Here is a 48,388-nt window from a genome sequence, read left to right as displayed (position 1 = left end):
GCTCCGCCGGCGGGGGGCAGCCAGGGAGCGCGCCGCGGCGCTCGCGGCCCAGCCGAGCGGCTCCGTGGGAGCGGCGGCCGACCTCGCCCGGCGGCGGATCGTGCGGGCCGCGGACTTCACCGCGATGGGCTGGCCGGTGCCCGAGGACGCCACCGTGCACGGGCCGTGGCTGATGGCCGCCGGCCTCGCCGAGGAGCTCGCCGGGCGGGTGCCCGACGTCGTCGCCCGCTACCGGCGGCTCCGGCCGCTGGAGGACGGGCCGCCCGTGGAGGTGGTCCGGCGGGCACTGGAGCTCCCGGACGCCGACCTCGTCCCCGCCCTGGTCCGCGCTCCGCACGCGCTGCGCGACGGCCGGGTGGTCGATGCGGCGGCGACGCTGCCGCCCGCGGTCCAGGCCGCGGTCGACCGGGTGCGGACCCGGCTGGCGGCGGACCCCTTCGCCGCCCCCGAGGCGCCGGAGCTGGCCGCCGCGGGGCTGGGGCCGAAGGAGCTGGCGGCCGCCGTGCGCGCTGGTCAGCTGGTCCGGATCACCGACGGCGTCTACCTCGCTCCCGGCATCGCGGAGACGGCCCGCACCCGGCTCGCGGGGCTCGAGCAGCCGTTCACCGTGAGCCAGGCGCGCCAGGCGTGGGGGACGACCCGGCGGGTCGCCGTCCCGCTGATGGAGTGGCTCGACGCCCGGGGCGTCACCGCGCGGCTGCCGGACAACACCCGCCGGCTGCGCTGAGCGTCAGGCCCGGACGCCGGTGACGGCGCCCCGGACGTCCACCACCTCGAGGAGGTCGCGCGTCGGCTCCACCGGCGGCCGAGCCCCGCCGAAGGCGGCGTCGACCGCCGGGTGGATGCGCTCGTCGAAGGCGCGGTCGCAGTGCTCCTTGCTCTCCCAGACGTCGATGTAGCGCAGCCCGCCGGCCGGGTTCTGCACGCAGAGGTGCAGGAGCAGGCCGTCCAGGGGGGCGTCCCCGAGGGCGTCGGTGATGCGGCCGTAGAACTCGGCGTCGATGGGGAGGTCCTGCGTCCAGGCGTAGACCATGACGGTCTCCTCGAATCGGTCCGAACTGCCTTCGGACGGATTCTGCTAGCGTTCTCCGCATGGCCGACGCCGTCAAGGGGCCGCGGCGCTACGTCTCGGCCGTCCGCGCGGAGCAGGCGGCGGCGACCCGGGCGGCGGTCCTGCGGGCCGCGCGCGAGCTGTTCACCGAGCGCGGGTACGCGGCGACGTCGATCGCGGCGATCGCCGAGCGGGCCGGCGTCGCGGTCGACACCGTCTACGCCGCCGCGGGCCGGAAGCCGCAGCTCCTCCGCGAGCTCGTCGAGACCAGCCTCTCCGGCAGCGACCACGCCGTCCCGGCGCTGCAGCGCGACTACGTCGCCCGCGTCCGTGCCGCCGGGTCGGCGCGCGAGATGCTCCGGATCCACGCGGTCGCGGTCGGGGAGATCGGGGAGCGGCTGGCCCCGGTCCACGCCGCGCTCGCCGAGGCGGCGGTGGGTGATCGCGACTGCGCCGCCCTGCGAGCGGAGATCGACGCCCGGCGGGCTGCCAACATGCGGCTGCTCGCCGCCGATCTGCGCGCGACCGGGGAGCTGCGTCCGGACCTCACCGACGACGAGGTCGCCGACATCCTCTGGAGCACGAACGCCGCCGAGTACCGCGCCCTGCTCGTCGGCGCCCGCGGGTGGTCGTCCGAGCGCTTCCGCGACTGGCTCGAGGACGCGTGGGGACGGCTGCTGCTCCGGGAGCCCGGTCAGCGGTAGGGGTCGGTGATCTCGCGCAGGCTCGCGAGCGCCTCGCGCAGCTGCCGCCAGCGACGCTCGCCCAGGTGCGCCCGCCACTCGGCCTCCACCTCGGCGACCACGGCTGCGGCGATCGGCTGGGCGGCGAGTCCGCGCTCGGCCAGCCGGACGAGCCGGGCGCGCGCATCGGTCGGGTCCGGGGTCCGACGCACGTAGCCGGTGCGCTCGAGCTGGTCGACCAGGTGGCTCGCGGTCTGCTTGGTCACCTGTGCCGCCTCCGCGAGCTCGGTGAGGCGGGTGCCGTGCGGCCCGATCCGCTGCATGACCCGGGCCTGCGCCAGGGTGAAGTCGTCGAAGCCGGCCTCCGTCAGCGCGGCGAAGATGCGGTTCTCCATCGCCCGGTGCGGGATGAACAGCAGCAGCCCGAGATTGAGCTCGGCGGCCTCGGCCACACGGATCCCTTCTTGACGACGGTCAGGACATCGAACTATTTTGGTTCGGTCATCGTACTAGCTCCCGAGGGGCACCTCATGGGATCGCTGTCGAGCAGCACCATGCCCGTCGATGCCGTCTGGGCGACCATCGACCGCGAGCGGCTGGACCTCGCCGACCTGCTCGCCGACCTCGCTCGCGCCGAATGGGAGCACCCGTCGCTGGCCGAGGGGTGGCGCGTGCGGGACGTCGCGGCGCACCTGGCGCTCGCGCACACCGGCGCCGGCCGGGCGGCGCTGGACCTGATCCGGGCCGGCGGCCGGATGCCGCGGATGATCCACGACGCCGCCGTCCGGCACGCCGAGCTCCCGCCGGAGCGCCTCGTCGAGCAGATCCGCGCCATGGCCGGCTCGCGCCGGAAGGTCCCGGGCCTGTCCCCGCTGGAGCCGCTGCTCGACGTCCTGGTCCACGGTCAGGACATCGCCGTCCCGCTCGGGAGACCCCGCGCGATGCCGGTCGACGCCGCCGCGGCGGCGGCCACCCGGGTGTGGACGATGCGCTGGCCGATGTCGGCGACGTTCCCGCGGGTGGCCGGGGTGCGTCTGGTGGCCTGCGACACCGACTGGGCCGTGGGCGACGGCGAGCTGGTCGAGGGCCCGGTCCAGGCCCTGCTCATGGTCCTCACCGGCCGGACGGCGGCCGTCCGGGACCAGCTCGCCGGCCCGGGGGCGGCGCGGCTGGCCTGATCTCAGTCGCGCGCGGGCACCCAGCGGGCCGGGCGCTTCTCGCGGAAGGAGGCGATCCCCTCCTGGCCCTCCTCGCTCGCGAAGAACCGGGCGGAGAGCCGGAGCAGCTCGCCGAACTCCAGGTCCGGCTGGCGCGCCCGGAGCAGCCGCTTCGTCTCGGCCAGCGCCACGGGGGCGCCGGCGGTCAGCGCCGCCAGCTGCCCGGCGAGCACCGCGTCCACCTCGTCGTCGCCGGCGACGACGTCGACCAGGCCGCCGGCCGCGGCCGTCGCGGCGTCGAACACCTCGCCGGTCAGCATCAGCCGGTGCACGACGTGCGGGGTCATCCGCGGCAGCACGACGGCGGAGATGATCGCGGGCACCAGGCCCAGCCGCACCTCCGAGAAGGCGAAGCTGGCCGACGACGCCGCCACGACGACGTCGCAGGCCGCCACCAGGCCGACCCCGCCGGCCCGGGCCGGACCGCGGACGACGGCGACCACGGGCTTGGGCGAGGTCCAGATGAGCTCCAGGAGCCGGGGGAACTCGTTGACCCCCTGCTCCTCCGACGAGCCCCCGGCGGCCTCGGCGAGATCCATCCCGGAGCAGAAGACGCGCCCGGTGTGGTCGAGCGTGACGGCCCGCACGGCGTCGTCGGCCAGCGCGTCCTCCAGCGCCGAGCGCAGCTGCGCGCGCAGGGCCCGGGAGAGCGCGTTGCGGTTGGCGGGGGAGTCCAGGGTGATCGTGGCGACGCCGCCGGAGACGGCCACCTGCACGACGCGGTCAGTGGTCACGCCCGGCATCCTGCCCGGTCGCGGCGCGGAGCGCGGCACACTGGGAGCAGATGAACACCGTCCTGCCCCTGGTCGAGCCGAGCGCGCCGCCGCTCGAGCTGCCGGAGTCCGCGCGCGCCGAACTGCCGGGCACGCCGTTCGGGCTCTACGTGCACGTGCCCTTCTGCGCGACCCGCTGCGGGTACTGCGACTTCAACACCTACACCTCCGAGGAGCTGGGCCCGGGCGCCGCGCGGGCGGAGTACGCCGGGACGGCGATCGCCGAGCTCCGCCGGGCCGCGGCGGTCCTGGGCCCCGACCTGCCGACCGTCTCCACGGTGTTCGTCGGTGGCGGCACCCCGACCCTGCTGCCGGCCGAGGACCTGACCGCCGTCCTGGACGAGATCCGCCGCCTCTTCCCCGTCGCCCCCGACGTCGAGGTCACGACCGAGGCCAACCCCGAGACCGTCGACCGCGGCTACCTGGCGCGGCTGCGCGAGGCGGGCTTCACGCGGGTGAGCCTGGGGATGCAGTCGGCCGCCGAGCACGTGCTGGCCGTCCTGGACCGCAGGCACACCCCGGGACGCGCCGTGCAGGCCGCGCACGACGCCCGCGCCGCCGGCTTCGAGCACGTCAACCTGGACCTGATCTACGGCACGCCCGGCGAGACCGACGCCGACTGGGCCGCCTCGCTGGACGCCGTCCTCGCCTCGCCGGTGGACCACGTCAGCGCCTACGCCCTCATCGTGGAGGAGGGCACCCGGCTGGCGCGGCGGATCCGCCGCGGGGAGCTGCCGATGCCCGACGACGACGTGCTCGCCGACCGCTACGAGCAGGCCGACGCGACCCTCCGGCGCGCCGGCTTCGAGTGGTACGAGGTGTCCAACTGGGCGACCTCCGACAGTGCCCGCTGCCGGCACAACGAGCTGTACTGGGCGAGCGCGAACTGGTGGGGGATCGGCCCCGGGGCGCACAGCCACGTCGGCGGCCTGCGCTGGTGGAACGTCAAGCACCCCGCCGCGTACGCCGACCGGCTGGCCCGGGGGGAGAGCCCGCACGCCGACGCCGAGCTCCTCGACGACGCCGACCGGGCCCTGGAGACCGTGATGCTCGGGCTGCGGCTGCGCGACGGACTCCCGCTCACCGCCCTCTCGGCCGGCGGGCGGGGCCGCGCCGAGCGAGCCGTCGCGAGGGGCCTGCTCGTCGCCGACGCGTACGATCACGGATTCGCGGTGCTCACCGACGCGGGCCGGCTGCTCGCCGACGCGGTGGTCAGGGACCTCGCGGACTAAGTGGACGCGGGGCCGCGTTCACCCACAAGAGCGAGATCTCGCACACGTTTCTGGGCTAAGGTCCGGTACCGGCACGCGCCGGTCCGGCGGAGGAGGTGGTCAGCGGTGCAGACGCACACGTCCCGCTGGACCGTGGACTCCCCGCCGGGCCATCCGGCCACGGCGCCGGCGCCCGCCCTCAGCGGCGGCATGCTGGTCGCCCTGGTCATGAACCGCCGCGCTCGCGGCCTCCGCGGCCTCGACGTACTCCGCCGCAGCCAGGACCGGGCCCCGCCGCAGGCAGCCTGACCCGCACCCGGGTCGTGCCCACCCCGTCCTGACGCGCTCCACACCGGTGCCGCGTCTTTTCTCGCTTCGGCGGCTCTCTCCCGACTCTCGCAGTCCCATACCTCGTCCGAGGAGGACCCCATGTCCAGCACGCTCGACTCCACCACCCGCACCGCCGACTGGAGCAGCATCCGTGCGCAGCTCGAAGAGCAGCGCGCCGACTGCGTCCAGCAGCGCGAGCAGGCCCTGGCCGAGTGCGCCACCTCGGTGCCCGACCCGGTCGCCCTCCGCCGCAGCGCCGACCTGCAGGACACCATCGAGGAGATCGACGCGGCGCTCGCCCGCATCGACGCCGGCACCTACGGCTCCTGCACCGAGTGCGGCAAGGCGATCCCGCAGGAGCGGCTGGAGTTCCGGCCGATGGCGCGCAGCTGCGTCGCCTGCAGCTGACGTCCGCCCCGTGCGGCAGGGAGCAGAGGGGGCGGCATGACTGCGCGCCGGTCGGTCGCCGTCGTCGGCGGTGGCATGGTCGGTCTGTCGACCGCATGGTTCCTGCAGGAGGCGGGCGCCGAGGTCACCGTCTACGAGCGTGACCACGTCGGCGCGGGTGCCTCCTGGGGGAACGCCGGCTGGCTGACCCCGAGCCTCACCGCCCCGCTGCCCGAACCGGCCGTCCTGCGGTACGGGCTGCGGGCGGTGCTCAGCCCGCGGTCACCCGTCTACGTCCCGCCGCGGGCAGCCGGACCGTCGCTCGCGCGCTTCCTCGGCTCGTTCGTCCGGCACAGCACCCCGGGGCGCTGGCGGCGCGGGATGGCCGCCTACGCGCCGCTGAACGACAGGGCGCTGGAGGCGTTCGACGTGCTCGCCGCCGGCGGCGTGACCGCGCCGACCCACCCGGCCGATCCCTTCCTCGCCTGCTTCCGCAGCGAGGAGGAGCGCGAGCCCCTCGTCGCGGAGCTGCGCGCGATCCGCGACGAGGGGCAGGACGACGTCCGCTTCGACCTGCTGACCGGCGACGAGGTGCGGGCCCTGGAGCCGGCGCTGACCGCCGAGGTCGGGGCCGCGGTGCGGCTGCACGGGCAGCGGTTCATCCACCCGCCGCAGTTCCTCGACGCGCTCGGCCGGTCCGTGCGTGCCCGCGGCGGCACGCTGGCCGAGCGCTGCACGGTCCTCGACGTCCGCGCGGAGGCCGACGGCGTCCGGGTGGTGACCGCGGCGGGTGAGCACCGGCACGACGCCGTCGTGCTGGCCACCGGCGCCTGGCTGGGGCGGCTGGCCGAGCGGTTCGGCGTCCGTCGGGTGGTCCAGGCCGGGCGCGGCTACAGCTTCAGCGTCCCGGTCGACCGACTGCCGTCCGGACCGCTGTACTTCCCGACCCAGCGGGTGGCCTGCACGCCGCTGGGCGACCGGCTGCGGGTCGCCGGGATGATGGAGTTCTGCCGGCCCGAGGACCCGCTGGACGCGCGGCGGATCGACGCCGTCGTCGAGGCGGTCCGCCCCCTGCTGACCGGCGCGGACCTGGACGACCGGCACGACGAGTGGGTCGGCTCGCGCCCGGTGACCGGCGACGGCCTGCCGCTGCTCGGCCGTACCCGCTCCGACCGGGTCTTCGTGGCCGGCGGGCACGGGATGTGGGGGATCGCCCTCGGTCCGATCACCGGCCGGCTCGTTGCCGAGACGGTGCTCGAGGGCGAGACTCCCGGCATGCTCCGGCCGTTCGACCCCCTGCGCTGAGCGTGTCCCGGCCTCGAACGGGCCTCCACGTCGCCGCGATCGGCTACCGCTTCCGCGAGAGCCTGCTCCTGCTCCCTGCGCTCATCGTCGTGGGCGGCGTCCTGCTGGCGGAGGTGACCCGCCTCGCCGACCGCTGGACCGGCGAGGGGGGCGATCCTCCGTTCACGCTGCACATGAGCAACAACACGGCGACCTGGCTGCTCAGCACGGTGGCCGGCGCCATGATCACCACCGCCGGCGTGGTCTTCTCGCTGACGGTCGTCAGCCTCCAGCTGGCCAGCAGCCAGTTCTCGCCCCGGGTCATGCGCTCGTTCATCCGCGACCGGCTGGCCCAGGTTGTCATCGGAGCGCTCGTCGCCACCTTCGTCTACTGCGTCCTGACCCTGCGGGTGGTGAGCGGCTCGGAGTCGCACACCGCGGCGCCCATCCCGGTCACGGTGGCCGTCGTCCTCACCGTCGTCACCGTGCTGCTGATCGTCGCCTACCTGGATCACCTGGCGCACGGCATGCAGGTGGGCGAGGTGGTGCGGCGGATCACCGGCGAGGCCGAGCACGTGCTCGCCGCCGTCGTCCGCCGGACGGCCGCGGAACGTCCGGTGCCCGGGCCGGCGCCGTTCCCCGATGAGGCGGCGCTCGCGGTGCCGGCGACCACGGACGGCTGGGTCACCCAGGCGCCCACCGACCGGCTGCTGGCCGCGGTGCCCCCGCGGAGCACCCTGCGTCTCGAGACCCGCGTCGGCGCCTACATCCACCAGGGGGAGCCCCTGGCGCACGTCTGGCCCCCGCCGGACCGGCCCGACCGGGTCCTGGCGGACGTGCAGGCGAGCGTCCTGGTGGGCCACGTGCGCACCATGCAGGACGACGTCGACTTCGCCCTGCGCCAGCTGGTCGACATCGGGCTGCGCGCGCTGAGCCCGGCGATCAACGACCCCACCACGGCGGTGGAGGTGGTCCTGCGGATCGGCAGCCTGCTGCGCCGCGTGCTCGTGGCCGAGCTGCCGCAACCTGTCGTCGAGGGGGCCGAGGGGCGTCGCCTGGTGCGGCCGTGGGAGCTCAGCGCCGAGGAGTACGTGGTCCACGGGTTCGAGCAGCTCCGGCAGACGGCCGGCTCGCAGCCCCAGGTGGTGGCCGCGCTGGCCCGCGTCCTCCGCATGCTCGTGCTGCACCTGGAGGAGGCCGGCCGCACCGAGGCGCTGCCGGAACTGCGCAGGCAGCTGCGCCTGCTGCTGGACATGGTCGAAGGCGATCCCGACCTGCACGTCGAGGACGTCGCGCACCTGCGCGAGGTGGCGGAGGCCCAGGTGGACCCGGCCGACCACACGGGCCGCGGTGGGGCGGGACCGTCCGCCTGAGCAGGCGGACCGTCAGCTGCGGCGCGGGCCGGGGACCGGAGGCTGCGCCGGGATGGCGGCGGTCGCGGGACCGGACGGCGCCTGGACCGGGCTCAGCGCATCGAGGTCGAGCACCCGCACGTGGATGACGTTGCGCTGCTGGAGCGCTGCGCGCAGGGCGCGGTGCAGCCCGTCCTCGAGGTAGAGCTCGCCGTGCCACAGGACGGCGTGCGGGAACAGATCGCCGTAGAAGGTCGAGTCGTCGGCGAGGAGCGCGTCGAGCGCGAGCTCCTTCTTCGTGGTGGTCAGCGTGTCCATCCGCACCTGCCGGGGCGGGATCATCGCCCAGTCCCGCGTGGACAGACCGTGGTCCGGATACGGGCGCCCGTCTCGAACTGCCTTGAAGATCAGGACACGACCTCCGCTTCCTGTCCGTCGGGGGCGCCGGACCCGGTCCACCTTATCGGCCCCGCGGGGCCGCCGTCGCGGCTTTCCGGACCATCGGGCGGCACACGCCCGGCGGGGCCCGGAGGGGCCCGCCCGGCGCCCGCGCGTGGTGGGGCCGAGGCCCGATCGTCCCGTATGCTGGGCTGGCACTCCGGCTGTGCGAGTGCCAGCAGGCGGGTCGTCCCGCACACAGTCGTGGAAGGCCTCGCCGGAGTGGCCGGCACGGTGGGTCGACCGGTACGGGGAGGGATCTCGTGGCGCACGACGAACGCCGCATGGATGTCCTTCGGGCCATCGTGCAGGACTACGTCTCGACCAACGATCCGGTGGGCAGCAAGGCGCTGGCCGACCGGCACGATCTCGGCGTCTCCCCGGCCACCATCCGCAACGACATGGCGGTGCTGGAGGAGCAGGGATACATCACCCAGCCGCACACCAGCGCCGGGCGGGTTCCCACCGACAAGGGCTACCGCTTGTTCGTCGACCGGCTGTCGGCGGTCAAGCCGCTGTCGGTGGCCGAGAAGCGGGCCATCGAGCGGTTCCTGGACGGCGCCGTCGACCTGCACGACGTGCTGGGCCGCACCGTCCGGCTGCTGGCCCAGCTGACCCGGCAGGTCGCGGTCGTGCAGTACCCCACGTTGTCGCGCAGCGCGGTGCGCCACCTCGAGGTGGTGCAGGTGGCCGCTGCCCGGCTCATGCTGGTGCTCATCACCGACACCGGACGCGTGGAGCAGCGGGTCGTCGACTGCCCGGCCGAGATCGACGCCGAGGCGGTCGCCGAGCTGCGGACCGTGCTCAACTCCGCCTTCAGCGGCGTCAAGCTCACCGAGGCCGGGAACAAGGTGCCCGACCTGCTGGAGACAGCTCCGCAGCACCTCCGCGGCCTGGTCGCCACGATCAGCGCCACGCTGCTCGAGACCCTCGTCGAGCCCGGTGAGGACCGCCTGGTCATCGGTGGGACGGCGAACCTGGCGCGCGGCAACGCGCTGGACTTCCACGGCACGGTGCGGCCCCTCCTCGAGGCGCTGGAGGAGCAGGTCGTCGTGCTGAAGCTGATCAGCGAGGTCGAGGCAGGCACCGTCATGGTCCGCATCGGCGAGGAGAACTCCCACGAGGCGCTGACCGGGGCGTCCCTGGTGAGCGTCGGCTACGGCGCTCCCGACCGGGCGCTCGGCGGGCTGGGCATCGTCGGCCCCACCCGCATGGACTACCCCACGAACATGGCCGCGGTCCGCGCCGTGGCCCGCTACGTCGGCCAGATCCTGGCCGAGAGCTGAGGACGAACTTCTCGATGGCAACCGACTACTTCGGCGTGCTGGGCCTGGCCCGCGACGCCAGCGACGCCGACATCAAGCGCGCGTACCGGCGGCTGGCGCGGGACCTGCATCCCGACGTCAACCCCGACCCCGAGGCCAAGGAGCGCTTCCAGGAGGTCACCCGCGCCTACGAGGCGCTGACCGACCCGGAGAAGCGGCGCATCGTCGACCTCGGGGGCGATCCGTTCGACACCGGGAACGGCGCGGGCGGCGGTTTCGGCGGCGCCGGCTTCGGCGGCCTCGGCGACATCATGGACGCCTTCTTCGGCGGGGCCACCACCCGTGGCCCCCGCAGCCGCACGCGGGCCGGGCGGGACGCGCTGATCCCGATCGAACTGGACCTCGACGAGGCGGTCTTCGGGACGGTGAAGGAGCTGACCGTCGACACCGCCGTGCTGTGCGACCAGTGCGCCGGTGCCGGGACCGCGCCCGGGACCCACGTGAGCACCTGCTCCACCTGCTCGGGTCGGGGGGAGGTGCAGAGCGTCCAGCGCAGCTTCCTCGGGCAGGTCGTCTCCAGCCGCACCTGCCCGACCTGCTCGGGCACCGGCCAGGTCATCCCGCAGCCGTGCCCCAAGTGCTCGGGTGACGGCCGCGTGCGGTCCCGCCGCACGATCTCGGTGAAGGTGCCCGCCGGAGTCGAGGACGGCATGCGGATCCGGCTGTCCGGTCAGGGAGAGGTGGGTCCGGGCGGTGGCCCGGCCGGCGACCTGTACGTGGAGATCCACGAGCGGCCGCACGACGTCTTCACCCGTGACGGCGAGGACCTGCACTGCCGCGTCACGCTGCCCATGACGTCGGCCGCGCTGGGCACGACGCTGAACCTCACGACCCTCGACGGCGAGGAGGAGCTGGACGTCGCGGCGGGCACCCAGTCGGGCAGCCGCATCACCCTCCGGGCGCACGGCGTGCCCCGGTTGCGCGGCACCGGCCGCGGCGACCTCGTGGTGCACGTCGACGTCGTCACCCCCACCAGGCTCGACGCCGAGCAGGAGAAGCTGATGCGCGAGCTCGCCGCGCTGCGCGGCGAGGACCAGCCGCAGTCGAACCGCGACGCGCAGGGCGGGTTGTTCTCCCGGGTGCGCGACGCCTTCCACGGGCGCTGACCGCATGACCTCTCCCGACGCCGAGGCCCCCGAGCTCAGCGGGGCTCCGCTGTTCCTCCTCGACGCCCTCCCCGAGGGGCTCGAGGAGGGCGCGGAGCTGCTGGTCGCGGGCGCCGAGGGGCGGCACGCCGTCGACGTGCTCCGCCTCGAGCCGGGGGAGCGGGTGCGGGTCGGCGACGGGCAGGGCGGCGTCGCCGACGGAGAGGTCGCCGCCGCCGGTCCCGACGGGCTGCGCGTGACGGTGCACGCCCGGTACGACGTGCCGGTCCGGCAGCCCGAGTTCCTGCTCGTGCAGGCGCTGCCCAAGGGCGACCGGGGCCCGCTCGCGGTGGAGCTGGCCACCGAGCTCGGGGTGGACCGGATCGTCCCGTGGACGGCGGCGCGCTGCGTGACCCGCTGGCGCGAGGACCGGGTGGCGAAGGGCGTGGCCAAGTGGCGGGCCGCGGCGCGGGCGGCCAGCAAGCAGTCGAGGCGCCCGCGGGTGCCGGAGGTGACCGAGCCGCTGTCGACCCGCGAGGTGTGCGGGCTGCTCGCGGACGTGGACCTCGCCGTGGTGCTGCACGAGCAGGCGCGCCGTCCGCTCGCCGAGCTGACGATCCCGGAGTCGGGGACCGTCGCCGTGATCGTCGGGCCGGAGGGCGGGCTCACCGACGGCGAGGTGGTGGCCCTGCGCGCCGCCGGCGCCGAGGCGGTGCGCCTGGGCCCGGAGGTGCTGCGCACCTCGACCGCCGGCGCCGCCGCGCTGGCCGCGCTGAGCGCCCGCACCCGCTGGCTCTGACGGCTTCGCGGCGATGATCAGGTCACCTGATCATCGGCCGTCCTCCCTCGTGGTCGACCGTGAGGGAGGACGCCGGACGCCGAGGGAGGACGGCGCGGAACGGGGCACGAACCCGCGGCTCAGCAGCAGCGGGCGCCCGGGTTCCGCTCCATCGCGTCGGACCGCTCGCGCTCGAACTCCCGCCGGGTCATCGGCTCGTGCCCGTGCTCCGCGCAGTGCTCCAGGTAGCGGTCCCAGCGCGCCTCGCCGGTGAACTCGCGCAGGTACCAGCGCACCCCCTGCCAGACCCGGATCACCGTCACCGCTCCTCCGCCGCGGTGCGCCCGGCACCGGCGCCGACCAGCCGCCGGTGCTCGGCCATCGCCGCCTTCTCCTCCGCGGTGGGGAAGAAGCCGGCCGGCTCCACCAGCTTCGAGGGCACCGGCGGTTCCTCCGTCGTCGGCAACCCGCCGGTGCGGACGGCCCGGGCGATGACCACCACCGCGTTCACGACGACGACGAGCACGAGGACGGCGAACGCCGCCTGCAGGATCCCGTTGAGCGTCGAGTTGACGATGACCTGGTCCATCTCCGCCTGGTCCGTCGCGGGTGCCAGGACCTCTCCGGCGGCCCGGGCGTCGGCGTAGCGCTGACGCTGGGTGAAGTACCCGACCGCCGGGTCACCGGAGAAGACCTTCTGCCAGCTCGCGGTCATCGTGACCACCAGGTCCCAGACCAGGGGGATCCCGGTCACCCACGCGTAGCGCAGCCTCCCGTGCTTGATCAGCAGGACGGTGACCAGCGTCAGCGCGATGGCGGCGAGCAGCTGGTTGGCGATGCCGAACAGCGGGAAGAGCTGGTTGACCCCGCCCAGGGGGTCGGTGACGCCGATGTAGAGCACCGAGCCCCACAGGCCGACGACGACGGCGCTGGCGATGAGGTTGCCCGGCCGCCACGACAGGTCGCCGAACTTCTTCCACACGTTGCCGATCGTGTCCTGCAGCATGAAGCGCCCGACCCGGGTGCCGGCGTCCACCGCGGTGAGGATGAACAGCGCCTCGAACATGATCGCGAAGTGGTACCAGAAGGCTTTCAGGCCGCCGCCGAACGCGGTGCTGAACACCTCGGCGATGCCGACGGCGAGGGTGGGTGCGCCGCCGGTCCGGGAGACCAGGCTCTCCTCCTCGACGTCGGCCGAGGCCTGCGCCAGCTGCGCCGAGGTGGTGTCGAAGCCGAGTCCGTTCACGAACGCGGCGGCGGAGTCGAACGTCCCCCCGGTGGCACCGGCGGGGGCGTTCATCGCGTAGTAGAGGCCCTGGTCGATCACGCAGGCGGCGATCAGGGCGCTGATCGCCACGAAGGACTCCATCAGCATGCCGCCGTAGCCGATGAGGCGGGCCTGGCTCTCCTTGGCCACCATCTTCGGCGTCGTCCCCGACGAGATCAGGGCGTGGAAGCCCGAGAGGGCACCGCAGGCGATGGTGATGAACACGAACGGGAAGAGCGATCCGGCGAACACCGGGCCGGTGCCCTCGCGGGCGAAGTCGGTGACCGCGTCGGCTTGGAGCACCGGGCGGGCGAGGACCAGCCCGACGGCCAGCAGCACGATGACGCCGACCTTCATGAAGGTCGACAGGTAGTCGCGCGGGGTCAGCAGCAGCCACACCGGCAGCACCGAGGCGACGAAGCCGTAGATCACCAGCGCGAGGACCAGCCACTCCTTGGACAGGGTCAGCGCGTCGCCGAGGGCGGTGTCCTGGATCCAGCCGCCGCCGACGATCGCCAGCAGCAGGAGCGCCACCCCGACGCCGGTCGCCTCGAGCACCCGCCCGGGCCGCAGCACCCGCAGGTAGAAGCCCATGAACAGCGCGATCGGGATCGTGAGCGCGATGGAGAACACGCCCCACGGCGACTCGGCCAGCGCGTTCACCACGATCAGCGCCAGGACGGCCAGGATGATGATCATGATCGCGAAGACGGCGATCAGCGCGGCGATCCCGCCGACCACGCCGATCTCCTCGCGCACCATCTGGCCCAGGCTCTTGCCGTTGCGGCGCATCGAGAAGAACAGGACGGTGAGGTCCTGCACCGCCCCGGCGAAGATGACGCCGACGATGATCCAGATGGTGCCGGGCAGGTAGCCCATCTGGGCGGCCAGGACCGGGCCGACCAGCGGGCCGGCCCCGGCGATCGCGGCGAAGTGGTGCCCGAAGAGCACCCGCCGATCGGTGACGTCGAAGTCGATCCCGTTGTCCAGCCGCTCGGCCGGGGTGGCCCGCCGGTCGTCGGCCTGCAGCACGCGATGGGTGATCCACCGGGCGTAGAAGCGGTAGGCGATGGCGTACGACGACCACGCCGCGAACAGGATCCACAGCGCCGAGACGTTCTCGCCGCGGGCGAGCGCCAGCACCGTCCAGCAGACCGCGCCGACGACGGCGACGAGCGCCCAGAGCGCGATCGACCGGGGTGACCTGCGCCGGGCGTGGGGAGGAGCGGGCGAGGTCCCGCCGGGCTCTCCTGAGGTGACCGCCGTGGACATGAAGCCTCCCGCCCCGGCGCCGGCTCCGTCGCCGGCCCCGTCGCTCCGGGGTGGAGCGTAGGACTCCGGAGGCCGCTCGGCGTGCGGAAGAGCGCGGCCCGGGGAGGGCGTCAGCGGAGAGCGGCCCGGGCCCGCCCGCTGACCAGGTCGACGGCGAAGGTGAGCAGCACGATCGCGACGAGCACCGTCGTGACGGCGGACCAGTCGAACGCGGAGATGCGCGCCGAGAGCAGCGCACCGAGGCCACCGGCGCCGAGCAGCCCCACGAGGACGGTGTCCCGGATCGCGACCTCCCACCGGTAGAGCGACAGCGCGATCGCCGGGCCGCTCAGGGCCGGGAGGGTGGCGTACAGCCAGGCGCTCGCCGGGGACGCACCCCCGGCCCGCAGCAGCTCCCGCGGTCGGGGATCGACCTCCTCGGCAGCCTCTCCGAGCAGCCGGCCCAGGACACCCAGCGTGTAGACGCCGAGCGCCAGCGCACCCGGCAGCACGCCGGGGAGGAACACGAACAGCAGCACCAGCGCCCAGATCGGCGGCGGGATCGCCCGCAGCAGCAGGAGACCGACCCGCACCGCCGACCCGGTCCACCGGCGCACGAGGCTGCTGGGCCCGGACGGGCGGGCGGTCACCCCGGTCAGGGCCAGTGCGCCCGTCGCGGCCAGGGCGATCGCGATGACCGACATCTGCACGGTGTCCACGGCCGTCGAGGCGATCGCCGACAGCAGGGCCTCGTCGGTGTCCGGCGGCCAGCCGGCCCGCGCGACGTAGGCGACCTGCTCACGGGTCCGTTCCGAGACGAGGGTGGCGGGCGACAGCGCGAGGTACCACCACGACCAGGCGGCGAGCAGCAGCGAGCCCACCACCGCGCCGGTCAGCACGGGGTCGCGGCGCAGCACCGCGCCGCCGGACGTCGACGCGGTGGCGAGCCGGCGGCGGACCCGCCGGCCGGCCACGTCGGCGAGCATGCAGAGGACGGCGAGCGCGTACACCGTCGTCCACACCTGTTCCCAGCGCAGCGAGCTGAACGACAGCGCCAGCTGGTAGCCCAGCCCGCCGGCACCGATCAGGCCGAGGACGACGGCGGAGCGCACCGCGCACTCCAGCCGGTAGAAGGCGTAGGACAGCAGACCGCCCGCCGCCGGGGGGAGCAGTCCGTACACCGCCGCGGTTGCGCGACCGGTGCCGGCCGCGAGCAGCGCGGTGTACGGACCGCGCGGGACCTCGTCGACGAGGTCGGCGAAGACCTTGGCGGTGACCGCGCCGTAGGGGAGGCCGATCGCCAGCACGCCGACCCAGGGGTCCAGCCCCAGGACGTTGACCAGGAGCAGCCCCCACACCGCCTCGTGCAGACCCCGGGGGACGGCGAGCAGACCGCGGGCGGCGGTCCAGCCGGCGCGTCGTCGTCCCCAGGTGGTCCGCGCCAGCGCGACCGCGCCGAGCGAGCCCAGGAGCACCGCGAGCCCGGCGCCCAGCGCGGCGTAGGCCACGGTGACGAGGGCCGACTCGGCGACGACCCGGAGGAACTCGCCGTCGAGCTCGGGCTGCAGGGCGGCGGCGGCGAACCGGCGGAACTCCCCGAGCCCGCCGGTGTTCACGACCGGTTCGGTGAACAGCCCCGAGCCGGCCAGCGACCAGACCAGCAGCGCGGCGGCGCCGAGGCCCCAGGGCCACCGCCGCCGGTCGCGCCGCAGCACGGCCGCGGCCGCGGGTGGCCGGTCGCGGACGAGGGTCACCGCCGGACTCCGTAGAACTCCTCCAGGTCGGCCACGGTCAGGCCGGCGGTCGGGGAGTCGACGGTGATCCGTCCGTCGACCAGCCCGACCACCCGATCGCAGTGCCGGAGCGCCAGCTCCGGGTCGTGCAGGCAGGCCAGGAGGGCTCCGCCGTCGGCGAGCGCGAGCTCCCCCAGCAGCGACAGCGCGGAGTCGGCGAGCGCCGGGTCCAGCGCCGACGCCGGCTCGTCGGCCAGCACGAGTTCCGGGTGCTGCACCAGCAGGCGGGCCAGGGCGACCCGCTGGCGCTGCCCTCCGGACAGCCGGTCGGTCCGCTCGAACAACCGCTCGGCCAACCCCACCCGGGTCAGTGCCGCCCGCACGTCCTCGACGCCCTGGGGGCGCAGCAGCGACCACGCGGCCCGCAGCGGCGACCACGAGGCGAGCCGCCCGGCGTTGACGTTGTGCACCACTCGCAGCGGGCCGACCAGCTCCAGGTGCTGGCGCACGGTGCCGACGCGCGCCCGCAGCCGGCGCAGCTCCCGGCCCCGGACCACGCTCGGATCGGTGCCGAGGACCAGCACCGATCCCGCCCTCGGCTCGACCGAGCCGTTGAGCACGCCCAGCAGCGTGGACTTGCCCGCCCCCGACGCCCCGACGACGGCCACCCGCTCGCCCGCGGCCACCGCGAGGTCCACCCCGGCCAGGGCCGGAGTGCTGCCGTAGCGGACCTCGATGCCGGTGAGCCGCGCGGTCTCGGTCAGTTGACCAGCCCGAGATCGCGGCCGATCGCCTCGATCTGGTCGTAGTTCGACGCCTCGGTCGGGATGAAGGAGCCGGCGCCGAACAGCTCGAGCACCGCGGCGTCGGCCGGGTCGTCGGCCGACAGGGAGGTGAACCAGTCGGTCAGCCGCTCGGGCAGGTCGTCACCCAGCCGCTCGACTGCCCGCGGACCGAGCAGCCAGTGGTAGTCGTGGTAGGCCGGCGTCCGGGCGTACAGCACCACGGACGGCGGGACGGCGCCCTCCTCGGACCGGCTCGTCCAGACCTGCTCGTTGAGGACGCCGGCCTGGTAGGAGCCCGAGGCGACGAGGGCCAGTGTGGCGTCGTGCGAGCCGGAGAACCCGGGGCCACCCGGGAACCTCTCGGGGTCGACGCCCTGCTCCTCCAGGAAGTAGGCGGGCATCAGCCGGCCCGACGTCGACGTCTCGCTGCCGTAGGTGAAGCGCAGGTCGGCCAGCGGCGTGAGGTCGTCGGCCGGCGCGAGGCCGGTGCCGGCGTTGACGACGAAGACGGAGTGGAAGTCCTCGTCGATGTCGCGCTGCGCGATGGGGAGCGCGCCAGGGGGCTGGAGCCGGGCCTGGACGCCGGTCAGCCCGCCGAACCAGACGAGGTCGAGGTCGCCGGTGCGGAACAGGGAGACGGCGGCGGCGTAGTCGGTGACCGGTTCGTAGGACACCTCGAGGCCGAGGCCCTCGGACATCGCGTCGGCCACGGTGCCGTAGAGGCGGGCGAGGATCTCGGGGTCCTGGTCGGGGATGGCGCCGATGCGGAGCGGGCCGGCCGGATCGGCGGACGAGGACCCGGTGGAGGAGGCCCCGGTGGAGGAGGCCCCGGTGAAGGAGCGGCTGCAGGCGGCGAGCGTGGCGGCCAGCGCGACGCCCGCGGCGCCGAGGAAGGAACGGCGGGAGAACGGATCGAGGCCACCCGACCGGGCAGCGGGAGCGGTGCTCACTACGTCCTCGTCACGGGGCGGGGAGCGGACATGGCGGTACCTCCTCGGCGGTGGGTGCAACGGTGGCCTGGATCTTGCCGGGCGCGGGGCCGTGCGGCCCGTTCTAAGGTCGCGGTCGTGACCGACTGCCTGTTCTGCCGCATGGTCGCGGGGGAGATCCCCGCCGACGTCGTCCACCAGACCGACCGGGTGCTCGCGTTCCGCGACATCAACCCGCAGGCGCCCACGCACGTGCTGGTCATCCCGAAGGAGCACCACGCCACGGTCGGCGCGCTGGTCGAGGCAGACCCCGTGCTGCTCTCCGACGTCGTCGCCGCCGCGCACGCGGTCGCCCGGCAGGAGGGCCTGGTGTCCGGAGAGGGAGCGGAGCCCGGCTACCGGCTGGTGACCAACACCGGTCCGCACGGCGGGCAGACCGTGGACCACCTGCACCTGCACGTGCTCGGCGGTCGTGGACTCGGCTGGCCGCCCGGCTGACCCCGCCGGAGCGTCGAGCCGCACGGCTGCCACCCTGGGGCCATGACCGCCAGCGCCGAGCCCTTCCGGATCGAGCGGGACGGCGACGTCGCCGTCGTCGTCCTCGACAACCCGCCGCTGAACCTGTTCGACCCGCCCGTCTTCAACGCGCTGGAGAACGTCGCCGCGGAGCTGGTCGCCCTCACCGACCCGGCCGATCCCGGCCGGGCGCGGGCCGTGCTGTTCGAGGCGCGCGGGAAGGTGGTCTCCGGCGGTGTCGACGTCAGCTTCTTCCGCGACATCGCCGAGGGCCCCGAGCCGGTGCGCCAGGGGGCGGACCTGTGGACCCGGCTGCTGCGGGTCGCGCAGACCATCGAGGACCTGCCGGTCCCCACCGTGTTCGCCGCCCACGGGCTCACCCTCACCGCCGCCTTCGAGCTGGCGCTGTGCTGCGACATCCTGCTGGCCGCCGAGAAGGCGAGCTTCGGCCTGGTCGAGATCGTCGTGGGGCTCACCCCGTCGATGGGCGGACCGCAGCGGCTGGCCGAGCGCGCCGGCCCGGCCCGGGCGCGGGAGCTGATCTTCACCGGCGAGCGCTACCCGGCCGCGGTGCTGGCGCGGTGGAACGTGGTCAACCGGGTGCTGCCCGACGAGGGGTTCGCCGACGCCGCCCGCGCCTACGCGCGGGAGGTCGCCGCCGGTCCGACCCTGGCCCACGCGGCCACCAAGCAGCTGGTCATCACCGCCGCCCGCAACGGGGCGCGCGCCGCCGACGCGCTGGTTCCCGAGGTGTCCGGGGCGCTGTTCGGCAGCGAGGACCTGCGCGGTGCGGTGCGGTCCTTCCTCGCCGAGGGGCCGGGCAAGGCGACCTACTCGGGGCGCTGACCCCATTGGGTGCGACGGGGGTGAACGGGCCGCTGCACGGGTAGAGTCGCACGGTCCGCACCCCCAGCCAGGAAGGCAGGGTCGAGGGTTCTTGCCCGACACCTCCCCGCACGATCCCGTCCAGGATGCCCCTACGTCCCGTGAGGCGTCGGCCCAGGCTGCGGCCCTGGACGACAGCGCCGAGGACGCCGCCGCCGGCACGGCCGCACCGCCGCCGGCCGCCGTCCGCACCACGATCGCCGTGCCCGAGTCGATCTCGATGGTGGGCCTGCTCGGCTCGGCCGACGAGCTGCTCCGGCTGGTCGAGGCCGAGCTCGACGCCGACGTGCACGTGCGCGGCAACGAGATCTCGGTGACCGGGCAGCCGGCCGACAACGCCTTCGCCGTCCGGGTCTTCGACGAGCTGATCGCGCTGCTCGGCACCGGCCAGCAGCTGCGCCCGGATTCGGTGCGCCGGGTGATCGGGATGCTCAAGGCCGGCGGCGCGGAGCGGCCGGCCGACGTCCTCAGCCTCGACATCATCAGCCGCCGCGGCCGCACGATCCGGCCCAAGACGCTGAACCAGAAGCGCTACGTCGACGCGATCGACGCGCACACCATCGTCTTCGGCATCGGGCCCGCCGGTACCGGCAAGACCTACCTGGCCATGGCCAAGGCCGTGCAGGCGCTGCAGACCAAGAACGTCAACCGGATCATCCTGACCCGGCCGGCGGTCGAGGCCGGCGAGCGCCTGGGCTACCTGCCCGGCACGCTCAGCGAGAAGATCGACCCCTACCTGCGCCCGCTCTACGACGCGCTGCACGACATGGTCGACCCGGAGTCGATCCCGCGGCTCATGGCGGCCGGGACGATCGAGGTCGCGCCGCTGGCGTACATGCGTGGCCGCGCGCAGCCCTACGACGCGAAGGTGCTGACCCCGAACGGCTTCATGCCGATCGGCACCCTCCAGGTCGGCGATCTGGTGGTCGGCTCGAACGGCCTGCCGACGCCCGTGCTCGGGGTGTACCCGCAGGGCGTGAAGGACGTCTACCGGGTCACCACCCAGGACGGCGCCTCGACCCTGGCGTGCGGCGAGCACCTGTGGACCGTGACGACGCCGGACGATCGCCGTCGCGGGACGAGTCGCACGCTCGAGACGCAGGAGATGGTCGGCAACCTGCGCTGGGGGGCGGGCGCACACCGCTACGAGCTCCCGCTCGTGGACGCGGTCGAGTTCGAGCCGCAGGAAGTGCCGCTCGACCCGTACGCGCTGGGCCTCCTGCTCGGGGACGGGTGCCGGACGACGTCGACCACGCCGTCCTTCTCGACGAGCGACCCCGAACTCGTCGGAGCGCTGGAGTCGGCACTCGAGGGCATCGAACTCGTGCACGAGTCCGGTCCGGACCACGTCCTGCGGCAGGTGCACGGGGGCCGTGGCGGGCTCCGCATCGCGAATCCGGTGACCGAGGCGATCCGGGAGCTCGACCTCGCCGGCACGCGGTCGGCGACGAAGTTCGTGCCTTGGGTCTACTCGCACAACTCGGCAGACGTGCGCATCGCGCTGCTCCAAGGGCTGCTCGACTCGGACGGCGGCCCGGTGACCCAGCAGGATCGGACGTGCCGCATCCGGTACACGACGACGTCCGAGCGCCTGCGGGACGACGTCATGTTCCTCGTCCGTTCGCTGGGTGGCGTCGTCACCCGTCGCACTCGTCTCCCCGCCGGCCGAGCACCGGGCATGGCGCAGGGACGCCCTGTCCACGACCGCCGTGCGGCGCACGTCCTCGAGATCCGCCTGCCGGCCGACGTCCAGCCCTTCCGTCTGGAGCGGAAGCGGCGCGTCTACGAGGCCGCGGGCGGCGGCCGGCCGATGCGCTTCATCGACAGCATCGAACCGGTCGGCGTCATGGAGACGATGTGCATCCAGGTGGCCGCGCAGGACTCCCTGTACGTCACCGATGACTTCATCGTCACGCACAACACGTTGAACGATGCGTTCGTGATCCTCGACGAGGCGCAGAACACCACCGCCGAGCAGATGAAGATGTTCCTCACCCGGCTCGGCTTCGGCTCGAAGATCGTGGTCACCGGCGACGTCACGCAGGTCGACCTGCCCGGCGGGGCGCAGAGCGGGTTGAAGATCGTCCGCGAGATCCTCGACGGCGTGGAGGACGTGCACTTCGCCAACCTGACCAGCTCCGACGTCGTCCGGCACCGACTGGTCGGCGACATCGTGGACGCCTACGAGCGCTGGGACGCCTCCCGGCAGCCCACCACCACCCGGCCGGCCGCACCGGCACGACCGGCCCGGCCGCGCCGGCAGGGGAGCTGACCGGCATGCCCGTCGAGGTGTCCAACGAGTCGGAGATCGCGGTCGACGAGGCCGAACTCGCCGGCATCTGCCGCTTCGTGCTCGGTGAGATGAAGGTCAACCCGATGGCCGAGCTGTCGGTGCTCTGCGTGGACGTCGAGTACATGAGCAGCCTGCACGAGCGCTGGATGGGGGAGAAGGGGCCGACCGACGTGCTCGCCTTCCCCATGGACGAGCTCGACACCTCGCGTCCCGACGACCCCGACCCCGGCCCCGCGCTGCTGGGCGACGTCGTGCTGTGCCCGGCCGTCGCAGTGCGCCAGGCGCGCGCGGCCGGCCACACCATGGACGACGAACTGGTCCTGCTCGCCACGCACGGCGTGCTGCACCTGCTCGGCTACGACCACATGGAGCCCGACGAGGAGAAGGAGATGTTCGCCCTCCAGACACGGCTCATCGAGGGCTGGCGCTCCGCGCCGCGCGAGCCGGTGACGGGTGCACCGGCCGGCCAGGAGCAGACACCCCGATGAGCTCCGGCGAGATCACCATGCTGGTGGTCGCCGGCCTCCTCGTGCCGCTGGCCGGCATCTTCGCGGCGATGGACGCCGCTCTCCAGCGGGTCTCCAAGGCCCGCGTCGAGGAGCTGCGCCGCGAGGGCATCAAGCGCGCGGCCGCCCTCGAGGAGGTCGTGCTCGAGCGGGCCCGCCACGTGGCGCTGCTCCTGCTGCTCCGGATCGCCTGCGAGATGGTCTCGGCGGTCCTCGTCACCGTCCTGCTCTACGACCTGTGGGGCGGCGGCTGGCGCACCTTCCTGACCGCCGCGGGCGTGCTGACGGTGGTGAGCTACGTGCTCGTCGGCGTGGGCCCGCGGACCCTGGGCCGCCAGCACGCCTACACCACCGCGCTGGCCAGCGCGGGTGTCGTCCGGCTGCTCGGGCGGGTGCTCGGCCCGATCGCCACGCTGCTCATCCTGATCGGCAACATGCTCACGCCCGGCCGGGGCTTCCGCGACGGGCCGTTCTCCTCGGAGGTCGAGCTGCGCGAGCTGGTCGACATGGCCGAGGAGCGCGGCGTCGTGGAGTCCGGCGAGCGGAACATGATCCACTCGGTGTTCGAGCTCGGCGACACGATCGCCCGCGAGGTCATGGTCCCGCGCACCGACGTCGTCTGGATCGAGCGCACCAAGACCGTCCGGCAGGCGCTCGCCCTGGCGCTGCGCAGCGGGTTCAGCCGCATCCCGGTCATCGGCGAGAACGTGGACGACGTCGTCGGCGTCGTCTACCTCAAGGACCTCGTCCGCCGGTCGCAGAACGCCGATGCGCGCGGGCCCAAGGTCGAGGACCTGATGCGCACCCCGACGTTCGTGCCGGAGTCCAAGCCGGTCGACCAGCTGCTGCGCGACATGCAGGCCCAGCGCATCCACATCGCGATCGTCGTCGACGAGTACGGCGGCTTCGCCGGGCTGCTCACCATCGAGGACATCCTCGAGGAGATCGTCGGCGAGATCGCCGACGAGCACGACGCGTTCTCCCGGCCCGAGGTGGAGCCGCTGGAGGACGGGTCGGTGCGGATCATCGCCCGGCTGCCCGTGCAGGACCTCGCCGAGCTGTTCCCTGGCGTGGAGCTGCCCGAGGACGACGACGTCGAGACCGTCGGCGGGCTGCTGGCACGCGAGCTCGGCCGGGTCCCGATCGAGGGTGCGATGGCGGAGATCGGCGGGCTGCGGCTGGTCGCCGAGAGCACCGGAGGTCGGCGCAACCGCATCGACACGATGGTGGTCTGCCGGGTCGAGGAGCCGGCCGAGGACGACGTCGAGGACACCGCGACCCGCACCGACGAGCCGGCCATCGGCGTGGAAAGCTAGCGACTCGTGCCCGACCTGCAGCCCGAGGACGCCAAGCTCGTCACGCTCGCCCGCTCCGCCCGTGCCCGCACCGGCGCGGCCGAGGGCGCGGCGGTCCGGGACACCGACGGCCGCACCTACGTGGCCGGCGCCGTCGCCCTGCCGTCGCTGAAGCTGTCGGCGCTGCAGGCCGCCGTCGCCGCCGCCGTGTCCAGCGGCGTCGAGGGGCTCGAGGCGGCCGTCATCGTGTCGGAGGCCGACGCGGTGGAGCAGGAAGGGCTGGCCGCCGTCCGCGACCTCGCGCCGTCGGCACCGGTGCACCTCGCCGGCCCCGACGGAAGCCTGCGCATCACCTCCTGACGCACCCTCGGTCAGCGTTGCAGCGGCGTGCGCAGCGCTGCGGCGAACGCCTCGGGGTCGCGCACCCACAGGGAGAGCGCGCGGTCGCCGTCGACGTTGGCGTACCGCAGGGCGACCCGCGTCCGTCCCGGCCACCAGCCGCCCCGGCGCTTGGCCGCCGGCCAGTCCGCCGGAGGCGCGCCCGTGCGCAGCTCGCGGACGCCGACCAGGGGGATCACCCGGTCGGGAGCCGGGCGGGTGCCGGCCACGTCGAACGACAACCCGTGGTCGCTCACCGTGAGCCGGACGGTGCTCAGCACGAAGACGGCCAGCCCCGCGGCCAGCGCCAGCGGGATCTCGCCCCGCAGCTCGTCCGCGCCTCCCAGGACGGCGAACAGGATCAGCCAGACCGCCACGACGAGGACGGTGGCGGCCGTCGCGATCGGCCCGGCCGGGCGGTACTGCCAGTACCGCAGCGGCGCCGGCACGACCGTGGCCGAGCGCTTGGGCCCCCGCCCGGCGACGAAGCGGTGCCCGCGCACCTGCTCCACGTGCAGCCGCCGGTCCCGGACCACCGCCTCCGGTGACGGCCGGCGTCCACCCCGCGCTCGCTGTGCCACGCCGCGATCCTCCCAGGGCGGCAGGGACGTCAGCGGTGGGTGGGACACTTCTCCCCGTGACCACACCGGGGCAGCCGCCGTACCGCAGCGGATTCGTCGCGCTCGTGGGACGCCCGAACGCCGGGAAGACGACGCTGACCAACGCGCTGGTCGGCGAGAAGGTCGGCATCGTGAGCAACCGGCCGCAGACCACCCGGCACGCCATCCGCGGGGTGGTGCACAAGCCGGAGGGGCAGATCGTCCTGGTCGACACCCCCGGCCTGCACAAGCCGAAGAGCCTCCTCGGCAAGCGGCTCAACGACGTCGTCCGCGACACGCTCGCCGACGTCGACGTGATCGTCTTCTGCATCCCGGCCGACCAGCCCGTCGGCCCCGGTGACAGGTTCATCGCCCGCCAGCTGCGCGAGGTGAAGGCACCGGTGGTCGTCGTCGTCACCAAGACCGACGCCGCGGCCAAGAAGCAGATCGCCGAGCAGCTCGTCGCCGCCAGCCAGCTGGTCGAGGCCGCCGAGATCGTGCCGGTGAGCGCGGTCAAGGGCGACCAGGTCGAGCTGCTCGAGGACCTGCTGATCACGCTCCTGCCGGAGGGGCCGCCGCTCTACCCGGAGGAGCAGACCACCGACGAGGACACCGAGCGGCAGCTGGCCGAGCTGGTGCGCGAGGCGGCGCTGGAGAAGGTGTTCCAGGAGGTGCCGCACTCGCTGGCGGTGACCATCGAGGAGATGAACCGCCGCCCCGACCCGAAGAAGGAGGGCGGCGAGCTGGTCGAGATCCACGCCCTGCTGCACTGCGAGCGGCCCAGTCAGAAGCCGATGCTGCTGGGCAAGGGCGGCTCGATCATCAAGGCGATCGGCACCGAGGCCCGCGCCGGCATGGAGACGCTGCTCGGCGCCCGCGTCCACCTCGACCTGCACGTCACCGTGCTCGGCGAGTGGCAGGACGACCCCAAGAAGCTGAACAGGCTCGGTTACTGAGGTGGCGGGCGGAGTGAGCATCGCAGGGAGCGCCAGCGACCGAGGCACGGAGCGACCCGCCGCCGGGGGGTGCGGCTAGTGAGCGCGCACACCCCGAAGGCCCTCTACCGCGACGAGGGGATCGTGTTGCGCACCCAGAAGCTGGGTGAGGCAGACCGCATCGTCACCGTGCTGACCCGCCGCACGGGCAAGGTCCGCGCGGTCGCCAAGGGGGTCCGCCGCACCAAGAGCAAGTTCGGGGCGCGGCTGGAGCCGTTCACCCACGTCGACCTGCAGCTCTACACCGGCCGCAACCTCGACATCGTCAGCCAGGTCGAGTCCATCCGCTCCTACGGCCAGGAGATCGTGACCGACTACCCCGCCTACACCGCCGGCACCGCGGTGCTGGAGACCGCGGACCGGCTGACAGCCGAGGAGAAGGAGCCTTCGCTCCGGCTGTTCCTGCTCGTCGTCGGGGCGCTCCGTGCCCTCGGCGAACGGGCGCATCCGTCGGGCCTGGTGCTCGACGCCTTCCTGCTGCGCGCCATGTCGGTGGCCGGCTGGGAGCCGGCGCTGGGGGAGTGCGCCCGCTGCGGCGAGGCGGGGCCGCACCGGCACTTCTCGGTGCCGGCCGGGGGCACGGTGTGCCCGCCGTGCCGGCCGACCGGATCGGCGATGCCGAGCCCGGTCACCCTCGAGCTCATGGAGGCGCTCCTGACCGGCGACTGGGCGCGCGCGGACGCCAGCCAGGGCATCAACCGCCGCGAGAGCAGCGGACTGGTGGCCGCACTGCTGCAGTGGCACCTCGAGCGCGGGCTGCGGTCCCTGCCCCTGGTCGACCGCTCCGACGCGGCGACGCGGCCGGTGGTGAACGCGTGAAGCGCGCGGTCAAGGCGCCGAACCCGCATCCCTCCGGCGCTCGCCCCCCGGAGCTGCCGCGGGACAAGGTCCCCGGCCACGTCGCGATCGTCATGGACGGCAACGGCCGGTGGGCCAAGGAGCGTGGGCTCCCGCGGACCGCCGGCCACGAGGCGGGGGAGTCCTCGCTGTTCGACTGCGTCGAGGGCGCCATCGAGGTGGGGATCAGCGCTCTGTCCGCGTATGCCTTCTCCACCGAGAACTGGCGGCGCAGCCCCGAGGAGGTCCGCTTCCTCATGGGCTTCAACCGCGACGTCATCCGCCGCCGGCGGGACGAGATGCACGAGCTCGGGGTGCGGGTGCGCTGGGCGGGCCGGCGGCCGCGGTTGTGGCGGTCGGTCATCAAGGAGCTCGAGATCGCCGAGGAGCTCACCAAGGACAACGACGTCCTGACCCTCACCATGTGCGTGAACTACGGCGGCCGGGCCGAGATCGCCGACGCCGCCGCAGCCATCGCCCGCGAGGCCGCCGCCGGCCGGCTGAACCCGGACAAGATCGACGAGAAGACCGTCGCCCGGTTCCTCGACGAACCCGACATGCCCGACGTCGACCTGTTCGTGCGCAGCTCCGGGGAGAACCGGACCAGCAACTTCCTGCTCTGGCAGTCGGCCTACGCGGAGTTCGTCTTCCTCGACACGCTCTGGCCCGACTTCGACCGCCGGCACCTGTGGGCGGCGTGCGAGGAGTACGCCTCGCGCCAGCGGCGGTTCGGCAGCGCCTGATAGACAGCGTCCGACCCGAACCGTCGAAAGGACCACCGGACCCATGCAGCTCTCCGGACTCACCACCGCCGTCACCGGCGGCGCCTCGGGCCTCGGCCTGGCCACCGCCCAGCGGCTCGTCGCCGCCGGCGGCCGCGTCACGATCATCGACCTGCCGAGCTCGGCGGGGGAGCAGGTCGCCGCCGACCTGGGGGACGCCGCCCGGTTCGCGCCCGCCGACGTCACCGACGCCGAGCAGTTCGCCGCCGCCCTGGACGTCGCCGGTGAGCAGGGTCCGCTGCGCGGTCTCGTGCACTGCGCGGGCGCCGGCCGGCGGCTGCGCGTCCTCGACAAGGACGGCGAGCCCGGCTCGCTCGAGGACTTCGAGTGGGTGATGAAGCTCAACGTGACGGGGTCGTTCAACGCCCTGCGGCTCGGTGCGGCCCGGATGGCGCGCCACGAGGCGGTCGACGGCGAGCGCGGGGCGATCGTGATGACCGCGTCGGTCGCCGCGTTCGAGGGCCAGATCGGCCAGCTCCCGTACACCGCCTCCAAGGCCGCGATCGTCGGCATGACCCTCAACGCGGCCCGCGACCTGGCCAGCAAGAACATCCGGGTCTGCACGATCGCGCCCGGGATCATGGACACCCCGCTGCTGGCCCGCCTGCGCGAGGACGTCCGGGCGTCGTTGGAGGCCTCGGTGCCGAACCCGGCCCGGCTCGGGCACACCTCGGAGTTCGCCCAGCTGGCCGCGCAGATCCTGGAGAACGGCTACCTGAACGGCGAGACGATCCGGCTCGACGGCGCCATCCGGATGGCTCCCCGCTGATGTTCGCGGTCACCCGCTTCCGGGCGGCGGGGGCGGACGGCGACGCGCTCGCCGCCGCCGTCCCGGCGCTGCTGGAGGCCCTCGGCGCCGCGCCGGGGTTCCGCAGCGGCGACTTCGGGCGGTCGACCGACGACCCCGAGATGTGGGCGCTGGTCACCCGCTGGGACGGCGTCGGTGCCTACCGGCGCGGGCTGTCGGCCGCGGCGGTGAAGATCGCCGGGGCGCCGGTGTGGGTGCACGCCCTCGACGAGCCAGGTGCCTACGTCCGGGAGTGAACCGTCGTCGCCGGGCGGGGCGGTGCCGGGGCTGGCAGGCTCGCCGTCGTGACGGCGGTGACACGGACCGGGATCGACGCAGTGCTGGCCGCCAGCCGGGCCGGCGTCCGGAGGCTGGACCCGGGCGAGCTGCTCGAGGCCGCGGCCCGGGGTGCCCTCGTCGTCGACACCCGCACGGAGGCCCAGCGTCGCCGGCAGGGCGAACTGCCGGGGGCGGTGGTCATCGACCGCACGGTGCTGGAGTGGCGGCTGGACCCCGCGTCGGCCCACCGGATCCCGGAGGCCACCGGCTACGACCTCGAGGTCGTCGTCGTGTGCCGGCAGGGATTCAGCTCGAGCCTCGCGGCCGCGTCGCTGCGTGCGGTCGGCCTCCACCGCGCCACCGACCTCGTCGGCGGTGTCGAGGCGTGGATCGCCGCCGGGCTGCCGATGGGTGAGGGCTCGGCCGACGTGCGCGAGTGACGTCGGGGTCCCACGTCGGCGGTGCGACAGCACCTACGGTCGCCTGGTGGTCAGCCGCACCCGCACCGCCCGGTACGCCCACCGGCGCAAGCGCCGCATGGACGCCGTCGAGCACGACCTGACCCCCGAGCAGTGGACGGCGCTGCAGGAGCTCTGGGGCGGCTGCGCCTACTGCGGGGCCACCGGCGTCGCGCTGCAGCGGGACTGCGTGCTGCCGATCTCCCGCGGTGGCCGTTACACCGTCGACAACGTCGCGCCGGCCTGCGGCTCGTGCAACGCCAGCAAGTGCAACGACGAGGTGACCGGCTGGCTGCGCCGGAAGCGGCTGGACGAGCGGGCCTTCCTGGTCCGGCACGCCGAGATCCGCATGCTGCTCGACGACGCCTGAACGGCGTCCGTCCCGACGGCGGTCGGGCCGCGGCCGAGGCCGGGAACTACCGTGGGCAGGTCAACCGCCGACCGCCAGCCGGATGGAGCCCCCCGCCGTGAGCGACAGCACCGCCAAGCACGACCCCGCCCTCCTCGACAAGGTCGTGAACCTCTGCAAGCGCCGGGGGTTCGTCTTCCCGGCGGGTGAGATCTACGGCGGGACCCGCTCCGCGTGGGACTACGGGCCGCTGGGCGTGGAGCTCAAGGAGAACATCAAGCGGCAGTGGTGGCGGACCGTCGTCCAGAGCCGGGACGACGTCGTCGGCATCGACTCCTCGGTGATCCTGCCCCGCCAGGTCTGGGTGGCCTCGGGCCACGTCGGCGTCTTCACCGACCCGTTGACCGAGTGCCAGAGCTGTCACAAGCGGTTCCGCGCCGACCACCTGGAGGAGGACTTCGAGTCGCGCAAGGGCCGCGCGCCGGAGAACGGTCTGGCCGACATCAGCTGCCCGAACTGCGGCACCAAGGGCGCCTGGACCGAGCCGCGCGACTTCAACATGATGCTCAAGACGTTCCTCGGCCCGGTCGAGGACGAGTCCGGGCTGCACTACCTGCGCCCGGAGACCGCGCAGGGCATCTTCGTCAACTTCGCCAACGTCATGGGCGCCGCGCGCAAGAAGCCGCCGTTCGGCATCGGCCAGATCGGCAAGTCGTTCCGCAACGAGATCACGCCGGGCAACTTCATCTTCCGCACCCGCGAGTTCGAGCAGATGGAGATGGAGTTCTTCGTCGAGCCGGGCAGCGACGAGGAGTGGCATCAGTACTGGATCGACGAGCGCACCCGCTGGTACACCGACCTGGGCATCGACCGGGACAACCTGCGGCACTTCGAGCACCCGAAGGAGAAGCTGTCGCACTACTCGAAGCGGACCGTCGACATCGAGTACCGCTTCGGGTTCCAGGGCTCGGAGTGGGGCGAGCTCGAGGGCATCGCCAACCGGACCGACTTCGACCTGTCCACGCACACGGAGCACTCCGGCACCGACCTGTCCTACTTCGACCAGGCCACCAACACCCGCTGGACGCCGTACGTCATCGAGCCCGCCGCGGGGCTCACCCGGTCGCTGATGGCCTTCCTCATCGAGGCCTACAGCGAGGACGAGGCGCCCAACGCCAAGGGCGGCGTCGACACCCGCACGGTGCTCAAGCTCGACCCGCGGCTGGCGCCGGTGAAGGCTGCCGTCCTCCCGCTGTCGCGCAACGCCGACCTCTCGCCCAAGGCCAAGGACCTCGCCGCCGCGCTCCGCCGGAACTGGAACGTCGACTTCGACGACGCCGGTGCGATCGGCCGCCGGTACCGCCGTCAGGACGAGGTCGGGACGCCGTTCTGCATCACCGTCGACTTCGACACCCTCGAGGACCAGGCCGTGACCATCCGCGAGCGCGACTCGATGGGCCAGGAGCGGGTGGGCCTGGACCAGGTCGAGTCCTACCTGGCGGCCCGTCTCCCCGGCTGCTGACCGGTCAGAGCGGCTTGCGCCAGACCAGCAGGTAGCGCCAGTAGAGGAGCCGCCGCACCCGGACGTCCGGGAGCACCGCGCTCGCCTCGGCCCGCACCTGCCGGGTGGTCAGCCGCCCGTCGGCCACGGGCATGGCGTCGTGGCTCGGTTCGTGCCGGAAGAGCTCGGCGCCGGTCAGCGGGCGCAGCGCGCGGAACGCCAGGCCGAGGCCGTGGTGGGCCACCGCCGCCGCGGCCTCGACCGGCAGCCCGCGGGGCAGGTCGGCGCGGGGGAGAGCCACCGCCGCGAGCACGCCGCCCGGCCGCAGCCAGCCGGCCATCCGGGGCAGCGCCTCCGCCAGCGGCAGGTGGTGCAGCACGGCCATGCTGACGACGGCGTCGTAGGAGTTCTGCGGCAGCTCGACGGTGAGCGCGTCCGCGACCTGCACGTCCAGGTTGGGTGGTGCGACGGCGCGCGCCTCGGCCACCATCTCCGGCGACCTGTCGAACGCGTCGACGTGCGGGACGACGTCGGCGAGCCGGCGGGCGAGCGTGCCGGCGCCGCAGCCGACGTCCAGCGCCCGCTCGGCGCCGGCGGGCACCTGGCGCAGGAGCAGCCGGTGGTACCAGCTGTTGTGGTCCCAGTCCGTGATCATGCGCGGAGGCTGCCAGATCCGTGGGCGGTCTCGACGACGATCTTGCCCCGGGCGCGTCCCTCCCCGACGCAGGTCAGGGCCTCGGCGACCTCGTCCAAGGGGTACGTGCGGTCGACGTGGACGGCGACGTCCCCGGCGGCGCAGCGGGCGGCCACCGGCTCGAACGTGGCGGGTTCCTCCTTCACCACCAGCACGCCGAGACGCCGGCCGGTCAGCCGGCCCGCCACCTGTCCCACCGTGAGCACCCGCAGCAGGGCACGTACGGATCCCCCGACGCACTGGTACCGCCCACCGGGTGCCAGGGCGCGCCGGTAGGCGAACACCGAGCGGTGGGCCACCAGGTCGAGGATCCGGTCGTACGGTCCGTGACGGGTGAAGTCGTCGGCGCGGTAGTCGATCACGACGTCGGCGCCCACGGAGCGCATGAAGTCGAGCTTGCCGGCGTTGTCCACGCCGGTCACGTGCGCTCCGAGCTGCGTGGCGAGCTGGATCGCGAACGCCCCCGACCCGCCGCCGGCGCCGTTGATCAGCATCCGGGTCCCGCCAGCGACCCCCCGCGTGCCGGACGACGCGATCGCTCCGGCCTGGGGGATCGCCGAGGCCTGCGCGAAGGTCAACTCGGGCGGCTTGCGCGCCAGAGCCGTCTCCGGCGCGATCGCGAACTCCGCGAAACCACCCTTCAGCCGGAGGTTGTCGCCGTAGACGGCGTCGCCGGGGTGGAAGCGGGTGACGCGATCACCGACGGCGTCCACGGTCCCGGCGATGTCCGATCCGAGCGTGCGGACCCCCGGGGAGCGGAGACCGCCGAGGCGGGCGTAGGCCGGTGACCCGACGAGCCCCTCCCAGTCGCTGAGGTTGACCGACGTCGCGGCCACCCTGACCCGCACCTGGCCGGGGCCGGGCGTCGGCAGGGGAACCTCCTCGACGCGCAGCACCTCCGGCGGCCCGTAGCGGTCGTGGACGACGGCCTTCACGGGGCCCGCTCGCTCATGCACGGGAACCTAGCGCCGTCGACCGGCCGGGAGGGCGGTGCGGCTCACCCCGCCGGGCGGCGCAGGTGACGGACCCTGCCGCCTACCCTGGGTGTCGTGACCGCCACGCTCGACCCGATGACGGCGCTCCCGCCGCTGCGGCTCGGGGCGCTCACCGTCGAGCCCGCCGTCGTCCTGGCGCCGATGGCCGGCATCACCAACCCGGCCTTCCGCACCCTGTGCCGGGAGTTCGGGGCGGGCCTCTACGTCTGCGAGATGATCACCACGCGGGCGCTGGTCGAGCGCAACGCGAAGACGCTGCAGATGGTGCGCGCGACCGCCGACGAGAAGGACGCGTTCTCCGTCCAGCTCTACGGCGTCGAGCCGGCCACGGTGGGCCGCGCGGTGGAGATGCTCGTGGACGAGGGTGTCGCCGGCACCCGCCCGGCGCACATCGACCTCAACTTCGGCTGCCCGGTACCCAAGGTGACCCGCAAGGGCGGGGGCTCCGCGCTGCCGTGGCGTCGCGTCCTGCTGCGCGACATCGTGCGTGCGGCGGTGCGCGCCGCGAAGGACGTCCCGGTCACCATCAAGACCCGGATCGGCATCGACGTCGACCACGTCACCTACCTCGACGCCGGCCGGATCGCCCAGGACGAGGGCGCCGCGGCGATCACCCTGCACGGGCGCACCGCCGACCAGCTCTACAGCGGCACCGCGGACTGGAGCCACATCGCCCGCCTGGTCGAGGCCGTCGACATCCCGGTGCTGGGGAACGGCGACATCTGGGAGGCCGACGACGCGCTGCGCATGGTCGCCGAGACAGGGTGCGCCGGCGTCGTCATCGGCCGCGGCTGCCTCGGCCGGCCGTGGTTGTTCGGCGACCTCGCCGCCGCCTTCGCCGGCCGCGCCGAGCGCGCGCTGCCGACGTTCCGCGAGGTCGCCGCGATCATGCACCGGCACGCCACCCTCCTGGCCGAGGAGCACGGCGAGCAGCACGGCTGCAGCGACTTCCGCAAGCACGTCGCCTGGTACCTCAAGGGCTTCTCGGTGGGCTCGGAGGTCCGCCGCGCGCTGGCGATGGTGAGCAGCCTGGACGAGCTGGCCGAGCTGCTGGCCGGCATCCCCGACCAGCCCTACCCGGTCGCCGTCCTCGGTGCCCCGCGTGGGCGGACCAGCCCGCCCCGACCCGTCGCCCTGCCCGAGGGCTGGCTGGCCGACCGTGACGATCCCCGGCCGCCGGTCGGGGCCGAGCTCGAAGTGAGTGGTGGATGACCGCGCCGACAGGGCCCTTTCTCTACGACGACGGGCCGGCGCCGCTGCACACCGGCACCCCGCGGAACCGGCAGGGGTGGCTCATCGGCACGCTGGTGGCGATCGTGCTGCTCGCGGTGGGCATGGCCGGGGCCCTGCTGTTGGTGAAGGGCTCGCCCGGCGAGCAGGCCGGCGAGGCGACCGGCGTCTTCCTCGCGGCTCTCGCCGACGGCGACACCGAGACCGCGCACGAGCTGCTCTGCGAGGACGAGCGGGCCCGGATCGCGCCCGAGGACGTCGCCGGCACCTACCTCGGCTCCGGTGAGGGGGAGGTCGTCGGCGCCGAGAGCGACCCGGTCGAGGGCGACAAGGTGCAGCGGGTCGACGTGCGCTGGGCCGACGGCGGGTCCTCCACGTTCTCCGTGATCAGCGAGGACGGCCCGCGCATCTGCGGGGTCGACTGACCCTCGGCCACCGGTCCTCCGCACGGGGGACGGGCAGGCGGGGGTGGCGCGCCTGTTGCGTCCGGGTACGGCACGATCTCGATCGACGGGTGGGTGCTGTCGAGCGCGGAGGGTCGGCCATGAGCGGGACGAAGTGGGTCTACGACTTCGGCGAGGGCAGCAAGGAGCAGAAGGACCTGCTCGGCGGCAAGGGCGCGAACCTCGCCGAGATGACCAACCTCGGGCTGCCCGTCCCGCCCGGGTTCACCATCACCACCGACGCCTGCCGGTACTACCTGGAGCACGGGCAGACCCCGCCGGAGCTCGACGCCGAGGTCTCCGCGCACCTGGCCGCCCTGGAGGCAGCCATGGGCAAGACCCTCGGCGACCCGGACGACCCCCTGCTGGTCTCGGTCCGCTCCGGCGCGGCGGCCTCGATGCCCGGGATGATGGAGACGGTCCTCAACGTCGGCCTCAACGACAGGTCGGTGCGCGGGCTGGCCGCCCAGTCCGGCTCGGAGCGCTTCGCCTGGGACTCCTACCGCCGGCTGATCCAGATGTTCGGCAAGACCGTGCTCGGCATCGACGGCGAGCTGTTCGACGACGCGCTGGACGCGGTGAAGGCCGAGCAGGGCACCGACCTGGATCTCGACCTGGACGCCGATCACCTGCGCGACGTGGTCGACAGGTTCAAGGCGATCGTCCACGAGCACAGCGGTTCCGAGTTCCCGCAGGACCCCCGCGAGCAGATGGACCTGGCGATCGACGCCGTCTTCGACTCCTGGAACGCCGAGCGGGCCGTCCTGTACCGGCGCCGCGAGCGGATCCCCGGTGACGCCGGCACCGCCGTCAACGTCTGCTCGATGGTCTTCGGCAACCTCGGCGAGGACTCCGGCACCGGCGTCGCCTTCACCCGCGATCCGGGCAGCGGCGAGCAGGGCGTCTACGGCGACTACCTGCAGAACGCCCAGGGGGAGGACGTCGTCGCCGGCATCCGCAACACCGTGCCCCTGACCCGGCTGGAGGAGATCGACCGGTCCGCCTACGACGAGCTCATGGGCATCATGTCGCGCCTGGAGTCGCACTACCGCGACCTGTGCGACATCGAGTTCACCGTCGAGCGCGGCAAGCTCTGGATGCTGCAGACCCGGGTCGGCAAGCGCACGGCGGCCGCCGCCTTCCGCATCGCCACCCAGCTGGTCGACGAGGGCCTCATCGACATGGACGAGGCGGTCCGGCGGGTCACCGGCGAGCAGCTCTCCCAGCTGATGTTCCCGCGATTCGTGCTCGGCGGGGAGGCCCAGCAGCTGACCCAGGGCATGAACGCCTCGCCGGGCGCCGCCGTCGGCAAGGCGGTGTTCTCGTCCGAGACCGCCGAGGAGTGGGCGCGGAAGGGCGAGAAGGTCGTCCTCGTCCGGCGCGAGACCAACCCCGACGACCTCTCCGGGATGATCGCCGCCGAGGGCGTGCTGACCAGCCGCGGCGGCAAGACCTCGCACGCCGCCGTCGTCGCCCGGGGCATGGGCAAGACCTGCGTGTGCGGCGCCGAGGAGCTGCAGGTCGACACCAAGGCGAAGCGCTTCACCGCGCCCGACGGCACGGTCGTGGAGGAGGGCGACGTCATCTCCATCGACGGGTCCACCGGGCAGGTCTGGCTCGGCGCCGTACCGGTGGAGCCGTCGTCGGTGGTCCGCTACTTCGAGGGCGAGATCGACCCTGGATCGACGGATGCCGACGGCGGTGCAGACGATCTGGTGCGGGCGGTGCACCGGATCCTCGCCCACGCCGACGAGGTCCGGCGGCTGGACGTCCGCACCAACGCCGACACCCCGGAGGACGCCGCACGCGCCCGCCGGTTCGGCGCCCGCGGGATCGGGCTGTGCCGCACCGAGCACATGTTCATGGGCGACCGGCGCGGGTTCGTGGAGAAGCTCATCCTCGCGGAAGGCGACGACGAGCGGCAGGCCGCGCTGGACGCGCTGGAGCCGCTGCAGAAGCAGGACTTCCTGGAGATCTTCGAGCAGATGGACGGCCTGCCGGTCACCATCCGGCTGCTGGACCCACCGCTGCACGAGTTCCTGCCCGACCTCACCGACCTCGCCGTCCGGGTCGCGGTCGCCGAGGCCGAGGGGCACCACGACGAGGGCCAGCTGCGGCTGCTGGCCGCCGTGCGCCGGATGCACGAGGAGAACCCGATGCTCGGCCTGCGCGGGGTGCGGCTCGGCCTGGTGGTGCCCGGGCTGTTCGCGATGCAGGTGCGGGCGATCGCCGAGGCGGCCTGCGAGCGGCAGAAGGCCGGCGGTGATCCGAAGCCGGAGATCATGATCCCGCTGGTCGGCGCGGTGCAGGAGCTCGAGGCGATCCGCGAGGAGTCGCTGGAGGTGCTCGCGGAGGTGTTCGAGCGGCAGGGCTGCGAGGTCCCCGGGCTGCTCGGCACCATGATCGAGGTCCCGCGGGCGGCGCTGACCGCCGGCGAGATCGCCGGCTCGGCGGAGTTCTTCTCGTTCGGCACCAACGACCTCACCCAGATGACCTGGGGGTTCTCCCGCGACGACGTCGAGGCGGCGTTCTTCCACCAGTACCTGGACAGGGGCATCTTCGGCATCTCCCCGTTCGAGTCGCTGGACCGCGACGGAGTGGGGCAGCTCGTGCGGATCGGCGTCGAGGCCGGCCGGGCGGCGCGCCCCGACCTCAAGCTGGGCATCTGCGGGGAGCACGGAGGCGACCCGGAGTCGGTGCACTTCTTCCACGACGTCGGGCTGGACTACGTGTCCTGCTCGCCCTTCCGCGTACCGGTGGCGCGGCTGGAGGCCGGGCGCGCCGCGTTGCTCGGCGAGCCGGCGGGCGGCTGAGCAGCGACCCACGGCACACCGTCCCCAGGGGGCTCGGGGACGTCGGCGGACCGTGGTACCCATGACGCGTGGGGGTGTGGCTCGGAGGTCTGCTGACGCGGGTGGTCGCGGCGGCCGTCCTCGCGTCCCTGCTCCTGGTCGCCTCCACGGCGCTGGCCATCTGGTGGACGGCGCGGCAGGACTCGCGCCCTGCCTCCGACGCGATCGTCGTGCTGGGATCGGCGCAGTACAACGGGGTCCCGTCGTCGATCTTCGAGGCCCGGCTGGAGCACGCCCTGGCCCTCTACGAGGACGGCGTCGCGCCCGTGGTCGTCACCGTCGGGGGCAAGGCGGCCGGTGACGCGTTCACCGAGGCCGACGCCGGCCGCGACTACCTGTTCCGGGCAGGCCTCCCGCCGGAGGCGCTGCTCGCGATCCCCGAGGGCGTCGACACCCTGGAGAGCATGCGGGTGACCGCCGAGGCGTTCGCCGACCGTGGCTGGACCACCGCCGTCCTCGTGACCGACCCCTGGCACGCGATGCGGGCGGAGCGCATGGCGGAGGATGCAGGCATCTCGGCGGAGAGCTCGCCGACCCGCCAGGGGCCGGCCGTGCAGACCAGGGTCACGCAGTTCCGCTACATCCTCCGGGAGACGGCGGCCTACCTGCTCTACCGCGCGACCGGCGAGAGCGTCGCCGGCGCGCCCGGGATCGGCTGAGGAGTCACGTGGTGCTCGAACTGGGCAAGGCGGGCAGCTCCGGCGTCGGCAAGGGCGTGCTCCCCGTCCTGCGGGACGGCGTCGTGGTGGCCACCCTGCAGGCGTCCAGCTGGACGGAGTCGGCGACGGCCGTGCTGGGCGACCGGCGCTGGGTCTTCGGCAAGCGCAAGGGCGTGCTCACCGCTCGCTGGGAGGTCGACCCCGAGGAGACGGCCCGGCTGCGGGCGGAGCAGACGTCGTGGTGGAAGGGCACCTGGACCGTCGAGCTGACCGGTGGTGCGCTGCAGGTGGAGTCGGTGTCCTGGTGGAAGGGCACGCACCGATTCCTGGCCGACGGGCGCGAGGTGGCCCGGGGTGGCACCACCGGTGGCTGGTCGCCGCGCCCGACGCTCACCGTCGACGTGGAGCTGCCGCTGGACGAGCAGGTCTTCCTCCTGTGGCTCCTGCTGGTGGTCGGCCGCCGCAACCAGGCCGCGGCGCTGACCGGCACGGGCGTCACCGTGACCGGAGGGAGCAGCTGATGGCCGGGCGAGGACGCATCCGGGCGGCCGACATCGCGCTGGTCCGCGAGCGGTCGAGGATCGACGAGATCGTCGGCGAGCACCTGCAGCTCAAGCGTGCCGGTGGGGGAAGTCTCAAGGGGCTCTGCCCGTTCCACGACGAGAAGTCGCCGTCGTTCCAGGTGACGCCGTCGAGAAACCTCTGGCACTGCTTCGGGTGCGGGGCGGGCGGCGACGTCATCTCCTTCATCCAGCAGATCGACCACCTCTCCTTCACCGAGGCCGTCGAGCTGCTGGCCACCCGCGCCAACATCGAGCTCAAGTACGAGGACGACGGCGGACGGCCCACGGCCGGCCCCGACCGCGCCCACGCCGGGCAGCGCGCCCGCCTGGTGGCCGCCAACACCGCCGCGGCCGCCTTCTTCGCCGAGCAGCTCGGCAGCCCCGAGGCGGCGCCCGCCCGCCAGTTCCTCGCCGACCGCGGCTTCGACCGGCAGGTGGCGCTCGACTTCGGCTGCGGCTTCGCCCCCGGTGGCTGGGACGCCCTCACCCGGCACCTGCGCGCGGCGGGCTACACCCAGCAGGAGCTGGTGACGGCGGGACTGGCCAAGGAGTCCTCCCGCGGCACGCTGATCGACCGCTTCCACCGGCGGTTGATCTGGCCGATCCGCGACATCACCGGCGACGTCATCGGCTTCGGCGCCCGCAAGCTCATGGACGACGACCCGGGGCCGAAGTACCTGAACACCCCGGAGACGCCGCTCTACAAGAAGAGCACGGTCCTCTACGGGATCGAGCGCGCCAAGCGGGACATCGCCAAGCGCCACCAGGCCGTCGTCGTCGAGGGCTACACCGACGTCATGGCCTGCCACCTGGCCGGCGTCACCACCGCCGTGGCCTCCTGCGGCACCGCCTTCGGCGGCGAGCACATCAGCGTGCTGCGGCGGCTGCTCATGGACCAGGACGAGTTCCGCGGCGAGGTGGTCTACACCTTCGACGGCGATGCCGCGGGGCAGGCGGCCGCGATGAAGACGTTCAAGGAGGACCAGCGCTTCGTCGCGCAGACCTTCGTCGCCGTCGAGCCCGACGGGCGCGACCCGTGCGAGCTGCGCCAGGAGCACGGCGACGCCGCGGTGCGCGACCTCATCGCCCGGCGCTCGCCGCTGATCGAGTTCGTCCTCAAGACGACGTTGGCGGACTACGACCTCGAGACCGTCGAGGGGCGGGTCGCCGCGCTGGAGAAGACCGCGCCGCTGCTGGCCCAGATCAAGGACCACGCGTTGCGCCCGGCCTACGCCCGCCGGCTGGCCGCGCTCATCGGCGACACCGACGAGGCCGACGTGCTGGCGAGGGTGCGCCGGCACACGGGGGAGGGGCAGGCGCCCTCGCGCGGCCGGCCACGGGCGCCGCAGCGCACCCCGGACGACGCCGCGGTCGCCGTCGAGCGGGAGGCGGTCAAGGCAGCGTTGCAGGTTCCCGAGCTTGCGGGGCCCGCGTTCGACGCGGTGCCGGCCGATGCCTACACCGAGCCCGACTACGCCGCGGTGGCCGCGGCGGTCGCGGCCGCCGGGGGAGCAGCGGGTGCGACCGTGACCGGCCCCGCCTGGCTCGACCTGGTCGCCGAGCGGTGCGACCGGGAGAGCGCGCGAGCCCAGCTCACCGCGCTGGCGGTCGAGCCGTTGCGCTCGGTCGGCGAGGCCGACGCCGGGTACGTCACCGCGGTGATGGCGCGGCTGCAGGAGATGGCGACCGTCCGCCAGATCGCCGCGCTCAAGGGTCGGCTGCAGCGGATGAACCCGGTCGAGAGCGGAGACGAGTACATGCGGGCGTTCAAGCAGCTCATGGATCTCGAGCAGCTGGCGATCTCGCTGCGCAAGCGGGCCATCGGGGGGCTGGGGTGAGCCTGCTGGACGTGCTCCGCCGCCGGTTCGCCCGTGCCCCCGAGGTGGTGCGCTTGGCGCTGCCCGCCGAGGAGCAGGCGCTCGCCTGGGGGCCGCTGGTCCGCGACGACGGATGGCTGGTCGCGACGCCGCGCGGCCTGCGCCGGGTGGGCGCCGACGGCACGGCAGACGAGCCGCTGCCGTGGCACGAGATCGGTTCGGCCACCTGGACCGGCGCCGGCGAGGGAGGCACGTTCGTCGTCACGCCGCTCGCCGAGGTGGAGCCGGGCGTGCAGGCGCGGCTGGCGCCGACGCGGCACACGCTCACCGAGGCCGGCGACCTCCCCGCGGTCGTGCGCCGGCGGGTCGACCAGACGGTCGTGGCCAGCAGGCGGGTCCCGCTGCCGGAGCGGGGCGGGGTGCTGCTCGTCGCCCGCCGGGTCCCCGGTCAGCCGGGGCGGGAGTGGACGGTCGTGTTCGACGACGACGCCCAGCGGGCCGATCCTGCGGCGCGGGAGGTGGCGCGCCAGAGGCTGGCCGAGGCCGTGGCGGCCGAGCAGCCGGACTGACCGGAGGCCGACTCAGCGGGGGGCGTCGCTGCCCATCCGGTCGCGGATCGAGGAGAGCGCGTCGTCGGCACGGGCCTGGGCCATCCCGGCCAGGCTCTGCAGGCGGGGGTCGTCCTTCGCGCGGTCCCAGGCCCGACGGATCTGCTCGTACCGCTCGTGGCCGGCCCGCGCGCCGAGCACGTATCCGGCTCCGAATCCGGCCAGGAACGACAGCTTCGCCACGGGGACCTCCAGGACGGCGAGAGATGAACCGGCGCACACGCTACCTGTGAGCCGCGTCGCTCCGAACACGGCCGAGGGGGGCGAGGTGGGTGCCGGCGGCTGAGGTAGTCTCGTCGGGTCGGCGGGTGCTCGCGCCCGCTCGTCCCCCGTAGCTCAATTGGCAGAGCATGCGACTGTTAATCGCAGGGTTACTGGTTCAAGTCCAGTCGGGGGAGCACATCAAGCCCTTGACCAGCGGAGACGCCGGTCGGGGGCTTTTCTGTTGTCCCTGTCAGAGGGGTCAGGCACTCTTTAGGCACTCTTTACTTCGGTGCCGGAGGTGCCTCGTGGGCCGTCCCCCGCTGCCGCTGGGCACCAGCGGCAAGGTCCTGTTCGCCACGCTGCCCAACGGTCGGGTCAGAGCCCGGGTCAAGTTCCGCGACTACGACGGCAGGGTCCGGTTGGTGTCCAAGGTGGGGCCTTCGCGCGCCGCCGCCGAACGGGCGCTGAAAGCTGAGTTCACCAGCCGCCAGGCGCCCGGCGGCGTCGGCGCGATCACTGCCGCAACACGAATGGCCACGTTGGCCGAAGCTTGGATCGAGGCCGACCACGGCTGGTCGACCGGCACGCAGCGCACCTACCGCTCGGTGGTCAGCAAGCAGGTCAAGCCGGCCTTCGGTCAACTCTGCATCCGCGAGGTGACCCCCGGCGTGGTCAGCCGGGCGCTGGCCGCCATCGCCAAGAGCAGCGGACCGGGGGCGGCCAAGACAGCGCGGGCGTGCCTTTCCGGGATGTTCGCGATGGCGATCCAGGACGGCGCCGTCACGGTCAATCCGGTCCGCGACGCCACTGCCAAGATCAGTACCGGCAAGCGAGCGCCGCGCGCACTGACTGCGGCAGAGACCGGACGACTCGTCGAGCTGTTCCGGACCAGCGACCGCGCGGTCGAGATCGACTTGCCCGACATCGTCGACTGGATGCTCGCCACCGGCTGCCGGATCGGCGAAGCGCTGGCCCTGCGGTACGGGATCAACGGCGACGGCAAGCCGATCCTCGATCTCGAAGCCGGGACATGGGAGGTGAATGCCACCGTGGTCCGCGTTCCAGGCGCCGGGCTGACGGTCCAGCCGCGGCCGAAGACCACGGCCGGCTGGCGGATCATCGCGCTGCCCGAGTTCGCCGTCCGGATGCTGCAGGACCGGCGGGTGAATTCCCGCCGGCAGACGGACGCTGAGGTCGTCTTCACTTCGCCGCTGGCCGGCGCCCTGCGGGATCCGTCGAACGTCTCAGGAGACCTCCGCCAGTTGCTCGACTCGTTCCAGTGCGAGGCCTGTGGGGGAACGGGCTATCAGCTCGATGAGGACGGCTCCTTCAGGGCGGGGGCGGGCGGGCGACGCATCCGCTGCGAGGAGGGGCCGTGGTCGTGGGTCACCTCGCACACCTTCCGCAAGACCGTCGCCACGCGACTCGACGAGGCCGGGCTCACCGCGCGCCAGGTGGCCGACCAGTTGGGCCATGCCAACCCGTCGATGACGCTCGACGTCTACTTCGGCCGGCAGGTCGTCAGCGCCGAGGCAGCGCGGGTGCTGAACCGTTGAGCTGGATCGCTGTGAAGTCCTGGCACAACGGCGGGGCGGCGCTCGCTGCCGCCGCTCACCCGGCTCGATCGGCGCGCCCTGCTTCCGCCTGCTCATTCAGCCACGCGGTCACGTCAGCGCGCCGGTAGACCACGCGCCGGCCCACACGGAAGCTGTGCGGGCCGGTGCCGAGGTGTCGCCAGTACCTCAGCGTGGAGACGGGCGAGCGCATGATCTGCGCAACCTCGGCCGTGGTCAGCAGGTCATCGGGGTTGTCCATGACGAACCTCCTTGGTCTCGTGACGCCGCCCGGGGGAGGCCCTGCACCGCAAGGTAGGGCGAGGGATGGACAGCTCGTCCGCCTCGCGCCCTCTAGCGGGAAGTCCCTGCTGCCTGTCCAGCCGGTCTGGGAGTGGCGAGTGTTGATCTTTCCCCTAATGGCGCTATCATCGGAATTACCCGATGAATGGAGCGGACACCGTGGTGACCACGACGACGCCGAAGGCGAGCGAGCCGCCGGTCGATGAGGCTGCTGCGCTGTCGACGGCCGCGTGCCTGTTCCGCAGCCTGGGTGACCCGATGCGGCTGGCGATCGTCCGCCACCTGATGCTCGGCCCGCATCGCGTTGTGGACCTCACCCGTCACCTGGGTGGACCCGCGCAGAGCTCGGTGTCCGCGGCGCTGGCCTGCTTGCGTGACTGCGGCCTTGCCGAGAGCCAGCCCCAGGGTCGGGCGTCGCTGTGGTCACTGAGCACCCAGCCCGAGCTGCTCGAGCTGCTCGCCTCGGCCGAGAAGCTGCTGGCCGCGACCGGTGACCAGGTCGCACTCTGCCCCGTGTACGGAGCGGGAGCCTCGGCGTGACCGCCGCCGCGCTCGTCCTCTACGTCGTGGCCCTCGTCGTGTTGTTCGGTGTGCGGTCGTGGATCCAGCTGCGCCGTACCGGGTCCACGGGGTTCGTCGGCATCTCCGGCACCCCGGCCGAGGCCGGCTGGTGGGGCGGGGTGCTGTTCGCCGCCGCGATGGTGCTCGGCCTGGCCGGACCGGTGCTGGCGGTGGCCGACGTCGTGACCGCCGATCCGCCGATCGCGGTGCAGATCGTCGGCCTGGTGCTGGCGCTGGCTGGCTTCGCCGCGACGCTGGCGGCTCAAACCGGGATGGGCGCCTCGTGGCGCATCGGCGTCGACTCGGCCGACCGCACCGAGCTGGTGACCGGCGGCGTGTTCGCGCACGTCCGCAATCCAATCTTCACCGGGATGGCCGCCGCCCAGGCCGGGGTGGTGCTCATGGTGCCCACGTGGGTCAGCGTGCTGGCGCTGGCTGCGCTGGTGGCTGCCGTCCAGCTGCAGGTCAGGGCCGTCGAAGAGCCCTATCTCCGCTCGGTGCACGGCGGGGCGTACGACGCCTACGCCGCCCGTGCCGGTCGGTTCCTGCCCGGCATCGGCCGGCTGCCGGCGACCCAGGGAGCGCAGCGATGAGCGGCGGCCACGACCACGCGCACGGTTCCAGCGGCGCGGCGGGCAACCGTCGGCGGCTGGCGGTCGTGCTGGCGCTGACCGCCTCGGTGCTGGTCGTCCAGGTGGTCGGCGCGCTGCTGTCGGGATCGTTGGCGCTGCTCGCCGACGCCGCGCACGCCGCCACTGATGCCGCCGGCCTGGTGATCGCGCTGGTCGCGGCCACCCTGGCGCTGCGCCCGCCGACGGCCCGGCGCACCTGGGGCTACCGGCGCGCCGAGGTGCTCGGCGCCACCCTGCAGGCGGCGGTGCTGCTGGCCGTGGGCGTGCTGGTCGCCGTCGAGGCGGTCGGCCGGCTGCTCGAGCCCGGGACAGCAGAGGTGGCGGCGACTCCGGTGCTGGTGTTCGGCGGCATCGGCCTGGCGGCCAACGCCCTCGGCATTTGGGTGCTCACCCGCGGCGGTGCACGCAACGGGAACCTGAATATGCGGGCGGCGCTGCTGGAGGTGATCAACGACGCGCTCGGGTCGGTCGCGGTGCTGGTCGCCGCCACGGTCATCGCGGTCACCGGCTGGCAGGCCGCGGACTCGGTCGCCTCGCTGCTGATCGCAGCCATGATCGTGCCGCGCACCATCGGGCTGCTGCGGCGAACGGTGTCGGTGCTCCTGGAAAGCACTCCGCCGGGCCTGGACCTCGAGGCAGTCCGCGCGCATCTGGAAGAGCTGCCCGGGGTCGTGGCAATCCATGACCTGCACGCCTCGCAGATCAGCGACGACCTGCCGGTCCTGACGGCGCACGTGGTGGTCGAGGACGCCTGCTTCGTGGACGCGCGGGCACCGCAGCTTCTCGACCAGATGCAGGACTGCCTCGCCGAGCACTTCCCGATCAGCGTCGCGCACTCGACGTTCCAGCTGGAAGCCCGCACACACGCCGATCACGAACTCGCCGCGCACCGCTGACCGCCGTCCACCGGCCGCGGAGGCCGGAGGGCAGAGGAACCGTCACCGCCGGATCCATTCGCCGCCGGCGAGCACGCCGGTCCGATCACGGCCCCAGCTGACCGTCGCCTGACCGTCGCGGCCGTGCCTGACGGCGCAGACCGCGCCCCACAGAATCGGAGAGCAGTACGTGGAGATCGCCACCTGGGTCCTGCAGGCGGTGGGCCTGTTCGTGGCCACCAACATCGACGACATCATCGTGCTGTCGCTGTTCTACGCCCGCGGCGCCGGCCGGCGCGGCACCACCGCGGCGATCCTCGCCGGGCAGTACCTCGGCTTCGGCGCCATCCTGGCCGCCGCGGTCCTCGTCGCGCTCGGCGCCCGCAGCTTCCTGCCCGAGGAGGCGATCCCGTACTTCGGGCTGATCCCGCTGGTGCTGGGCCTGCTCGCCGCGTGGCGGGCATGGCGCGACGACGATGATGACGACGACGACGAGGGCAAGGTCTCTGGCAAGTCGGTGAGCGCGCTGACCGTCGCCGCGGTCACCTTCGCCAACGGTGGGGACAACATCGGCGTCTACGTGCCGGTGTTCGCCACCGTGGGTCCTGCCGGCATCGTCGCCTACTGCGTCGTCTTCCTGGCCCTGGTCGCCGTGCTGGTCGTCGCCGCCCGGTTCGTCGCCACCCGCAAGACGATCGCCGAGTTCCTCGAGCGGTGGGAGCACGTGCTGTTCCCGCTGGTCCTCATCGGCCTCGGTGTCGTCATTCTTGTCGAGGGTGGTGCCTTCGGGCTCTAGCAACGACGCGGCACAGGCGCGGAAGGCGCCTTGCATCCGGAGATGTGGAAGCAGGCTCACTGTCCACAGACCGCTGGAGAAGCGTTCTGTCGTCATTACGTCGGTGCAGCTTTACGTTATGAGCGACGCAACGGAGACCGAACAGCGAATCTGCCGATTCCCGGACTGCCGTCGTCCGGCGGCGGAGTCGCAATCCGGGGCAGGCCGCCCGCCGGAGTACTGCGACGACAGCGCGCACAATCGGACCGCCGCCTGGCACGCCCGCCGCCGGCTGCGGACAGAGCAGTCCGGGCACGCGGCGGGGATGGAGCAGCGGCCGATAGATGCCGCGCGACAGCGGGCCAGTGAGTTGCACGGCCAGGTCGCCGGCATGATTGAGCACCTGAATCAGCAGCTGAAAGTGTTGCTCGAGGAGCTGCGGACGGTGGCCGATCCCGAGGCCGCCGAGTTACAGATCGATGCTGTGACGAGCGAGGCGGCAGAGCAGGTGGCGACCGCCGCGGCTCACGCCAGCCGGGCCGAGCAAGCGCGACAGCGCGCCGAGGCCGAGCGCGCGGAGGCTGACTCCGCTGCTGAGGAGGCCTCTGCCCTGAGCGAGCAGCTCCGTACCGGGCTCGTAGAGGCTCGCCAGCGGCTAACGGAGGCCGAAACCGAGCGAGACAGGCTGAACGCCGAGCTGGCCGACGCCCTCGCGGCCGTTGACACAGAACGAAAGCAGTCCGCCGCGAAGTTGATCGATCTTGCAGAGAAGCTGACTGCCGTCGAAGCGCGGCTGGTCGAGGCACACGGCGACCGCGACGCTGCGATCCGACGAGCGGAAGCCGCGATGGTTGCGCAGTCCGAGGCGGAAGAGCGATCCCGCAACGCTGTTGAACGGGCCGACGCCGAGTCGGCGCGCGCTGCCCGAGCTGAGGATGCGGTCGAATCCGTACGCCGGGGCCTGGCGCAGGCTGAACGGCGAGGGGCGGACCTCCGTGACGAGATCAGCGATCTGCGCGAGAAGCTGGCGGCGATGACCGCGCAGCGTGATGCCGCCATACACGACGCCGAGCGCGAGAAGACCCATGGCCACCAGCGAGTCGAGGACCTGCGTGCCCGTCACGACGAGGAGAACCGACGATTGCGCGAGGAACTCGCCGAGTTGCGCGGCGAGCTCAACACGGCGCGCGATGAAGCCCGCGTGCAGCGCAGCAGAGCCGACCGAGCCGAAGCCAGACTCGACAACGCCGTGACTACCAAGACGCGGCGCCCCCAGTCACCCGCGGGACGCGCACGGCGCCGAGGCGAGAGCACGGCCACAGGAACCGGAGAGACCCGCGACTGACACCGGAGCAGCGTGGCCAGGCTCGGTCCTTCGCCGCTGCGCCCTGTGGAATCCGCGATGGGATCGCCCTGTGGGGATCGGCGCCCTGCCGCCGTGCCATAGACGTTGAGGGAACCCGCTGCCCCGGTCCCGGATGGACGTCACCGTCAGAAGGTGGCCGCGAGCAGGAAGCCCACCGTGAGGGCAGGGCCGTAGGGAAAGGTGCTCTGGCGGTCCCCGCCACGCATCAACGTGATCACGGCTTGCGTCGAGGTGATCACGGTGAACGCGACGAGCGCGAACAACAAGCCGTGATGCGTGGCGTGTCCAAGGCCTAGCCCACCGAGGGTCGCCAGTCGGACGTCACCGAAGCCCGCTCCCGCAAACCGCCAGCACACCAGCAGGACGGCACCCGCCGCCGCAGCAGCGACGCCGCTGAGCAGCAGACCGCGCCAGTCACCGTGCACGGCGAGACCGACGGTCAGCAGCACGCCGGTGCCGACGGCGGCCTGGCGGACGAGTGGTGTCGGGATGCGTTGGGTGACCGCATCGCAGGAGGCCGCGGCGACCAGGGCGCATCCCCAGACCATCAGGGCAGGCACGAGCCACCACGTCCCCGCACGGTGAGACGCCACGATCGCAGCGGCTCCCGCCCCACCGCCGGCGACGGCGCTGGCCAGCGCCAGGCCCGGACGGGCAGCGTCGAGCCGCGCGAGCTGCGCAAGCCCACGAGAAGCAAGCCAGGGGGTGGTTGCGGCGCCGATCAACGCTGCCGCCGCCGACGCCGCCATCCACGTGCCGTTCATCCGCTGGCGGCCACCCTCGAGCTCCAGGGGTCTGTTTGCCCTTCGCTGCGCAGCCCTGTGGATATCTGCGCCATCCCAGCTTCCGGTGCGGGAGCGTGTCAGGACCACGCGATACATCCAGACGCGGAGGACGAGTGACGGACTCAGGGACAACCTGTCACCCGAAAGGGTGGGAACGAGACGACGGTCACACGTCCGCTCGGCCGGGAGGGCAACCTCGGTCGACGGACGGTGACGTGCTGGGAGGTGATCAGGCGTGACGGTGATACGGACGGCGGCGGGGGCAGCCGCGGTGCTCCTGGCGCTGACGGCCTCGGGTTGTTCGTCGTCGTCCGACCCTGGCTCGTCGAGTTCGCCGACGTCTGGGACAGCGCCTTCCCAGACGCCGAGCCCCTCACCGCCCACTCCAGGCCCCGTCGAGGAAGCGCAGGCACTGGCGATCGCGCTCGTTCCGGACTACCTGGAGACCATCGACGACCTGTACCTCGACCCGTCGCTCCCGCTCGACGGGATCCACCAGGTCGCTGTGGCTCCGGAAGCCACAGCCCAGGCCACAGCGATCGGCAAGTTCCGTTCTCAGGGCTACCGGCAGACCGGCCGGTCGCAGCTGGTGACCGCGTCTGCCGCCAGCACCGACCTCTCGAACAGTCCCGCTGCTTCGCCGTCACCCGTATTGCCGACCGTCGTCGTCACCGCCTGCGTCGACGTGGGCGAGGTGGACGCGATCGATGCCTCCGGGTCGTCAATCGTGCCGTCAGGTCGTCCGAGATACCTCATCCAGCAACTCACCGTGGTGAACCCGAACTATCCGGACACGTCGTCGTGGCGGGTCAGCGAGGCTCCGAACCGGCAGGCGCAGTCATGCGACGAGTAGCTCTTGCCTTGGCGGGTGCGCTGCTGTGCGTCGGCGCCTCGCTGGTCCTCTCGCCGGCTGCTGTCGCTGATCCGGCGACCTGCCAGCAGTACGACTCACACGGCATCTGTGTGGTCGAAGTCGAGACGGCCGAGGATGACGGTGGGACGGCGGCCCCACCGGGCGCAACAACTCCCGCCGCCGGTGGCGGTACCTCGCCGGCTGTCTGCACTGTCAGCCCCTCCGGCACCGTCATTCCATGCCAGGACGGCCAAGCATGGTGGGTGACGTCCCGCGGGGTG

Annotated in this window: 54 protein-coding genes and 1 tRNA gene; 40 read left to right on the top strand and 15 right to left on the bottom strand. The window is 73.3% G+C overall.

Annotated elements, in window-relative coordinates; all coding sequences use genetic code 11:
* A partial coding sequence (locus A6V29_RS19615; protein ID WP_170977972.1) for a SelB domain-containing protein occupies nt 1–727 on the top strand: 727 nt, incomplete at its 5' end.
* A gap of 3 nt (nt 728–730) precedes the next feature.
* Here the strand turns inward: A6V29_RS19615 and A6V29_RS19610 are convergent.
* Nucleotides 731–1,033, bottom strand: a complete 303-nt coding sequence (locus A6V29_RS19610; RefSeq protein WP_137161855.1) for a hypothetical protein — start codon at nt 1,031–1,033, stop codon at nt 731–733.
* A gap of 59 nt (nt 1,034–1,092) precedes the next feature.
* Here A6V29_RS19610 and A6V29_RS19605 point away from each other — a divergent pair, with 59 nt between their 5' ends.
* Nucleotides 1,093–1,755, top strand: coding sequence for a TetR/AcrR family transcriptional regulator (locus A6V29_RS19605; protein WP_137161854.1), 663 nt, complete (start codon nt 1,093–1,095; stop codon nt 1,753–1,755).
* Here A6V29_RS19605 and A6V29_RS19600 read toward each other — a convergent pair.
* Nucleotides 1,746–2,186, bottom strand: coding sequence for a MarR family winged helix-turn-helix transcriptional regulator (locus A6V29_RS19600; RefSeq protein ID WP_212719650.1), 441 nt, complete (start codon nt 2,184–2,186; stop codon nt 1,746–1,748). The genes A6V29_RS19605 and A6V29_RS19600 overlap by 10 nt on opposite strands.
* Nucleotides 2,187–2,288: 102 nt before the next feature.
* Here A6V29_RS19600 and A6V29_RS19595 point away from each other — a divergent pair, with 102 nt between their 5' ends.
* A complete protein-coding gene (locus A6V29_RS19595; RefSeq protein WP_137161853.1) occupies nt 2,289–2,912 on the top strand; it encodes a maleylpyruvate isomerase family mycothiol-dependent enzyme in 624 nt (207 codons plus the stop codon).
* A 2-nt stretch (nt 2,913–2,914) separates the two neighbouring features.
* Here A6V29_RS19595 and A6V29_RS19590 read toward each other — a convergent pair whose 3' ends face one another.
* Nucleotides 2,915–3,694 carry an enoyl-CoA hydratase-related protein gene (locus tag A6V29_RS19590; RefSeq protein ID WP_137161852.1) on the bottom strand — a complete coding sequence of 260 codons (780 nt, stop codon included), beginning with the start codon at nt 3,692–3,694 and terminating at the stop codon, nt 2,915–2,917.
* Nucleotides 3,695–3,735: 41 nt separating this feature from the next.
* Between A6V29_RS19590 and hemW the strand changes: the two genes are divergently transcribed.
* The 5 genes from hemW to A6V29_RS19565 all read left to right on the top strand — a co-directional run bounded on the left by hemW (nt 3,736) and on the right by A6V29_RS19565 (nt 8,309).
* Nucleotides 3,736–4,956 carry a radical SAM family heme chaperone HemW gene (gene hemW, locus A6V29_RS19585; protein ID WP_137161851.1) on the top strand — a complete coding sequence of 407 codons (1,221 nt, stop codon included), beginning with the start codon at nt 3,736–3,738 and terminating at the stop codon, nt 4,954–4,956.
* A 105-nt stretch (nt 4,957–5,061) separates the two neighbouring features.
* The gene (locus tag A6V29_RS19580) at nt 5,062–5,244 is read left to right on the top strand and encodes a hypothetical protein (protein ID WP_137161850.1); all 183 of its coding nucleotides are present in this window, start codon (nt 5,062–5,064) and stop codon (nt 5,242–5,244) included.
* A gap of 120 nt (nt 5,245–5,364) precedes the next feature.
* Complete coding sequence (locus A6V29_RS19575; protein ID WP_137161849.1) at nt 5,365–5,673, top strand: TraR/DksA family transcriptional regulator; 309 nt, start codon at nt 5,365–5,367, stop codon at nt 5,671–5,673.
* 36 nt (nt 5,674–5,709) lie between these two features.
* Nucleotides 5,710–6,957 (top strand): NAD(P)/FAD-dependent oxidoreductase, encoded by a 1,248-nt coding sequence (locus tag A6V29_RS19570; RefSeq protein WP_137161848.1) that lies wholly within the window; start codon nt 5,710–5,712, stop codon nt 6,955–6,957.
* Nucleotides 6,958–6,959: 2 nt separating this feature from the next.
* A complete protein-coding gene (locus A6V29_RS19565; protein WP_137161847.1) occupies nt 6,960–8,309 on the top strand; it encodes a DUF2254 domain-containing protein in 1,350 nt (449 codons plus the stop codon).
* A 12-nt stretch (nt 8,310–8,321) separates the two neighbouring features.
* Here A6V29_RS19565 and A6V29_RS19560 read toward each other — a convergent pair whose 3' ends face one another.
* Entirely contained in the window at nt 8,322–8,747 is a 426-nt protein-coding gene (locus tag A6V29_RS19560; protein ID WP_502700120.1) for a type II toxin-antitoxin system VapB family antitoxin, read from the bottom strand.
* 263 nt (nt 8,748–9,010) lie between these two features.
* On the opposite strand from A6V29_RS19560, the gene hrcA reads away from it, so the two are divergent.
* The 3 genes from hrcA to A6V29_RS19545 are packed head-to-tail and all read left to right on the top strand — an operon-like array spanning nt 9,011 to nt 11,935.
* On the top strand, nt 9,011–10,012 hold the full coding sequence (gene hrcA / locus A6V29_RS19555; protein ID WP_137161846.1) for a heat-inducible transcriptional repressor HrcA: 1,002 nt from the start codon (nt 9,011–9,013) through the stop codon (nt 10,010–10,012).
* A gap of 14 nt (nt 10,013–10,026) precedes the next feature.
* Entirely contained in the window at nt 10,027–11,157 is a 1,131-nt protein-coding gene (gene dnaJ, locus A6V29_RS19550; RefSeq protein WP_137161845.1) for a molecular chaperone DnaJ, read from the top strand.
* Between the two features lie 4 nt (nt 11,158–11,161).
* On the top strand, nt 11,162–11,935 hold the full coding sequence (locus A6V29_RS19545; RefSeq protein ID WP_137161844.1) for a 16S rRNA (uracil(1498)-N(3))-methyltransferase: 774 nt from the start codon (nt 11,162–11,164) through the stop codon (nt 11,933–11,935).
* A gap of 119 nt (nt 11,936–12,054) precedes the next feature.
* Here the strand turns inward: A6V29_RS19545 and A6V29_RS19540 are convergent, their stop codons facing one another.
* The 5 genes from A6V29_RS19540 to A6V29_RS19520 form a co-directional block, all read right to left on the bottom strand.
* A complete protein-coding gene (locus A6V29_RS19540; protein ID WP_170977971.1) occupies nt 12,055–12,237 on the bottom strand; it encodes a YbdD/YjiX family protein in 183 nt (60 codons plus the stop codon).
* Entirely contained in the window at nt 12,234–14,453 is a 2,220-nt protein-coding gene (locus tag A6V29_RS19535) for a carbon starvation CstA family protein (RefSeq protein WP_137161843.1), read from the bottom strand. The genes A6V29_RS19540 and A6V29_RS19535 overlap by 4 nt, the downstream gene beginning before the upstream one ends.
* Before the next feature lie 110 nt (nt 14,454–14,563).
* Entirely contained in the window at nt 14,564–16,186 is a 1,623-nt protein-coding gene (locus A6V29_RS19530) for a PhnE/PtxC family ABC transporter permease (protein ID WP_137161842.1), read from the bottom strand.
* Nucleotides 16,183–16,863, bottom strand: coding sequence for a phosphonate ABC transporter ATP-binding protein (locus tag A6V29_RS19525; protein WP_249933366.1), 681 nt, complete (start codon nt 16,861–16,863; stop codon nt 16,183–16,185). Before A6V29_RS19525 ends, A6V29_RS19530 begins: the two co-directional genes overlap by 4 nt.
* Nucleotides 16,864–16,925: 62 nt before the next feature.
* On the bottom strand, nt 16,926–17,900 hold the full coding sequence (locus A6V29_RS19520) for a putative selenate ABC transporter substrate-binding protein (protein WP_137161840.1): 975 nt from the start codon (nt 17,898–17,900) through the stop codon (nt 16,926–16,928).
* Between the two features lie 117 nt (nt 17,901–18,017).
* On the opposite strand from A6V29_RS19520, the gene A6V29_RS19515 reads away from it, so the two are divergent.
* The 6 genes from A6V29_RS19515 to A6V29_RS19490 all read left to right on the top strand — a co-directional run bounded on the left by A6V29_RS19515 (nt 18,018) and on the right by A6V29_RS19490 (nt 23,734).
* Nucleotides 18,018–18,377: a histidine triad nucleotide-binding protein gene (locus tag A6V29_RS19515; RefSeq protein WP_212719644.1), complete on the top strand. Its 360-nt coding sequence runs from the start codon at nt 18,018–18,020 to the stop codon at nt 18,375–18,377.
* 42 nt (nt 18,378–18,419) lie between these two features.
* Complete coding sequence (locus A6V29_RS19510) at nt 18,420–19,241, top strand: enoyl-CoA hydratase/isomerase family protein (protein ID WP_137161839.1); 822 nt, start codon at nt 18,420–18,422, stop codon at nt 19,239–19,241.
* Between the two features lie 91 nt (nt 19,242–19,332).
* On the top strand, nt 19,333–21,552 hold the full coding sequence (locus A6V29_RS22235; RefSeq protein ID WP_212719642.1) for a PhoH family protein: 2,220 nt from the start codon (nt 19,333–19,335) through the stop codon (nt 21,550–21,552).
* A 5-nt stretch (nt 21,553–21,557) separates the two neighbouring features.
* The gene (gene ybeY / locus A6V29_RS19500) at nt 21,558–22,061 is read left to right on the top strand and encodes an rRNA maturation RNase YbeY (protein WP_137161838.1); all 504 of its coding nucleotides are present in this window, start codon (nt 21,558–21,560) and stop codon (nt 22,059–22,061) included.
* Entirely contained in the window at nt 22,058–23,395 is a 1,338-nt protein-coding gene (locus tag A6V29_RS19495; RefSeq protein ID WP_137161837.1) for a hemolysin family protein, read from the top strand. The genes ybeY and A6V29_RS19495 overlap by 4 nt, the downstream gene beginning before the upstream one ends.
* Before the next feature lie 6 nt (nt 23,396–23,401).
* On the top strand, nt 23,402–23,734 hold the full coding sequence (locus A6V29_RS19490) for a cytidine deaminase-like protein (protein ID WP_137161836.1): 333 nt from the start codon (nt 23,402–23,404) through the stop codon (nt 23,732–23,734).
* Nucleotides 23,735–23,745: 11 nt separating this feature from the next.
* Here the strand turns inward: A6V29_RS19490 and A6V29_RS19485 are convergent, their stop codons facing one another.
* Nucleotides 23,746–24,333 carry a hypothetical protein gene (locus A6V29_RS19485; RefSeq protein WP_137161835.1) on the bottom strand — a complete coding sequence of 196 codons (588 nt, stop codon included), beginning with the start codon at nt 24,331–24,333 and terminating at the stop codon, nt 23,746–23,748.
* A gap of 56 nt (nt 24,334–24,389) precedes the next feature.
* Here A6V29_RS19485 and era point away from each other — a divergent pair, with 56 nt between their 5' ends.
* The 8 genes from era (at nt 24,390) to A6V29_RS19445 (ending at nt 30,360) form a co-directional block, all read left to right on the top strand.
* Nucleotides 24,390–25,307, top strand: coding sequence for a GTPase Era (gene era / locus A6V29_RS19480; protein WP_137161834.1), 918 nt, complete (start codon nt 24,390–24,392; stop codon nt 25,305–25,307).
* 78 nt (nt 25,308–25,385) lie between these two features.
* On the top strand, nt 25,386–26,165 hold the full coding sequence (gene recO, locus A6V29_RS19475) for a DNA repair protein RecO (RefSeq protein WP_137161833.1): 780 nt from the start codon (nt 25,386–25,388) through the stop codon (nt 26,163–26,165).
* Nucleotides 26,162–26,926, top strand: coding sequence for an isoprenyl transferase (locus A6V29_RS19470; RefSeq protein WP_137161832.1), 765 nt, complete (start codon nt 26,162–26,164; stop codon nt 26,924–26,926). Before recO ends, A6V29_RS19470 begins: the two co-directional genes overlap by 4 nt.
* 43 nt (nt 26,927–26,969) lie before the next feature.
* Nucleotides 26,970–27,734: an SDR family NAD(P)-dependent oxidoreductase gene (locus A6V29_RS19465; protein ID WP_137161831.1), complete on the top strand. Its 765-nt coding sequence runs from the start codon at nt 26,970–26,972 to the stop codon at nt 27,732–27,734.
* A complete protein-coding gene (locus A6V29_RS19460) occupies nt 27,734–28,009 on the top strand; it encodes an antibiotic biosynthesis monooxygenase (RefSeq protein ID WP_137161830.1) in 276 nt (91 codons plus the stop codon). Before A6V29_RS19465 ends, A6V29_RS19460 begins: the two co-directional genes overlap by 1 nt.
* Nucleotides 28,010–28,057: 48 nt before the next feature.
* Nucleotides 28,058–28,471, top strand: a complete 414-nt coding sequence (locus A6V29_RS19455) for a rhodanese-like domain-containing protein (protein WP_170977970.1) — start codon at nt 28,058–28,060, stop codon at nt 28,469–28,471.
* 46 nt (nt 28,472–28,517) lie between these two features.
* Entirely contained in the window at nt 28,518–28,859 is a 342-nt protein-coding gene (locus tag A6V29_RS19450) for an HNH endonuclease (RefSeq protein ID WP_249933365.1), read from the top strand.
* A 97-nt stretch (nt 28,860–28,956) separates the two neighbouring features.
* The gene (locus tag A6V29_RS19445; RefSeq protein ID WP_249933364.1) at nt 28,957–30,360 is read left to right on the top strand and encodes a glycine--tRNA ligase; all 1,404 of its coding nucleotides are present in this window, start codon (nt 28,957–28,959) and stop codon (nt 30,358–30,360) included.
* A gap of 4 nt (nt 30,361–30,364) precedes the next feature.
* Here the strand turns inward: A6V29_RS19445 and A6V29_RS19440 are convergent, their stop codons facing one another.
* Together A6V29_RS19440 and A6V29_RS19435 are read right to left on the bottom strand one after the other, a co-directional pair.
* Nucleotides 30,365–30,994 (bottom strand): class I SAM-dependent methyltransferase, encoded by a 630-nt coding sequence (locus tag A6V29_RS19440; RefSeq protein ID WP_212719639.1) that lies wholly within the window; start codon nt 30,992–30,994, stop codon nt 30,365–30,367.
* On the bottom strand, nt 30,991–31,968 hold the full coding sequence (locus A6V29_RS19435) for an NAD(P)-dependent alcohol dehydrogenase (RefSeq protein ID WP_137161828.1): 978 nt from the start codon (nt 31,966–31,968) through the stop codon (nt 30,991–30,993). The genes A6V29_RS19440 and A6V29_RS19435 overlap by 4 nt, the downstream gene beginning before the upstream one ends.
* 114 nt (nt 31,969–32,082) lie before the next feature.
* Here A6V29_RS19435 and dusB point away from each other — a divergent pair, with 114 nt between their 5' ends.
* The 7 genes from dusB (at nt 32,083) to A6V29_RS19400 (ending at nt 40,161) form a co-directional block, all read left to right on the top strand.
* Entirely contained in the window at nt 32,083–33,240 is a 1,158-nt protein-coding gene (gene dusB, locus A6V29_RS19430) for a tRNA dihydrouridine synthase DusB (protein ID WP_212719637.1), read from the top strand.
* Nucleotides 33,237–33,683, top strand: a complete 447-nt coding sequence (locus tag A6V29_RS19425) for an Rv0361 family membrane protein (protein ID WP_137161827.1) — start codon at nt 33,237–33,239, stop codon at nt 33,681–33,683. Before dusB ends, A6V29_RS19425 begins: the two co-directional genes overlap by 4 nt.
* Nucleotides 33,684–33,802: 119 nt before the next feature.
* Nucleotides 33,803–36,514 carry a pyruvate, phosphate dikinase gene (ppdK, locus tag A6V29_RS19420; RefSeq protein ID WP_137161826.1) on the top strand — a complete coding sequence of 904 codons (2,712 nt, stop codon included), beginning with the start codon at nt 33,803–33,805 and terminating at the stop codon, nt 36,512–36,514.
* A 68-nt stretch (nt 36,515–36,582) separates the two neighbouring features.
* A complete protein-coding gene (locus A6V29_RS19415; RefSeq protein WP_249933363.1) occupies nt 36,583–37,212 on the top strand; it encodes a YdcF family protein in 630 nt (209 codons plus the stop codon).
* 8 nt (nt 37,213–37,220) lie between these two features.
* The gene (locus tag A6V29_RS19410) at nt 37,221–37,733 is read left to right on the top strand and encodes a hypothetical protein (RefSeq protein WP_249933362.1); all 513 of its coding nucleotides are present in this window, start codon (nt 37,221–37,223) and stop codon (nt 37,731–37,733) included.
* Entirely contained in the window at nt 37,733–39,613 is a 1,881-nt protein-coding gene (gene dnaG / locus A6V29_RS19405) for a DNA primase (protein WP_137161825.1), read from the top strand. The genes A6V29_RS19410 and dnaG overlap by 1 nt, the downstream gene beginning before the upstream one ends.
* Nucleotides 39,610–40,161, top strand: a complete 552-nt coding sequence (locus tag A6V29_RS19400) for a hypothetical protein (protein ID WP_137161824.1) — start codon at nt 39,610–39,612, stop codon at nt 40,159–40,161. The genes dnaG and A6V29_RS19400 overlap by 4 nt, the downstream gene beginning before the upstream one ends.
* 12 nt (nt 40,162–40,173) lie before the next feature.
* Here A6V29_RS19400 and A6V29_RS19395 read toward each other — a convergent pair whose 3' ends face one another.
* The gene (locus tag A6V29_RS19395) at nt 40,174–40,383 is read right to left on the bottom strand and encodes a hypothetical protein (protein WP_137161823.1); all 210 of its coding nucleotides are present in this window, start codon (nt 40,381–40,383) and stop codon (nt 40,174–40,176) included.
* Nucleotides 40,384–40,525: 142 nt separating this feature from the next.
* On the opposite strand from A6V29_RS19395, the gene A6V29_RS19390 reads away from it, so the two are divergent.
* Both A6V29_RS19390 and A6V29_RS19385 read left to right on the top strand, forming a co-directional pair.
* Nucleotides 40,526–40,598: transfer RNA gene (locus tag A6V29_RS19390), tRNA-Asn, on the top strand.
* Nucleotides 40,599–40,709: 111 nt separating this feature from the next.
* Nucleotides 40,710–41,960, top strand: coding sequence for a site-specific integrase (locus A6V29_RS19385; RefSeq protein WP_040336929.1), 1,251 nt, complete (start codon nt 40,710–40,712; stop codon nt 41,958–41,960).
* A 55-nt stretch (nt 41,961–42,015) separates the two neighbouring features.
* Here the strand turns inward: A6V29_RS19385 and A6V29_RS19380 are convergent, their stop codons facing one another.
* Nucleotides 42,016–42,219, bottom strand: coding sequence for a helix-turn-helix domain-containing protein (locus tag A6V29_RS19380; RefSeq protein ID WP_040336928.1), 204 nt, complete (start codon nt 42,217–42,219; stop codon nt 42,016–42,018).
* Nucleotides 42,220–42,401: 182 nt separating this feature from the next.
* Here A6V29_RS19380 and A6V29_RS19375 point away from each other — a divergent pair, with 182 nt between their 5' ends.
* The 5 genes from A6V29_RS19375 (at nt 42,402) to A6V29_RS19355 (ending at nt 46,448) form a co-directional block, all read left to right on the top strand.
* Nucleotides 42,402–42,800: an ArsR/SmtB family transcription factor gene (locus A6V29_RS19375; RefSeq protein WP_040336927.1), complete on the top strand. Its 399-nt coding sequence runs from the start codon at nt 42,402–42,404 to the stop codon at nt 42,798–42,800.
* The gene (locus A6V29_RS19370) at nt 42,797–43,414 is read left to right on the top strand and encodes a methyltransferase family protein (protein ID WP_040336926.1); all 618 of its coding nucleotides are present in this window, start codon (nt 42,797–42,799) and stop codon (nt 43,412–43,414) included. The genes A6V29_RS19375 and A6V29_RS19370 overlap by 4 nt, the downstream gene beginning before the upstream one ends.
* Nucleotides 43,411–44,349, top strand: a complete 939-nt coding sequence (locus A6V29_RS19365; protein ID WP_040336925.1) for a cation diffusion facilitator family transporter — start codon at nt 43,411–43,413, stop codon at nt 44,347–44,349. Before A6V29_RS19370 ends, A6V29_RS19365 begins: the two co-directional genes overlap by 4 nt.
* Nucleotides 44,350–44,518: 169 nt before the next feature.
* A complete protein-coding gene (locus A6V29_RS19360) occupies nt 44,519–45,124 on the top strand; it encodes a cadmium resistance transporter (protein WP_040336924.1) in 606 nt (201 codons plus the stop codon).
* 118 nt (nt 45,125–45,242) lie between these two features.
* Nucleotides 45,243–46,448 carry a coiled-coil domain-containing protein gene (locus A6V29_RS19355; protein ID WP_137161822.1) on the top strand — a complete coding sequence of 402 codons (1,206 nt, stop codon included), beginning with the start codon at nt 45,243–45,245 and terminating at the stop codon, nt 46,446–46,448.
* A 146-nt stretch (nt 46,449–46,594) separates the two neighbouring features.
* Here the strand turns inward: A6V29_RS19355 and A6V29_RS19350 are convergent, their stop codons facing one another.
* A complete protein-coding gene (locus A6V29_RS19350; RefSeq protein ID WP_040336922.1) occupies nt 46,595–47,233 on the bottom strand; it encodes a prepilin peptidase in 639 nt (212 codons plus the stop codon).
* Between the two features lie 256 nt (nt 47,234–47,489).
* Here A6V29_RS19350 and A6V29_RS19345 point away from each other — a divergent pair, with 256 nt between their 5' ends.
* Nucleotides 47,490–48,107 (top strand): hypothetical protein, encoded by a 618-nt coding sequence (locus tag A6V29_RS19345; RefSeq protein ID WP_249933361.1) that lies wholly within the window; start codon nt 47,490–47,492, stop codon nt 48,105–48,107.
* Nucleotides 48,108–48,388: the final 281 nt, after the last annotated feature.

Source organism: Blastococcus sp. CCUG 61487 (assembly GCF_005222955.1).
In the GTDB taxonomy this organism is placed as follows: Bacteria; Actinomycetota; Actinomycetes; order Mycobacteriales; family Geodermatophilaceae; genus Blastococcus.
This window is presented reverse-complemented; position numbering and strand designations above follow the sequence as displayed.

Excerpts from the sequence above, each read along its gene's own strand:
- A6V29_RS19465 (WP_137161831.1), top strand. The coding sequence starts at position 26,970 with ATGCAGCTCTCCGGACTCACCACCGCCGTCACCGGCGGCGCCTCGGGC.
- A6V29_RS19570 (WP_137161848.1), top strand. The coding sequence starts at position 5,710 with ATGACTGCGCGCCGGTCGGTCGCCGTCGTCGGCGGTGGCATGGTCGGT.
- dnaG (WP_137161825.1), top strand. The coding sequence starts at position 37,733 with ATGGCCGGGCGAGGACGCATCCGGGCGGCCGACATCGCGCTGGTCCGC.
- A6V29_RS19495 (WP_137161837.1), top strand. The coding sequence starts at position 22,058 with ATGAGCTCCGGCGAGATCACCATGCTGGTGGTCGCCGGCCTCCTCGTG.
- hrcA (WP_137161846.1), top strand. The coding sequence starts at position 9,011 with ATGGATGTCCTTCGGGCCATCGTGCAGGACTACGTCTCGACCAACGAT.
- A6V29_RS19510 (WP_137161839.1), top strand. The coding sequence starts at position 18,420 with ATGACCGCCAGCGCCGAGCCCTTCCGGATCGAGCGGGACGGCGACGTC.
- A6V29_RS19365 (WP_040336925.1), top strand. The coding sequence starts at position 43,411 with ATGAGCGGCGGCCACGACCACGCGCACGGTTCCAGCGGCGCGGCGGGC.
- dnaJ (WP_137161845.1), top strand. The coding sequence starts at position 10,027 with ATGGCAACCGACTACTTCGGCGTGCTGGGCCTGGCCCGCGACGCCAGC.
- A6V29_RS19605 (WP_137161854.1), top strand. The coding sequence starts at position 1,093 with ATGGCCGACGCCGTCAAGGGGCCGCGGCGCTACGTCTCGGCCGTCCGC.
- ppdK (WP_137161826.1), top strand. The coding sequence starts at position 33,803 with ATGAGCGGGACGAAGTGGGTCTACGACTTCGGCGAGGGCAGCAAGGAG.
- A6V29_RS19375 (WP_040336927.1), top strand. The coding sequence starts at position 42,402 with ATGAATGGAGCGGACACCGTGGTGACCACGACGACGCCGAAGGCGAGC.
- A6V29_RS19610 (WP_137161855.1), bottom strand. The coding sequence starts at position 1,033 with ATGGTCTACGCCTGGACGCAGGACCTCCCCATCGACGCCGAGTTCTAC.
- A6V29_RS19595 (WP_137161853.1), top strand. The coding sequence starts at position 2,289 with ATGCCCGTCGATGCCGTCTGGGCGACCATCGACCGCGAGCGGCTGGAC.
- A6V29_RS19355 (WP_137161822.1), top strand. The coding sequence starts at position 45,243 with ATGAGCGACGCAACGGAGACCGAACAGCGAATCTGCCGATTCCCGGAC.
- A6V29_RS19460 (WP_137161830.1), top strand. The coding sequence starts at position 27,734 with ATGTTCGCGGTCACCCGCTTCCGGGCGGCGGGGGCGGACGGCGACGCG.
- A6V29_RS19425 (WP_137161827.1), top strand. The coding sequence starts at position 33,237 with ATGACCGCGCCGACAGGGCCCTTTCTCTACGACGACGGGCCGGCGCCG.
- A6V29_RS19535 (WP_137161843.1), bottom strand. The coding sequence starts at position 14,453 with ATGTCCACGGCGGTCACCTCAGGAGAGCCCGGCGGGACCTCGCCCGCT.
- A6V29_RS19590 (WP_137161852.1), bottom strand. The coding sequence starts at position 3,694 with ATGCCGGGCGTGACCACTGACCGCGTCGTGCAGGTGGCCGTCTCCGGC.
- ybeY (WP_137161838.1), top strand. The coding sequence starts at position 21,558 with ATGCCCGTCGAGGTGTCCAACGAGTCGGAGATCGCGGTCGACGAGGCC.
- A6V29_RS19575 (WP_137161849.1), top strand. The coding sequence starts at position 5,365 with ATGTCCAGCACGCTCGACTCCACCACCCGCACCGCCGACTGGAGCAGC.
- A6V29_RS19380 (WP_040336928.1), bottom strand. The coding sequence starts at position 42,219 with ATGGACAACCCCGATGACCTGCTGACCACGGCCGAGGTTGCGCAGATC.
- A6V29_RS19350 (WP_040336922.1), bottom strand. The coding sequence starts at position 47,233 with ATGAACGGCACGTGGATGGCGGCGTCGGCGGCGGCAGCGTTGATCGGC.
- A6V29_RS19545 (WP_137161844.1), top strand. The coding sequence starts at position 11,162 with ATGACCTCTCCCGACGCCGAGGCCCCCGAGCTCAGCGGGGCTCCGCTG.
- A6V29_RS19440 (WP_212719639.1), bottom strand. The coding sequence starts at position 30,994 with ATGATCACGGACTGGGACCACAACAGCTGGTACCACCGGCTGCTCCTG.
- hemW (WP_137161851.1), top strand. The coding sequence starts at position 3,736 with ATGAACACCGTCCTGCCCCTGGTCGAGCCGAGCGCGCCGCCGCTCGAG.